At 41.7% G+C, this 57671-nt stretch carries 47 protein-coding genes, 1 other RNA gene and 1 pseudogene (1 of these 49 running past the window's edge); 32 read left to right on the forward strand and 17 right to left on the reverse strand.

The window, feature by feature from the left end; all coding sequences use genetic code 11:
• Positions 1 to 590: 590 nt before the first annotated feature.
• Positions 591 to 1865 carry a CinA family nicotinamide mononucleotide deamidase-related protein gene (locus tag Q4533_RS13355; protein WP_102440351.1) on the forward strand — a complete coding sequence of 425 codons (1275 nt, stop codon included), beginning with the start codon at positions 591 to 593 and terminating at the stop codon, positions 1863 to 1865.
• Between the two features lie 77 nt (positions 1866 to 1942).
• Here Q4533_RS13355 and Q4533_RS13360 read toward each other — a convergent pair whose 3' ends face one another.
• The 3 genes from Q4533_RS13360 to argE form a co-directional block, all read right to left on the reverse strand.
• Positions 1943 to 2479, reverse strand: a complete 537-nt coding sequence (locus Q4533_RS13360; protein WP_102440350.1) for a DUF1439 domain-containing protein — start codon at positions 2477 to 2479, stop codon at positions 1943 to 1945.
• Positions 2479 to 5127, reverse strand: coding sequence for a phosphoenolpyruvate carboxylase (gene ppc, locus Q4533_RS13365; protein ID WP_303502906.1), 2649 nt, complete (start codon positions 5125 to 5127; stop codon positions 2479 to 2481). The genes Q4533_RS13360 and ppc overlap by 1 nt, the downstream gene beginning before the upstream one ends.
• Positions 5128 to 5252: 125 nt before the next feature.
• Positions 5253 to 6404 (reverse strand): acetylornithine deacetylase, encoded by a 1152-nt coding sequence (argE, locus tag Q4533_RS13370; RefSeq protein WP_102440348.1) that lies wholly within the window; start codon positions 6402 to 6404, stop codon positions 5253 to 5255.
• A 261-nt stretch (positions 6405 to 6665) separates the two neighbouring features.
• Between argE and argC the strand changes: the two genes are divergently transcribed.
• From argC to argH, 5 genes are all read left to right on the forward strand, one after another.
• The gene (gene argC / locus Q4533_RS13375) at positions 6666 to 7646 is read left to right on the forward strand and encodes an N-acetyl-gamma-glutamyl-phosphate reductase (RefSeq protein WP_303502907.1); all 981 of its coding nucleotides are present in this window, start codon (positions 6666 to 6668) and stop codon (positions 7644 to 7646) included.
• Positions 7647 to 7660: 14 nt separating this feature from the next.
• A complete protein-coding gene (argB, locus tag Q4533_RS13380; RefSeq protein WP_102440346.1) occupies positions 7661 to 8443 on the forward strand; it encodes an acetylglutamate kinase in 783 nt (260 codons plus the stop codon).
• Between the two features lie 11 nt (positions 8444 to 8454).
• Positions 8455 to 9360: an ornithine carbamoyltransferase gene (locus Q4533_RS13385; protein ID WP_303502908.1), complete on the forward strand. Its 906-nt coding sequence runs from the start codon at positions 8455 to 8457 to the stop codon at positions 9358 to 9360.
• A gap of 66 nt (positions 9361 to 9426) precedes the next feature.
• Positions 9427 to 10647, forward strand: coding sequence for an argininosuccinate synthase (locus Q4533_RS13390; RefSeq protein ID WP_102440345.1), 1221 nt, complete (start codon positions 9427 to 9429; stop codon positions 10645 to 10647).
• A gap of 75 nt (positions 10648 to 10722) precedes the next feature.
• A complete protein-coding gene (argH, locus tag Q4533_RS13395; protein WP_102440344.1) occupies positions 10723 to 12093 on the forward strand; it encodes an argininosuccinate lyase in 1371 nt (456 codons plus the stop codon).
• A gap of 135 nt (positions 12094 to 12228) precedes the next feature.
• On the opposite strand, the gene Q4533_RS13400 is transcribed toward argH, so the two are convergent.
• Entirely contained in the window at positions 12229 to 14850 is a 2622-nt protein-coding gene (locus Q4533_RS13400; protein WP_303502909.1) for a penicillin-binding protein 1A, read from the reverse strand.
• Positions 14851 to 15038: 188 nt separating this feature from the next.
• On the opposite strand from Q4533_RS13400, the gene Q4533_RS13405 reads away from it, so the two are divergent.
• The 9 genes from Q4533_RS13405 to Q4533_RS13445 all read left to right on the forward strand — a co-directional run bounded on the left by Q4533_RS13405 (position 15039) and on the right by Q4533_RS13445 (position 24219).
• Entirely contained in the window at positions 15039 to 16118 is a 1080-nt protein-coding gene (locus Q4533_RS13405; RefSeq protein WP_102440342.1) for a pilus assembly protein PilM, read from the forward strand.
• The gene (locus Q4533_RS13410) at positions 16106 to 16684 is read left to right on the forward strand and encodes a PilN domain-containing protein (RefSeq protein ID WP_102440341.1); all 579 of its coding nucleotides are present in this window, start codon (positions 16106 to 16108) and stop codon (positions 16682 to 16684) included. Before Q4533_RS13405 ends, Q4533_RS13410 begins: the two co-directional genes overlap by 13 nt.
• A complete protein-coding gene (locus tag Q4533_RS13415; RefSeq protein WP_076541990.1) occupies positions 16681 to 17295 on the forward strand; it encodes a type 4a pilus biogenesis protein PilO in 615 nt (204 codons plus the stop codon). The genes Q4533_RS13410 and Q4533_RS13415 overlap by 4 nt, the downstream gene beginning before the upstream one ends.
• Positions 17295 to 17810 (forward strand): pilus assembly protein PilP, encoded by a 516-nt coding sequence (locus Q4533_RS13420; RefSeq protein ID WP_102440340.1) that lies wholly within the window; start codon positions 17295 to 17297, stop codon positions 17808 to 17810. Before Q4533_RS13415 ends, Q4533_RS13420 begins: the two co-directional genes overlap by 1 nt.
• A 19-nt stretch (positions 17811 to 17829) precedes the next feature.
• Positions 17830 to 19878 carry a type IV pilus secretin PilQ gene (locus tag Q4533_RS13425; protein ID WP_102440339.1) on the forward strand — a complete coding sequence of 683 codons (2049 nt, stop codon included), beginning with the start codon at positions 17830 to 17832 and terminating at the stop codon, positions 19876 to 19878.
• Positions 19879 to 20174: 296 nt separating this feature from the next.
• Entirely contained in the window at positions 20175 to 20690 is a 516-nt protein-coding gene (gene aroK / locus Q4533_RS13430) for a shikimate kinase AroK (RefSeq protein WP_076541984.1), read from the forward strand.
• 8 nt (positions 20691 to 20698) lie between these two features.
• Entirely contained in the window at positions 20699 to 21775 is a 1077-nt protein-coding gene (gene aroB, locus Q4533_RS13435) for a 3-dehydroquinate synthase (RefSeq protein ID WP_102440338.1), read from the forward strand.
• 24 nt (positions 21776 to 21799) lie between these two features.
• On the forward strand, positions 21800 to 23293 hold the full coding sequence (locus Q4533_RS13440; RefSeq protein WP_303412352.1) for an ATP-binding protein: 1494 nt from the start codon (positions 21800 to 21802) through the stop codon (positions 23291 to 23293).
• An 86-nt stretch (positions 23294 to 23379) separates the two neighbouring features.
• On the forward strand, positions 23380 to 24219 hold the full coding sequence (locus Q4533_RS13445; RefSeq protein ID WP_102475816.1) for a Dam family site-specific DNA-(adenine-N6)-methyltransferase: 840 nt from the start codon (positions 23380 to 23382) through the stop codon (positions 24217 to 24219).
• A 39-nt stretch (positions 24220 to 24258) separates the two neighbouring features.
• Here the strand turns inward: Q4533_RS13445 and Q4533_RS13450 are convergent, their stop codons facing one another.
• Together Q4533_RS13450 and Q4533_RS13455 are read right to left on the reverse strand one after the other, a co-directional pair.
• Positions 24259 to 24441, reverse strand: a complete 183-nt coding sequence (locus Q4533_RS13450) for a DUF2970 domain-containing protein (RefSeq protein WP_076541979.1) — start codon at positions 24439 to 24441, stop codon at positions 24259 to 24261.
• Positions 24441 to 24809 carry a hypothetical protein gene (locus Q4533_RS13455; RefSeq protein ID WP_102519742.1) on the reverse strand — a complete coding sequence of 123 codons (369 nt, stop codon included), beginning with the start codon at positions 24807 to 24809 and terminating at the stop codon, positions 24441 to 24443. Before Q4533_RS13455 ends, Q4533_RS13450 begins: the two co-directional genes overlap by 1 nt.
• 300 nt (positions 24810 to 25109) lie before the next feature.
• On the opposite strand from Q4533_RS13455, the gene rpe reads away from it, so the two are divergent.
• The 4 genes and pseudogenes from rpe to Q4533_RS13475 form a co-directional block, all read left to right on the forward strand.
• A complete protein-coding gene (gene rpe, locus Q4533_RS13460; protein ID WP_102440335.1) occupies positions 25110 to 25784 on the forward strand; it encodes a ribulose-phosphate 3-epimerase in 675 nt (224 codons plus the stop codon).
• A gap of 2 nt (positions 25785 to 25786) precedes the next feature.
• Positions 25787 to 26509, forward strand: a complete 723-nt coding sequence (locus tag Q4533_RS13465; RefSeq protein WP_102440334.1) for a phosphoglycolate phosphatase — start codon at positions 25787 to 25789, stop codon at positions 26507 to 26509.
• A 4-nt stretch (positions 26510 to 26513) separates the two neighbouring features.
• A complete protein-coding gene (trpS, locus tag Q4533_RS13470; RefSeq protein ID WP_102440333.1) occupies positions 26514 to 27515 on the forward strand; it encodes a tryptophan--tRNA ligase in 1002 nt (333 codons plus the stop codon).
• A 75-nt stretch (positions 27516 to 27590) separates the two neighbouring features.
• Positions 27591 to 27788: pseudogene (locus Q4533_RS13475) on the forward strand (EamA/RhaT family transporter); the annotation flags it as partial.
• Positions 27789 to 27871: 83 nt separating this feature from the next.
• Here Q4533_RS13475 and Q4533_RS13480 read toward each other — a convergent pair.
• From Q4533_RS13480 to Q4533_RS13495, 4 genes are all read right to left on the reverse strand, one after another.
• Positions 27872 to 28447, reverse strand: a complete 576-nt coding sequence (locus tag Q4533_RS13480) for a BON domain-containing protein (protein ID WP_102440332.1) — start codon at positions 28445 to 28447, stop codon at positions 27872 to 27874.
• Positions 28444 to 29037 (reverse strand): phosphoheptose isomerase, encoded by a 594-nt coding sequence (locus tag Q4533_RS13485; RefSeq protein ID WP_076541969.1) that lies wholly within the window; start codon positions 29035 to 29037, stop codon positions 28444 to 28446. Before Q4533_RS13485 ends, Q4533_RS13480 begins: the two co-directional genes overlap by 4 nt.
• 81 nt (positions 29038 to 29118) lie before the next feature.
• Positions 29119 to 29445: a YraN family protein gene (locus tag Q4533_RS13490; protein WP_102440355.1), complete on the reverse strand. Its 327-nt coding sequence runs from the start codon at positions 29443 to 29445 to the stop codon at positions 29119 to 29121.
• Positions 29446 to 29456: 11 nt separating this feature from the next.
• Entirely contained in the window at positions 29457 to 31280 is a 1824-nt protein-coding gene (locus Q4533_RS13495; RefSeq protein ID WP_303502910.1) for a penicillin-binding protein activator, read from the reverse strand.
• Between the two features lie 89 nt (positions 31281 to 31369).
• On the opposite strand from Q4533_RS13495, the gene rsmI reads away from it, so the two are divergent.
• Positions 31370 to 32212 (forward strand): 16S rRNA (cytidine(1402)-2'-O)-methyltransferase, encoded by an 843-nt coding sequence (gene rsmI / locus Q4533_RS13500; protein WP_102440330.1) that lies wholly within the window; start codon positions 31370 to 31372, stop codon positions 32210 to 32212.
• A gap of 113 nt (positions 32213 to 32325) precedes the next feature.
• Positions 32326 to 32669, forward strand: an RNA gene (gene rnpB, locus Q4533_RS13505) — RNase P RNA component class A.
• A gap of 62 nt (positions 32670 to 32731) precedes the next feature.
• Here rnpB and Q4533_RS13510 read toward each other — a convergent pair.
• A complete protein-coding gene (locus Q4533_RS13510) occupies positions 32732 to 34003 on the reverse strand; it encodes a YeeE/YedE family protein (protein ID WP_102440329.1) in 1272 nt (423 codons plus the stop codon).
• A 496-nt stretch (positions 34004 to 34499) separates the two neighbouring features.
• On the reverse strand, positions 34500 to 35432 hold the full coding sequence (locus Q4533_RS13515; protein ID WP_102440328.1) for a LysR family transcriptional regulator: 933 nt from the start codon (positions 35430 to 35432) through the stop codon (positions 34500 to 34502).
• Between the two features lie 88 nt (positions 35433 to 35520).
• Between Q4533_RS13515 and Q4533_RS13520 the strand changes: the two genes are divergently transcribed.
• The 9 genes from Q4533_RS13520 to Q4533_RS13560 all read left to right on the forward strand — a co-directional run bounded on the left by Q4533_RS13520 (position 35521) and on the right by Q4533_RS13560 (position 50191).
• Positions 35521 to 36327, forward strand: a complete 807-nt coding sequence (locus Q4533_RS13520; protein WP_303502911.1) for a class II aldolase/adducin family protein — start codon at positions 35521 to 35523, stop codon at positions 36325 to 36327.
• A 106-nt stretch (positions 36328 to 36433) separates the two neighbouring features.
• Entirely contained in the window at positions 36434 to 37324 is an 891-nt protein-coding gene (locus Q4533_RS13525; RefSeq protein WP_102440326.1) for a bile acid:sodium symporter family protein, read from the forward strand.
• Positions 37325 to 37611: 287 nt separating this feature from the next.
• Positions 37612 to 40692, forward strand: a complete 3081-nt coding sequence (locus Q4533_RS13530) for a chemotaxis protein CheB (protein WP_303502912.1) — start codon at positions 37612 to 37614, stop codon at positions 40690 to 40692.
• A gap of 50 nt (positions 40693 to 40742) precedes the next feature.
• A complete protein-coding gene (locus Q4533_RS13535) occupies positions 40743 to 42998 on the forward strand; it encodes an EAL domain-containing protein (protein ID WP_303502913.1) in 2256 nt (751 codons plus the stop codon).
• Positions 42999 to 43277: 279 nt separating this feature from the next.
• Positions 43278 to 44009, forward strand: coding sequence for a histidine phosphatase family protein (locus Q4533_RS13540; RefSeq protein ID WP_303502914.1), 732 nt, complete (start codon positions 43278 to 43280; stop codon positions 44007 to 44009).
• An 89-nt stretch (positions 44010 to 44098) separates the two neighbouring features.
• Positions 44099 to 44845: an SDR family oxidoreductase gene (locus tag Q4533_RS13545; protein ID WP_303502915.1), complete on the forward strand. Its 747-nt coding sequence runs from the start codon at positions 44099 to 44101 to the stop codon at positions 44843 to 44845.
• Positions 44846 to 45126: 281 nt separating this feature from the next.
• Positions 45127 to 46302: a BamA/TamA family outer membrane protein gene (locus Q4533_RS13550; protein ID WP_303502916.1), complete on the forward strand. Its 1176-nt coding sequence runs from the start codon at positions 45127 to 45129 to the stop codon at positions 46300 to 46302.
• Between the two features lie 1192 nt (positions 46303 to 47494).
• Complete coding sequence (locus Q4533_RS13555) at positions 47495 to 49645, forward strand: bifunctional 2',3'-cyclic-nucleotide 2'-phosphodiesterase/3'-nucleotidase (RefSeq protein ID WP_303502917.1); 2151 nt, start codon at positions 47495 to 47497, stop codon at positions 49643 to 49645.
• A gap of 246 nt (positions 49646 to 49891) precedes the next feature.
• A complete protein-coding gene (locus Q4533_RS13560; RefSeq protein WP_102440319.1) occupies positions 49892 to 50191 on the forward strand; it encodes a DUF3144 domain-containing protein in 300 nt (99 codons plus the stop codon).
• A gap of 315 nt (positions 50192 to 50506) precedes the next feature.
• Here the strand turns inward: Q4533_RS13560 and Q4533_RS13565 are convergent, their stop codons facing one another.
• The 5 genes from Q4533_RS13565 to Q4533_RS13585 all read right to left on the reverse strand — a co-directional run bounded on the left by Q4533_RS13565 (position 50507) and on the right by Q4533_RS13585 (position 56389).
• Positions 50507 to 51685, reverse strand: a complete 1179-nt coding sequence (locus Q4533_RS13565) for a winged helix-turn-helix domain-containing protein (RefSeq protein WP_303502918.1) — start codon at positions 51683 to 51685, stop codon at positions 50507 to 50509.
• A 141-nt stretch (positions 51686 to 51826) separates the two neighbouring features.
• A complete protein-coding gene (locus Q4533_RS13570; protein ID WP_303502919.1) occupies positions 51827 to 54061 on the reverse strand; it encodes a cytochrome C in 2235 nt (744 codons plus the stop codon).
• A 358-nt stretch (positions 54062 to 54419) separates the two neighbouring features.
• The gene (locus tag Q4533_RS13575; RefSeq protein WP_303502920.1) at positions 54420 to 55085 is read right to left on the reverse strand and encodes a hypothetical protein; all 666 of its coding nucleotides are present in this window, start codon (positions 55083 to 55085) and stop codon (positions 54420 to 54422) included.
• A 48-nt stretch (positions 55086 to 55133) separates the two neighbouring features.
• Positions 55134 to 55829: a HupE/UreJ family protein gene (locus tag Q4533_RS13580; protein ID WP_303502921.1), complete on the reverse strand. Its 696-nt coding sequence runs from the start codon at positions 55827 to 55829 to the stop codon at positions 55134 to 55136.
• Positions 55830 to 55990: 161 nt separating this feature from the next.
• Entirely contained in the window at positions 55991 to 56389 is a 399-nt protein-coding gene (locus Q4533_RS13585) for a hypothetical protein (RefSeq protein ID WP_102519723.1), read from the reverse strand.
• A gap of 229 nt (positions 56390 to 56618) precedes the next feature.
• Here Q4533_RS13585 and Q4533_RS13590 point away from each other — a divergent pair, with 229 nt between their 5' ends.
• Positions 56619 to 57215 (forward strand): TetR/AcrR family transcriptional regulator, encoded by a 597-nt coding sequence (locus tag Q4533_RS13590; RefSeq protein WP_102440316.1) that lies wholly within the window; start codon positions 56619 to 56621, stop codon positions 57213 to 57215.
• Positions 57216 to 57312: 97 nt separating this feature from the next.
• Positions 57313 to 57671, forward strand: partial view of a haloacid dehalogenase type II gene (locus Q4533_RS13595; protein WP_102530826.1) — the 5' portion only. The gene runs 331 nt beyond the window's last position; the window shows 359 of its 690 coding nt (coding positions 1–359); it begins with the start codon at positions 57313 to 57315; the stop codon falls past the right edge of the window.

A 57671-nucleotide genomic window follows, 5' to 3' on the forward strand; every position in this document is an offset into this window, starting at 1 on the left:
ACGCTGATAACTTGAGTCATTAGCTGCAACATATCAGCGTGAGCGGTGAGTGTGGACGAATGCCCATGTGAAAGTAGGGTGTAATGTCTGTGATTATAAAGCAAGGTTTTATACAGACATGGAACGCGAAGGATTTATCCGCAGCTGAACATCGCCAAGCGCCTAATATCTCTCATAAGAGAGTCGATAAAGCCCTGACTTAACAGTTAGGGCTTTTTTCGTTTTTAGGATATAAATATCAACAAGTTCTGATAATTGAAGTATTTAACCATATTTTTCTGAATATAAATGTGGGCAATAAGCCAATGTAGAACCAGCTTTAAGTCAATGGCCTAATTTTTCTAAATAGAATAATTAGCCTATTACTTAAGAGTCAGGCTTTATTGTGTTTGTGATTATAGCGCTGCTTACAATTAATAATTCACTTAAGAACCTGTTGAGTGCACAAGTTGAACTTAAAACAACCTATTGCAGTATTAAATAGCAGTAACGTAATGCAGCTATCATGATGGTAAGCTATCTTGTAGGTTATTTTGCGGATTTAATCTTGCTTGTTGTTTCTTTTCAAGACAGGCTTTTTAGGGATAATGATGAAACTAGAGATGATTTGTACTGGCGAAGAAGTACTATCTGGCCAGATTATAGATACTAATGCTGCCTGGGTTGCTAATACCATGATGGAGTTAGGTATTGAAATGCAGCACCGTATTACAGTTGGTGATCGCTTAGATGATCTTGTTCAAGCATTTATTGATAGAAGCCATCATGCCGATGTGATTATTATTAACGGCGGTTTAGGGCCAACCAGTGATGATATGTCAGCAGAAGCGATGGCGTTAGCTAAGGGGGAGCCTTTAGTTGAGAATGTTGAATGGCGAGAGAAATTAATTGAATGGTTTTCGCGTAACAACCGTGTGATGGCCAAGAGTAACCTTAAACAGGCTTGGTTACCTGAGTCTGCAGTAATGATTGATAATCCTGTTGGAACAGCATGTGGTTTTAGAGTTAAGTTAAATAAAGCATGGTTATTTTTTACTCCCGGTGTTCCTTTTGAATTAAAGCACATGATCACCGAGCAGTTTATTCCTTTTATTAAGGCTGAATTTAAAGCTAGTGAAAACACTGCGCTAAAAAAACTGCTTACCATAGGTCATGGGGAGTCTTCTTTAGCTGATAGCCTAGCGGATTTAACTTTGCCTGATGGTGTCACCTTAGGTTACCGCTCTTCTATGCCACATATTGAGATTAAAATATTTGCTCGTGGCGATGAAGCAATTAGACAACTCTCAAGCGTTACCCAAGAAGTCAAAGCGATTCTCGGTACTGCAGTGGTCGCTGATGATAAGCCCACACTTGCTGCAGAAATTCATCAACGTTTATATCAATCTGGTTTTAGTTTAAGTGTTGCAGAGTCTTGTACTGGCGGTTTAGTAACGAGCCAGTTAATTGATTTTGCAGGCAGCTCATCTTATTTACATCATGGCTTAGTGACCTATAGCAATGAATCGAAAGTCAAAGTACTGGGGGTTAATCCACAGGTTTTGGATGATCACGGCGCGGTTTCTATTCAAACTGTTGAGGCTATGGCTAAAGGCGCTAGAGAGATTTTAGATAGTGATTACGCCTTATCTACTAGTGGCATAGCTGGACCTGATGGAGGTTCAGAGGAAAAACCTGTTGGGACAGTGGCCATTGCGCTGGCGACTAAAAATGCGGTATATAGTCAGATGATTAAAGTTTCCAGCCGCTCACGAAGTTTGGTGCGCAGTTTAAGCGCTGCAGTTGCCTATGACATGTTACGCAGAGCATTATTAGATGAAGCGATTATTGTTGATTACCCATCAATAAAACGTTTTGATAAGTAATTGAGCTTATTGTCTTTATATAAAAAAAGTAGCAATATTTATTGCTACTTTTTTTGTTTCAGTTGCATAATTAAGGTTTAAAACTTAATGACAATCTTGCCTTTTTGCACTTCAATCTCTTTGGTGATTGAGGCCATTAGTGCTTGATTAGCATCATTTTCATCCAGCACGTAGACAGGTTGCGATGCTAGAAAAGTACTAAGAAACATCATTAGCTGTGGTGTGATTGATGAAAGCATTTTTTCAATATCTGCGGGGGTTGATTTAACCTCAACCAAATCTAACTTCTTTAAATAGATGCTTTTGGTTTCAACGTCATACCAAGGCTCAGCCTCAAATGTTGTCACAAGATCCGCTTCTATAGATTTAAAAGGGTTTTTAACGGCCATTCTTGTTTGGGCTGTGACCGCAATAGTATTGGGCTTGTGGCCCAATTCTACTTCCATATCATTGAGTTTAAGTTGAAGCCCAAAAACTTGGTTACCTTGGGAGACTTCATAATGCATCTCGTTATTTAGGTAATCTTCAACTTCAGACTCACTAATGCTGTACTGAGTGGCGCAACCAGTCAGTAATAGCATTAGTAAACCTAAACCACATTTAAGTATGCGCATTAGCCAGTGTTTCTCATTCCTGCTGCGACGCCAGCAATGGTTAACATCAGTGCAAGTTCTACTTGTTTAGATGCTTGATCTTCATTACGGGTACGAGCGAGCAATTCAGCTTGTAAAAAGTTGAGTGGGTCAATATACGGGTTACGTAACTTAACAGACTCGCGGTTCCAAGGTGTATGCGCCATTAACTCTTCTGATTGGGTTAATGACAATACCTCATCAATACCTAATTGTAGGCTGGCGCGCAGCTTTATGCCCAAATGTTTTAATTCATCAGGAACAAGGCAGCTATCGTAATAACTAGCAAGGTTTGGCTCCGCTTTCATGTATACCATTTCAAGCATTGAAACACGGGTCTCAAAGAATGGCCATTGTTGCTCCATTTCTATGAGTAAATCAGCTTCACCTCGTTGTGACGCGGCTTGTAGTGCTTCGCCTGCACCTAACCATGCTGGTAGCATTAGGCGGTTTTGAGACCATGCAAATATCCATGGGATGGCACGTAAACTCTCAATGCCGCCATCGACACGACGTTTTGCTGGGCGACTCCCTAATGGCAGTTTACCTAGTTCAACTTCAGGTGTCGCTGCGCGAAAGTAAGCCACAAAATCAGGCTCTTCACGGACGATGCCGCGATAGGCTTTAACTGAATCATCTGCTAAGCGCTGCATACAGTCACGCCATTGCTGTTTAGGCTCAGGTGGCGGCAGTAAGGTTGCCTCCATAACTGCTGAAGTATATAAAGCCAAGCTTTGAACGGCCACTTTAGGTAGGCCAAATTTAAAGCGGATCATCTCCCCTTGTTCGGTGACACGAATTCGACCATCAACAGAACCCGGTGGTTGCGATAAAATTGCTTTATGAGCTGGTCCGCCGCCTCGGCCAATGGAGCCACCACGACCATGGAACAGCATCAGTTTTACATCTGCTTTCTTACATACTGCTACTAATTGCTCTTGGGCATGATATTGCGCCCATGCAGCAGCAATCACGCCGGCATCTTTGGCTGAATCAGAATAGCCGATCATCACCTCTTGCATGCCTTTGGTGTAACCGCGATACCAGTCAATATTAAGCAGTTGAGTCATGCAATCAGCTGCTGTGGTTAAATCACTTAATGTTTCAAACAATGGCACTACGCGCATTGGATGCTGGCAGCCACTTTCTTTAAGTAATAACAGCACCGCTAATACATCTGATGGCTTACTTGCCATTGAAATAACATATGAACCCAGTGCTGTCGCAGGCTGGCTTGCAACCAGTTTACAGGTGTTAAGCACTTCTTGTACGTCAGCCGTTGGTTGCCACGTGCTTGGAATAAGCGGTCTGCGACCTGTTAGTTCACGTAATAAAAACGCCTGCTTTTCGTTTTCATCCCAGTGATCATAGTCACCTAGGCCTAAGTAGCGTGTTAGCTCGGCAATGACGTCGCTGTGACGTTCAGCATCTTGGCGGATATCCAACCTGAGCATATGGATACCGAAACAGGCCATACGGCGAAGAATATCTAACAATAATCCGTTGGCAATAAGCCGCATACCTGATGAGGTTAAACTACGGTATAGCAGCTCTAGTGGTAGCTTTAAGTCTTCAAGTTCCCAAATAGTTTCATCAGGTTTCATATCGACTTGATGACCTTCAAGGCGGATATTTAAGTAGTCGATGGTATTACGTAATTTGTTACGTAGATCACGCAGCACATCACGGTAGGGCTCTTTACTGTTATTGGTTAATGTCATCAGTTCTTCACTGGCATCTTCCATGGATAATTCATTAATCAGCTTAACGATATCTTTGAGGTATAAGCGTGCGGCAGCATGGCGGTTTCGTAGTAATACTTCTTGTGTGACGACTGAGGTAACAAATGGATTACCGTCTCTATCTCCGCCCATCCAGCTAGAAAAACGTACTGGGCATATGTCTGTGGAAATTTGTTTGCCCGTTTTAGCTTGTACATGATCATTGAGCTGGCGTAAGAAGTCGGGTACAGCTTGCCATAGTGATGTTTCAATTGTGCTAAGTCCCCAGCGAGCTTCATCAACAGGGGTTGGCCTGTCATGACGAATTTCATTGGTATGCCATATTTGTGCGATGAGCTGGCGTAAGCGTAAATGAGATTGGCCTATTTCTCGCTCAGTTAGTTGCTGATTTTCTTGCTCTGTCAGACAATCGACCACCGCGGAGTATTTTTGAATGAGGGTGCGACGTGAAATCTCGGTGGGATGTGCTGTGAGTACTAAATCGATATCGAGGTTTTCAAGACACTGGATAACCTCTTGCTCATTGGAGCTGCTGTTAAGCATTCGTCCAAGTAGCTGCTCTACTGGATCCGGTGTACATACAAGCTCATCACAATTACGGCTAATGGTATGGAATTGCTCCGCGATATTCGCCAAATTAAGGAATTGATTGAAGGCTTTGGCAAACGGGACTAATTCTTCATCAGGAAGCGAGTTGAGTAAAGTGAGCATCTGTTGGCGTGATTCTGCATTTCCTTGGCGGGATTCTTTAGCCAAAATGCGGATTTGCTCGACCTTTTCGAGAAAACCTTCACCAAGATGATCGCGCATAGTATCACCTAAAATTTGTCCTAAGTTGCTGACATTAGAACGCAAGGATGCATACATATCGGCGGTTTGATCTGCCATAATTACTCCATAAGTTACTTAATAAGCGGTGACAATTTTTCCATAAGCTTTAGCACAATAGCGAGCGACAACTGCTTGGTCAATGGCTGATGAGATAAATTCAAAAGCCATTAATCTGCTTGTTGTTATTTAATACAAGCTTGATAAATCAGTTTTTTAATGAGCTCAACCGTTGGGGTTAAATATTCAAGGCCAATATATTCATCGGGCTGATGGGCCTGATTGATACTCCCGGGGCCAAGTACTAATGTTTGACAGCCTAATTGATTTATATAAGGCGCTTCAGTGGCGTAATTGACCACTTCAGCTTGGCTATTAGCAAGCTCAGTAACCAGCTTGGTCCAATAACTATCAGCTTTTCCTGCAAATGACTCAGAGCCTGGGTATAAGGTGCGTACTTCAATACTGCCTGGATATTGCTTATTAATTTCAGCAAGGTAGTTAATGACCATTAACTCTAAATCAGCTAATTCAATACCGGGCAGTGGGCGAATATCAAGGTGTAAGTCGCAGCAGCCACAAATACGGTTGGCTGCATCGCCGCCGTGAATATGGCCAAAGTTCATGGTTGGGTAGGGCACGCTAAAGGCATCTTCTCGGTAGTTTTCACTTAAGTGTTGCTTGAGCTTTATTAACTGACCTGTGACTTGATGCATTATCTCGATGGCATTAAGCCCACGTGCAGGATCTGATGAATGACCACTGCGACCAATAACGCGAATACCTTGGGCTAAATGGCCTTTATGCATATACACCGGCTTTAAGCTGGTTGGCTCGCCGATAATGGCATAATCTGGTGCTATAGATGTTGATTCAGCAAAGGCTTTAGCGCCATTCATGGTGGTTTCTTCATCGGCACTGGCAAAAATATGTAATGGACGCTTTAACTCAGTTAATGGGATGTCTTTTAACGCTTCCATGATTAGGGCAAAAAAGCCTTTCATATCGCAGGTACCTAGGCCATACCAGCGATTGTCTTTCTCAGTTAATTCAAATGGACTTTGGCTCCAACGACCTTCATCAAAGGGAACGGTATCGGTGTGGCCAGCTAATAACAAGCCGCCTTTGCCAGAACCAATGGTGGCGACAAGGTTTTGTTTACCTCTGCTATCAGCGACAGTACTAATTGTGCAGTCAAACCCCATGTCGCTAAACCAAGACTGTAGCAGTGCAATAACTGCATGGTTACTCATATCTTGTTCTACTTCTAAGGCACTGATTGAAGGTAGTGCAATCAACTGTTTAAAAGCATCTTTTAATTCTGGTAGTGAGTTCATAAGGGCCTTTTATAAATATTTAATCAAATAATCATTCATAATTATTGCATAAGTAATGTTTTGTGTTAGTCTAGCAAACAGCTAAGGAATTCACCATAACTTGATAAATATTTAAGAACTATAGATATGTATGTAATTGCGATTCAATTCACTGTAACAGATCCCAAAGTAAACTATTCTCGACGATAGTTTTAATCTCGAGCACCCTGCTCATATTTCAAATAAAAATTAATAGTTTACTGACTTAAAGATGACAACATAATGAAAAAAATCGCAATAATTGGTGCTAGTGGTTATACCGGAGCACAAATCACCGCTCTTATTGATGCGCAAGCGTCACTATCGATCCAAGGCTTATATGTTTCTGAAAACAGCCTAGATAAAGGCCGGTTATTAGCAGATCTATACCCGAGTTATCAACACATTCAAATTCCTCTGTCACCGTTATCGGCTGATGCTAAACAAGCCATAGTTGATCAAGCTGACGCTGTTGTATTAGCAACAGAGCATTCAGTTAGTTTGGAATTGGCCGCATTCTTTTATAACCAAGGTTTATCTGTATTTGATTTAAGTGGCGCATATCGGTTTGCTGATACCGCTCAATATCCTAAATGGTATGGTTTTGAACATACTCAAGCAGCAGTGCTTGCTGATGCGGTTTACGGCCTAGCAGAATGGAACGCGCAAGCCATTGCTAATAGCAAAATGATTGCTGTGCCAGGTTGTTATCCAACTGCATCACTCACAGCGCTAAAACCATTAAAACCATTGTTAACTGATGCTTACCCTGTAATTAACGCAGTCAGTGGTGTGACCGGTGCAGGCAGAAAAGCCCAATTGCATACCAGTTTTTGTGAAGTCAGCTTAACGCCCTATGGTGTATTAGGGCATAGACATCAACCAGAAATCGCCACCCAGCTGGGTCAAGAAGTTATCTTTACCCCGCATTTAGGTAATTTTAAGCGTGGAATTTTAGCCACCATTACTGTGCAACTTAAAGCGGGTACTACAGAAGCTGACATTGCTAAAGCTTATGGCGTATATGATGACTCGCCACTGGTGAGCGTAAAGCATAACCAATTTCCTAAAGTCGATGATGTGGTGCTAACACCCAATTGTATCGTGGGCTGGAAGTTTGACCCGCAAAGCAATTACCTAGTGGTCGCTAGCGCCATTGATAATTTAATGAAAGGCGCTGCAAGCCAAGGTCTGCAGTGCATTAATATTCACTTCGGTCTATAACAGGAGCCTTGATTATGTCTAATACCAACCCTGTTATCGTACTTAAAGTGGGTGGCGCGCTGTTGCAATCAGAGCCTGGCATGGCAGAGTTGATGTCAGTAGTTGCTGAAATGATGCAGCAAGGGCAGAAAGTGATTTTTGTTCACGGCGGTGGTTGCTTGGTCGATGAACAGCTCGAAGCTAATGGCAAGCAAACGATTAAGCTTGAGGGCCTGCGTGTTACCCCTGCTGATCAGATCCCGATTGTTGTTGGCGCTTTGGCAGGCACATCGAATAAAATTTTACAGGCCGCGGCAATTAAAGCTGGCATCGTCAGTGTGGGCATGAGCTTGGCTGATGGCAATATCGTCAATGCCAAAATTAAACATGAAAAGTTAGGTTTGGTGGGGGAAGTATCACCGAATGATCCGAGTTATTTAACTTATTTATTGTCGCAAAACTGGTTACCTATTTGCAGTTCAATCGCGATTTCACCAGCGGGCGATATGCTGAATGTCAATGCCGATCAAGCCGCTACCGCATTAGCTAAACTCGTTGCCGGTCAGCTGGTGTTATTGTCAGACGTACCCGGTGTACTTGATGCTAAAGGTGAGTTAATTGCCCAATTAGATCAACAACAAATTAGCTCGCTTGTGGAGCAAGGTGTGATTGAAAAAGGCATGAAAGTAAAAGTTGAAGCGGCATTAGAGGTCGCTCAATGGATGGGCAAAGCCGTACAGGTCGCCTCATGGAAACAACCCCAACAATTAATAGCATTAACTAACGGACAATCCGTTGGCACTCAAATTCAGCCTTAGGAGCAAAGCTAATGGAACACTTATTATCACTTAAAGACTTGTCGCAAACCCAGCTATTAGACTTACTGGCTTTGGCGAAAAAAATTAAAGCAAACCCAGCTGATTATAATCAAGCGCTGGCAGGCAAAAGTGTGGTGATGTTATTTGAAAAGCCATCACTGCGTACTCGAGTAAGTTTTGATATCGGTATTAACAAGCTAGGTGGTCATTCAGTTTATCTTGATCAACAAAATGGTGCATTAGGCAAACGTGAGCCAGTATCTGATTTTGCGACTAACATTTCGTGCTGGGCAGATGCGATTGTAGCAAGAACTTTTTCGCATACAACTATTGCAGGTCTTGCTGAACATGCGTCAGTTCCGGTGATTAATGCGCTATGTAATTTGTACCACCCTTGCCAAGGCTTAGCAGACTTTTTGACCTTATCAGAGAAGTTTGATGATGTAAGTAAAGTGAAATTAGCTTACCTAGGTGATGGTAACAATGTGACACACTCTTTGATGTATGGCGCTGCTATCTTAGGTGCGACCATGACTGTAGTTTGCCCGCCAGGCCACTTCCCTGACGGCAATTTTGTCTGTGAAGTACAAGCTTTGGCTGCCAAGCATGGTGGCAAGCTTATCTTGACCTCGGATGTGAGTGAAATGGGCCCGCAAGATGCCATATACACAGATACGTGGATCTCAATGGGCGACAATACTTCAATGGCAGAAATTGAAGCGAAATTTAAGCCTTATCAAGTTAATAGTGAATTAATGAATAAGGTAGGTGCCAATTACTTTATGCATTGTTTGCCAGCTTACCGTGAAGTGGAAGCAACAGCAGAAGTAGTGGATGGTGAAGGTTCACTTATCCTCCAGCAAGCAGAAAACAGAATGCATGCACAAAACGCCGTATTGGTTACTTTGTTAGGTTAATAAATCATATTTTCATCAGCTGGCGTTAGCGAGCTTTTATAAAACAAATTTACGTTAGGAATTACCATGTCAATTGCAGCACAACCAAATATTAAAAAAGTCGTATTAGCTTACTCGGGTGGATTAGACACCTCAGCGATTATCCCATGGCTAAAAGAAACCTATGATAATTGTGAAATTGTCGCCTTTTGTGCTGATGTTGGTCAAGGTGCAGAAGAACTTGAAGGTTTATATGAAAAAGCCATCGCATCAGGTGCTTCAGAGTGTTATATCGTCGATTTAAAAGAAGAGCTGGTGGCTGATTATATTTATCCGACTATTGCCACAGGTGCTATCTATGAAGGTACGTACTTACTGGGTACCTCAATGGCGCGTCCAATTATTGCTAAGGCGCAAGTAGAAGTCGCCCGTAAAGTTGGCGCTGATGCGGTATGTCATGGTTGTACCGGTAAAGGTAATGACCAAGTACGTTTCGAGGGTTGTTTTGCCGCACTTGCACCAGAGTTAACCGTTATTGCGCCTTGGCGTGAATGGTCAATGGTCAGCCGTGAAGATTTGCTTGATTACCTTGCTGAAAGAAACATCGAAACTACAGCATCAGCGACTAAGATTTATAGCCGTGATGCCAACGCATGGCATATCTCTCACGAAGGCGGTGAGTTAGAAGATCCGTGGAATGAGCCAAGCAAAGAAGTATGGACCATGACAGTGGCACCAGAAGATGCCCCAAATACCCCTGAGTATGTTGGGCTAACCATCGCCAATGGTCGTGTTACTCATGTTGATGATGTTGCGCTATCTCCATATGACGCACTAATGAAGCTAAATGAATTAGCTGCAGCACACGGTGTTGGTCGTATCGACATTACCGAAAACCGTTTAGTGGGCATGAAGTCTCGTGGCTGTTATGAAACCCCTGGTGGAACAGTGATGTTTGCAGGCCTACGCGCAATCGAAGAGCTAGTGCTCGATAAAACAAGCCGTGAGTGGCGTGAGCAAGTCGGCGCACAAATGGCTCATCTTGTATATGATGGACGGTGGTTTACGCCATTGTGTAATTCATTGATTGCCGCGTCAGAATCTTTAGCTGAATTAGTTAACGGCGAAGTGGTCGTCAAACTTTATAAAGGCCAAGCAAGTGTGGTGAAAAAGCGCTCTCCAAACAGCTTATATTCAGAAGAGTTCGCGACCTTTGGTGACGACAATGTTTATGACCAAAAAGATGCAGCAGGCTTTATCCGCCTTTACTCTTTATCAAGCCGTATTAGAGCATTAAATACCAAGTAATTTCCTGTTATTTAAGATTGATACGGGGCTCATATAGCCCCGTTTTTATAGAATAAGTTAAAAGAGGGTATCGACATGGCGTTATGGGGCGGAAGATTCAGTCAAGAAAGCAGTGCATTATTTAAATTATTTAATGACTCATTACCAGTAGATTATCGTTTAATTGAAGAAGATATTATTGGCTCAATTGCATGGGCTTCAGCAATCACTTCAGTGGGCATTTTAACCCAAGCTGAATGTGAGCAATTGCATGGTGCGCTAAATGAGCTACTTAGCGAAGTTGCTGACAAACCAGAATTGATTATTGCTTCTGGCGCAGAAGATATTCACAGTTTTGTGGAGCAGTCTTTAATTGCCAAAGTAGGCGACCTAGGTAAAAAGCTGCATACAGGGCGTTCGCGTAATGACCAAGTAGCCACAGATTTAAAACTATGGTGTAAAAAAGAAGGTCAGCACTCACTTACATTACTGAAAAAGCTCTCTGCTGAACTTGTTAAGCTTGCTGAGCGTGAAATTGATGCTGTGATGCCTGGCTATACCCATCTGCAAAGAGCTCAGCCAGTCTTATTTGGCCATTGGTGTTTAGCTTACGTAGAAATGTTTGAACGTGACATTAGCCGTTTAGAAGATGCACTAAAGCGTGCTGATACTTGTCCATTAGGCACTGGCGCCCTTGCGGGAACAGCTTATCCAATGGACAGGCATCAAATTGCACAATCATTAGGCTTTGCTGCGCCAACCTTAAATAGCTTAGATTCAGTGTCAGATCGTGATCATGTTGTTGAGTTATGTAGCGACGCTTCAATAAGCATGATGCATTTAAGCCGTATGGCTGAAGATTTAATTTTCTTTAACAGTGGTGAAGCAGGTTTTATTGAGCTTGATGACGAAGTGACATCTGGTTCATCTTTAATGCCACAAAAGAAAAACCCTGACGCCTTAGAGTTAATTCGAGGCAAAACGGGCCGTGTCTATGGCAGCTTAATGGGTATTCTTACTACCATGAAAGCATTGCCACTGGCTTATAACAAAGATATGCAAGAAGACAAAGAAGGCTTATTTGATGTCATGGATAGCTGGTCTATTTGTCTTGAAATGGCAGCATTAGTATTAAGTGGCTTGCAAGTTAACCGTGAAAGAACTTTAGTAGCAGCTCAGCAAGGTTATGCTAATTCTACCGAGCTTGCAGATTATCTGGTCGCTAAAGGTATGCCATTTAGAGAAGCGCACCATGTTGTTGGTGAGGTGGTCGTGGCTGCCATTGCCAAACAAACTCCATTAGAAGATTTTGTTATTTCAGAGCTACAGCAATTTAGTCCAATTATCAGTGATGATGTTTATGAGTGCTTAACGATTGAGTCATGCTTAGCAAAACGTGAAGCTTTAGGCGGTACCTCGTTAGCGCAAGTAAAATATGCATTAGCGCAGAAACAAGCTAATAGCTAAACAATATGTAAGCCTTATTAGTTTATATTTGTTTCTTTTAGGCTTAAATGAAAAGTCCGCAGTGATTAATCATTGCGGACTTTTTAATGCATTAACACCAGACTAATTTTTAAAAATAACTGCTGGTGGATTTATTTACTGAAATAAATCATCTGCCGGATTCTCTATAAACAGATCATCTTCGATAACTTCTTCTGTGGCATATTCAGTCGGCTCAGTGCCTTCGATAAAATATTCAAATGAAGTGGTGTAATCTGTTTTACGGGTTAATTTGCCACTAGCTAAGTCAATACGCGCCGAAATAATCCCTTTAGGTGGAATGCTCGCAACTTCTTCGGTACCAGTGAGCGCTTGGTTCATAAAATCATTCCAACCAGGCCCTGCTGTTTTTGCCCCAGCTTCAGCCCCTGATATTTGATTTTCAGGACCATCGGCAACCCAGCTGGTTCTGCCTAGTTTACGGCTGTGATCGTCAAAACCAACCCAGAATGTCGAGGTGAGAGTGGGGTTAAAGCCACTAAACCAAGTATCGCGGGATTCATTGGTGGTACCGGTTTTACCTGCAATGTCACGACGCTTTATCAAGCGTGATGCTCGCCAAGCGGTACCATTCCAGCCTGTGCCTTTACTCCAATTGCCGCCACCCCAGATTACACTTTTGAGGGCTTCAGTAATTAAGAAGGCGGTTTGCTCAGAAATGATCCTAGGAGCGTAGCGCGCGTTTTCATCTCCACAAGCAGCAATACCAGTATCACTAATATTAGAACTAGTCTCAGCACTAGCAAGTGTATTGTCTAAGCTGTTTTCAGTTTCAACTGGCGCTTGCTGTGAGCTAACAAACTCATTAGCCATTGCTGCAAAAGGGTCATCAATGCTGTTGGTTGTCTTATTAGTCGCATCATCAACCTCATTGACATCTGGGGTGCAGGCCAGTGCAGGCGACGCTTTTTCAATGACATTGTCATATGAGTCAGTAACCTTACTAATATAATAAGGTTCAACTAAATAGCCGCCATTAGTAAAGACATTAAAGGCGGTGGCGACTTGCAGTGGTGTTACTGAAGGGGACCCTAAAGCGACAGATTCATTTCGTGGTAAATCAGCAGGGTCAAATCCAAAGTCAACTAAGGTATCTATGGTGTTATCTAAGCCAATATGACGCATGGTACGAACGGACATTACGTTGATAGACTGAGCTAAGCCAATGCGTAAACGTGTTGGACCGCCATAAATGTCAGGTGAATTTTTTGGTCGCCATGCCGTACCTTGACGAGTATCGGGCTTATTAATCGGCGCATTATTGATTAATGTTGCAAGGGTGTAGTCTTTTTCAAGCGCGGCAGCATAAATAAACGGTTTGATATTAGAGCCTAATTGACGCTTGGCCTGGGTAACACGGTTATACTGGCTTTGACTAAAGCTAAAACCGCCCACCAAAGTGCGAATAGCGCCATCGCTTGGTTCTAATGAAACCGTTGCACTTGAAACCTGTGGAATTTGAGATAATTGCCAAAACTCGCCATTATCTCTAATCCATACCTTTTCACCGACAGTTAAAATATCCGCTGCTGTTTTAGGTGGCTTACCTTGACGGCGATCGTTAATAAATTTGCGAGCCCATTTCAGGCCATTCCACTGGATGACAACTTCTTCACCTTTAGTATTCAGTAAAGTTGCTTGTTGCTCACTAACCGACATGACAGCTGCTGGAATAATACCTTGTACTGCAGAGGTCGTTTTAAGGTTTTCTATAATGTCGCTGGTGGCCAGAGGTGTATCTGTCCACAAGGTGCTAATTGCTCCACGGTAGCCATGACGCTGATCATAAGCAAACACATTATCGCGTAGGGCGCTTTGAGCTTTTAATTGCAGATCTGAAGAAATGGTAGTGTAAACGTTATAACCATTAGTATAGGCGTCTTCTTCACCATACTTATTTACCATATAATCACGTGCCGTTTCAGAAACGTAAGGTGCATATAGATCTATTTCTGCGCCATGATATTTCGCGGTTATAGGGGCATTTATGGCTTCTTGGTATTGTGTCTCGGTGATATTGCGTTTTTCCAACATGCGGCCTAAAACCCAGTTACGGCGTGTCATGGCACGATTCGGATTACGAATTGGATTAGCTGCAGAAGGCGCTTGGGGTAAGCCGGCAATCATGGCCATTTCTGGCAGAGAAAGTTGGGCTAAATCTTTGCCATAATACACTTGAGCTGCAGCGCCGACACCATAGGCACGGTTACCTAAAAATGAGCGGTTTAAATATAATGTGAGGATTTCTTCTTTAGATAATGCTTTTTCAATTTTTAGCGCAAGAAAAATTTCTTTCGTTTTACGAATATAGGTTTTTTCACGGGATAAGAAAAAGCCTCGAGCCACTTGCTGAGTAATGGTGCTGGCGCCTTGGCTTTTTTTGCCTGTAGTAACCAAAATAACGGCTGCGCGAATAATACCAATAGGATCGATACCCTGGTGTTCAAAGAAACGTGCATCCTCGGTATCTAATACCGCATTAATTAATTGCTGAGGCACATCTTCATATTCAACCGGTATTCGTCGTTTTTCACCAAATTGAGAAATTAATAAACCATCTTGACTATAAATTCTTAAAGGTGTCTGTAGTTTGACCGTTTTAAGCGAGTTTACATCCGGTAATTCTGGTAAAACGTAGAAATAAGCAGCGACAATGGTGCCGACGCCCAATAAAGTTAAGCTAAAAATAGCAATAAGTATTCGTTTAAACCACTTCACCAAAATAATCCAAAGTTCGACAATATGGCTTCTAGTATATAAGCGGGAGGGTTTTTGGTGAAGTAAAAACATGAAAACAAAAAAAAACTAGTTGTAAAATGTAGAAACATTTTATACAAATACTTATAACGAGTTGATTTTGTGCTAATCTATTTTAAAATATAAAATAATAAATGCGATGATGGAATATGCTTTCTAAATTTTGGAAGCGTCAAGCTCCGCAAATGGTGGGGATCGATATTGGATCCCATGAAATAAAGGCCATATTGCTGGGTAAGACTGCTGATGGATATAAAATTCAAAATTATATATCAGCTCCTTTACGAAAAGGAGCTGTAGTTGATCATGAAATTCGTGATTCTGAAGCTGTTATTGAATCATTAAGGCACATAAAGCGTGGACTACCGAAAGGTATTAAATCTGCCGCAGTGTCTGTTTCTGGTTCTGCTGTGATGACAAAAGTGATTTACATGGACGCTTCATTAAATGAAGAAGAAATGGAAGCGCAAATTGAAATTGAAGCAGATAATCTTATCCCTTATTCACTTGATGAAGTGAGTATCGACTTTGAAACTCTTAATCCCAACACTACCGACCCAACAAAGGTAGATGTGTTATTAAGTGCTTGCCGTACTGACAACATTGATTCAAGAATGGATTCACTTGATGCAATTGAGCTTGATACCAAAGTGGTTGACGTTGAAGCTTATGCTTTAGGGCGTTCAGCAGAACTTATTCTGGCTCAACTTCCTGAAGGGGCCAATGAAAAATCCGTTGTGCTAGTGGATGTTGGCGCCAATATGACGACATTTGCGGTTGTAGAAAATGGCGAAACGACATTTATTCGTGAGCAAGCATTTGGCGGTGAGTTATTTACCCAATCAATTCTATCGTTTTACGGTATGTCTTACGATGAAGCTGAAAATGCTAAAGTCACAGGTGATTTACCACGCAATTATATGTTTGAGGTGTTATCTCCATTTCAAACCCAATTATTACAACAAATAAAACGTACCTTACAAATTTACTGCACTGCCAACGGCAAAGATAAAGTTGACTATATTGTCTTAAGTGGTGGCACTGCAAAACTTGAAGGTATGACAACGTTATTGGCTAATGACTTAGGGGTGCATTCAATTGTTGCTAACCCTTTTCAAGGTTGTTTACATGCTGATGATGATATTAAAAACCAAATAGAACCTAGTATCAGTAAATATATGGTTGCATGTGGTTTAGCGCTTAGGAGTTACGCTCAATGGCGAACATAAACTTACTACCTTGGCGTGAAGAGGCCAGAGAAAAACACAAACGAGACTTTATTGGCATATTAGCGTTAGTGTTTTTAATGACCTGTTTAATTGTATTTCTGGCATTGAGTTTTATTGAAGTCGTTATCGACGATCAACGTGCTAGAAATTCATACTTACAGTCTGAAATATCATTATTAGACTCGCAAATTGCCGAAATTAGAAAAATTAAAGCGCGTAAAGATGATATTGAACGTCGCACTAAAATTATTCTAGACCTGCAGCAATCTCGTAATTTGCCAACACATGTATTAGATGAACTAGTTAGAATTGTGCCGCCAGGAATTTATCTTTCCAGTATTGAAAAGAAAGGTAGCTTGTTGTGGATTGAAGGTCGCAGTGAATCTAATAATAACGTCGCGAATATGATGAGAAAAGTTAAAACATCTCAATACCTCAATGATCCAAGCATGCAGTCAATTGTTAGTCATAATGAAAACTTACGACAATTGCAAAAGTTTAGATTAAGAGTGACTATTTTTGATGACCAAATCAGTACTGGCTCAAGCCAAGGAGGTCAGCAATGAATCTTGACTTAGAGCAGTTTAATGATATTGATTTTGAAAATATTGGCGCTTGGCCTGCATTAGTTAAAATTGTATTTGCTGCTTTTTTATCTATCTGTGTACTTGGCGCCAGTTATTATTTATTTATTTCCGATGCGATAGATGTCCTTAATGCTGAAGAAAGAAAAGAAATAACCCTAAAAGAAGACTTTCAAACTAAATATCGTTTGGCGGCAAACTTAAAACTGTATCGTGAGCAACTTGTGGTAATGGAAGCTCAGTTTGCAGAACTTTTAAAAATGTTACCATCTGAAAATGAAATGCCAGGTTTACTGGATGACACCACATTCGTAGCAACAGATGCTGGACTGCGAATTAATAGCTTAGATTGGGATACTGAAATTGAGCGTGATTTCTACTTAGAATTCCCGATAAAAATGTCAGTTGTAGGTGATTATCATAAATTAGGCAGCATGGTAAGCGGTGTCGCAAAATTGCCGCGGATTGTCAGCTTGCATGACTTTGTCATTAAGCGTGATGATTCAGGTAGTCTATCGATGGATATTTTAGCTAAAACCTATCGATTTAAAGAAGGTGCGAAAGTACCTGCGAATAAGAAGGGGAAGAAATAATGAAACTCTTACCCTTATTACTCATCATGCTATTGCTAACAGGTTGTATTGGTGACAGAAGTGATTTGGAGTTGTTTGTAACAACGACTAAATCCCAGCATGTTGCTCGCATTCCTCCGTTAAAAGAAACACCTAAGTTTGAGCATTTTGCCTATCAAGCAGAGCTTATGCGAAGTCCTTTTGTTCCACCTTCTCGAGAGCTCACAGAGGAAGTGATTGACACAAGTAGAGATTGTTTACAGCCAGATTTGAAACGTCGTAAAGGGCGCTTAGAAACGTATGCTATAGATAATTTAAAAATGCGCGGTACGTTAAGTGAAGATGGCACAGTTTGGGCCTTAGTTGAATCATCAGATACCAATGTTTATCGCTTAGGTGTCGGTGAGTATCTTGGACTTTACCATGGCAAAATAGCTGAAGTCACACCGCAATATATTGAAATTATAGAATTAATTCCTGATGGTTCAGGTTGCTGGGCTGAAAGAGCAAGCAACTTAGAACTTTCTGGCAAATAATGCGAAGGATGAGGGAATAATGAAATCTTCTGCCTCGATGCAAAAATCGACCACAAAAATATCACTGTTCAGAACCGTACTCGGTGCTGTGTTGTTGCTTGGTGCATTACCAAGCGCGTTAGCTGCGAATAAATTAGTGGATGTAAAGTATCATTCTATTGTTGATCACCAATTAGAATTAGAATTGGTGTTCGAATCTGACATTGTTCAGCCTGAAGTTGATTTGAAGGCGTCACCTGCTCAAATTCTATTAAGTTTTGACGATAGTATTTCAAGCCTCGATAAAGACGATATTACTATCGATAGAGTTGGGGTTGAGAGTTTAAAAACCTCTCAACAAAATGGCGCACTGAACATCGTTGTAGATTTAGCTGAGGTAAAACCTTATCAAGGCAAAGTGGTAGGTAATACTTACCGTTTAACGGTTAACGATACTGTATCTGGGCCTGATAGCGCTGATAACCCATTTGTAAATGGCATTGATACTATTGATTTTCGCCGCAATAAAAATGGTGGTGGCGATTTATTAATTCATTTAGATAATCGCTCTGTTGCTGCCAACGTAGCTCAGGTTGGCTCTAAATTAGAAGTGAAATTGTATAACACAGATATTAAAAGCGAGCTTTTATATGTGATGGATGTACAAGACTTTAATACACCAGTCACGAGCTTTGAGACCTTTAAAGAAGACTTAACTGCCCGTTTGATGGTCGATGTTGATGGCAACTATGATTACACATACAAGCAAGACGGTAATGTGTTCAAAGTGAGTATTAATAAAGTAGAACGTGCCATCGTTGCTAAGGATGACAAAAAATATAATGGCCGTTCTTTGTCGCTTAACTTCCAGAATATTTCTGTAAGAACAGTACTGCAAATTATTGCTGATTATAATGATTTCAATTTGGTCACCAGTGATACCGTAGAAGGCAATATCACTCTACGTTTAGATGATGTGCCTTGGGATCAAGCGCTAGATTTAATTCTCCAAACCAAAGGGTTGGATAAGCGTATTGAAGGCAATATCTTAATGGTTGCCCCAAGTGAAGAGCTGGCTATTCGAGAAAGGCAAGATTTGGCTAACAAGCAAGAAGTCAAAGAGTTAGCGCCGCTTTATTCTGAATATATTCAGGTAAACTATGCAAAAGCGGTCGATATTGCCGAGTTGATGAAAAGTGCTGATTCAAGCTTATTGTCAAATCGCGGTAGCGTTGCGGTTGATGAACGTACCAATACTTTATTAGTCAAAGATACCGCAGATACTTTAGAAACTATTCATCGTTTAGTTGAAGTACTGGATATCCCGATTAAGCAGGTATTAATTGAAGCCAGAATGGTGACGGTTAAGGATAACGTCTCTGAAGATTTAGGCATTCGTTGGGGAATTACTGATCAACAAGGTGAAAGAGGTACCTCTGGGTCACTAGAAGGCGCTAATGATATTGTTGCTGGGGTTATTCCTGCACTAAGTGACCGCTTAAATGTGAACTTGCCCTCTTCGGCCTCTAATGCTGCCAGTATTGCATTTAGTGTGGCGAAAATGGCTGATGGAACCGTACTTGATTTAGAGCTAAGCGCGTTAGAGCAAGAAAATAAAGGCGAAATTATTGCGAGTCCACGTATTACCACTTCAAACCAAAAAGCGGCCTATATCGAACAAGGTGTAGAGATCCCTTATGTGGAGTCTGCCTCAAGTGGTGCCACAACTGTGTCATTTAAAAAAGCAGTGTTGTCATTACGAGTAACCCCGCAAATTACCCCAGATGACCGTGTCATTCTTGATTTAGAAATTACTCAAGATACCCGTGGTGAAGTTGTTTCAACTGGTACGGGTGAAGCGGTTTCTATTGATACTCAGCGAATTGGTACTCAGGTGCTTGTTGATAATGGTGAAACCATTGTATTAGGCGGTATTTACCAGCAGAACTTAATCAGTCGAGTTAGTAAGGTGCCAGTATTAGGTGACATTCCTCTGGTTGGTTTCTTATTCAGAAACACATCAGATACAAATGAACGTCAAGAGTTATTGATATTCGTGACACCGAAAATCGTGACTGAAAAACTGTAAAGATAAAAAATATTAATGCCAGCTTAATTGCTGGCATTTTTTTGCCTTAAAATAATTAATTGCTTGATTATATTAAGGTCATTAAACATACCATCATTTTTTAAACTCGCTGAATCTAGGGTTAAATTATTTATTTTTAATAAACTCACTATAAATCGCTCACATCACTTGCAACAACTGGTGCATAACTGAGATAATCCTTCGTCAAGTCTCATTAGAGCAAGGTTAAATAATAGGTCGGCTTGAGTTTAAGTCGATAAGGCATACTTTTCATATAAGATTCAGACGTATATACAATGGCTGAAAAACGCAATATTTTTCTGGTAGGCCCTATGGGCGCAGGTAAAAGCACAATTGGTCGTCACTTAGCCCAACTGCTGCATTTAGATTTCCACGACTCAGATCACGAGATTGAGCAACGCACAGGTGCAGATATTGCATGGGTGTTTGACGTTGAAGGCGAAGAAGGTTTTCGTCGACGTGAAGCTCAAGTCATCGCCGACCTTTCGGAAAAGCAGGGCATTGTCCTAGCTACTGGCGGCGGATCTGTACAAAGCAAAGACATTCGTAATCATCTGTCGGCTCGCGGTATCGTTGTATACCTTGAGACAACAATTGATAAGCAAGTGGCTCGTACTCAACGTGATAAACGTCGACCTTTACTTCAGGTAGATGATCCACGTGAAGTGCTTGAAGATCTTGCTGACGTTCGTAATCCTTTGTATGAAGAGATTGCAGACGTAATAGTTAAGACTGATGAACAAAGCGCGAAGATTGTCGCAAATCAAATTATTGAGCAACTCGGTTTTTAGGTAGGTTTATGCAACAAGTTCAGGTTGAATTAGGTGTAAGAAGTTATCCCATTTATATTGGCCAGAATTTATTGCAACAAAACGCTTATCTCACCGATTACCTTTCCGGTAAAAAAGCACTTATTGTCACTAACGACACCATTGCTCCGCTGTACTTGAAACAAGCGCAGCAAGCTATGGCATCTTGTAGTGATATAGGTGTGGTTGTATTGCCGGATGGTGAACAATATAAAGATTTAACTCACTTAAATTTAATTTTTTCTGCACTGTTAGAAAATAATTATGCCCGTGATTGTGTAATCGTAGCACTAGGTGGCGGTGTCGTTGGTGACATGGCCGGCTTTGCTGCATCTTGCTATCAGCGGGGAGTTGAGTTTATTCAAATTCCAACCACCTTATTATCTCAAGTGGACTCTTCTGTTGGTGGTAAAACCGCAGTAAATCATCCGCTTGGTAAAAATATGATTGGGGCTTTTTATCAGCCACAACTGGTATTAATTGACACCGATTGTTTATCGACATTACCTGCAAAAGAGTTTGCTGCAGGAATGGCAGAAGTCATTAAATATGGCGTTATCTGGGATAGCGATTTTTTTAGCTGGTTAGAGCAAAATGTTGCTCCATTAAAAGCATTAAATACCGAAGCATTAAGCTACGCGATTGCTAAATGCTGCCAGATAAAAGCTGATGTCGTTACCCAAGATGAAACAGAGCGTGGTGTACGGGCACTGCTAAATTTAGGCCATACATTTGGTCATGCTATCGAAGCTGAAATGGGCTACGGTGTATGGTTACATGGTGAAGCTGTTGCTACCGGAACCATTATGGCGGCGGTAACATCGCAAAAGTTAGGTCTAATCGAGCAAAAAGATGTCGATAGAATTATTCGTTTGATGTTGGCGTTTGATTTACCGATAAGCTCTCCTGATTCAATGAACTTTGCTGACTTTATTAAGCATATGCAGCGAGATAAAAAAGTTCTCGCGGGTCAAATTCGATTGGTTTTACCCACCTCAATAGGCTCTGCTGATGTATTCTCTGATGTTGAAGAGTCTTTATTAGCTGACGTCATTAGCCAAGTTTAAGCTTTTTTGTCTAATGGTGGAGCTGTGGACATTCAACAAACGCTTTTATTACCTTCCCAAGAAGCTTTAGTTCAGCGGCTACAACATATTGCCAGCTATAGTGAGCAGCTAGTATTAGTCTGCGGCGCTAAAGGTTCAGGTAAAACCACCTTAGTTACAGCATTGGCGAGCGAGCTTGATAACTATAACTCTGCGTTGGTTATCTGCCCAATGCACGCTGATAGCGCTGAAATTCGGCGTAAAATACTGATCCAACTGATTTCATCACCAATTTTTGATGATACCTTACCGCTATCAGATACCTTAATTCGCATCCAATCTAGCTTAACAAAACCGCTGCATATCATTATTGATGATGCACATTTGCTGCCTAAAGAATTATGGGCAGAATGTATAGTGCTGACTCAAATCCGTTGTGCGGATAAACCGGTATCACTGACTTTTACGGTCACCACTGAATCATTTGCAGAGTTTAATGAATTAACTAAAACCATGAAGGATTTATTGCTTCATGTCGAGGTAGAGCCATTATCCTTAGCTGAACGTGAAGGCCTATATCGCACTTTATTAGTTAGAAGCAATAAAACGCCATTTATACCTCGCGAAATCATTCAATCACAAATTGAAAAACAAATGGGTACTCCTACCGAAGTGATTGAGTTACTTAAGCTTGCGCTTGAGGATAAGGTTGAAGAGCCAAAACGCTGGCCAAAATATTTTCCCTTAGGGGTGATCAGCTTGCTGCTGTGCTTAACCTTAGCGATTGTCGTTTTTTTTTATAATGAACCCGCAGCAGAATCTATTGAAGCAAACCAAGTTAACTTTAGGGCTTACCAAGCGCCAGAATCTCCAGCGCAATGGGCAAACCATCATTATGGCCAAAGCTTATTATTGCCTTGGCTTCAATTACATTTGCCATCTCAGCAATCTTTAATAGCGGCTAATGAGCCAAGCGATCTTGTTTTACAGCTGCTTACTGAGCAGCAAATATTAACCAGCACTACAAAAAGTGGCGCAGTTGAAATCGAAGCAGCAAACACTCAACAGGATTACCAGAGCGTTCATACTGTGGCTGTTGAATTAGTGGCTGGTGAATTAATAGCAGCTGAGTTAGTGGTAAATGAAGATATTGATACCGCTGAAGTTGATGAGACATTGGTCATTATTGAAACAGATAAGCTACAGCTTACTGACAACAGTGCAGCGCTGAGCAATACTGACGATATTGCCACAGCCAATGAAGCGTTAGCCGAGCTGCAATATCGAGCGGGTTACACATTACAACTGGCGAGCGTTATCGAACCCAAATCACTTAACAGTATCTTGTTAAAATTAGATAATGAAACCGCTGTAATTCGTGCTAATTATAATAAACGTCATGTTGTCTTATTTGGGCAGTTTAATAACGCCAGCCAAGCACAAGATAAAGCGCTTAAATTACAAACCGAACTCGGTTTAAGTGCCCCTTGGGTTCGAAAATTCAGCGATCTTCAAGGTTATCAACTTAGTTCAAATTAATTAGTTAAAGCCCTTAAATCAGCAATGATTATTCTCAATAAAAAGAGTACAATCATCTGCTTTAATTTTGCTAGTAAATGGTATTCATGACTAAAAAGCATAGAGCCTTTCTTAAATGGGCGGGTGGAAAATTTAAACTCGTTGATGAGCTAGCAAAACATTTACCTCAAGGTGAAAGGCTAGTTGAGCCTTTTGTCGGTGCAGGATCAGTGTTTCTCAATACTGACTACGACTCATATCTGCTATGCGATATTAATCATGATCTAATTAACCTCTATAATATTGTTAAAAGTCAGCCTGAGAAATACATTGCAGCAGCAAAGGCCATGTTTGTTCCAGAGATGAACGTAAAAGAGCAGTATTACCGAGTGCGTGAAGAGTTTAACCAAACTCAAGATCCGTTTTTACGCTCCGTTTATTTCTTATATATGAATCGTCATGGTTTTAATGGTTTATGCCGTTATAACCGTAAAGGCGGCTTTAATGTCCCGTTTGGTTCTTACAAAAAACCTTATTTTCCTGAAAAAGAACTGCGTTATTTTTCTGAAAAAGCTCAAAAAGCGATTTTTGAGTGTGTGGGTTACGAGCAAGCATTTGATATGTCAAAAGCAGGTGATGTCATTTATTGTGATCCTCCTTATGCTCCGCTATCAACTACAGCAAGTTTTACGACCTATGCCGGCCCAGGTTTTAGTCTTGACGACCAAGCGCTATTAGCGAGAAAGTCTCGCCACACTGCACTTGAGCGTGATATCCCGGTACTGATCAGTAATCATGATATTCCACTGACTCGAGAGCTATATCGCGGCGCAAAAATGGCCTCGATAGACGTACAGCGCAATATTAGTCAAAAGGGTAATTCACGTAAGAAAGTAGCTGAAGTGATGGCGTTATATGATCATCATTATCAAGAAGTTATTGATTAAATCTTGAGTTAAGCAAAGGCTTAGCTGATAAATACTGGCTTAGCTCAGTACCTGCTTAACAATCAATATTAGCGATAAAACCATCAGCACTGCCAGTGCAATGCCCATAAAGATGAAGGGTAAGGGTGATCGACTTTGCTTAAAATCACGTTGGCGATTATCTTCCGTTTGCACCCCAAAAAATGCGGCGATAGTACTGGTAAATACCTGCCAAATAGACATTAAAGTGCGTTAGGGTTATTCGTTGGCATATCACTTATTGGTCTATTGTGGTCATTACTATGCAGTAACTCCAATAAATCTAAAAAGTGAAACTGACTTGAGCGGCTATTGCCTGTTACCCAACTTCCCCAACTGACATTATCTGAATCAACTGCACAGCGGTTAGTCGGATGGCTACTGGGTAAACTCGCGTTATAGGCAACATTGTCAGAGCAATCACATTGCTGAGCTTGCAAGGCGGGCTCGCTTTCTGACATGAAAAAGTAGGCAACAAGCATTAATGCGCTAGTCGAAAATAAGCTAACAGCAGGTTTTAATGTTACTTTACCTGTTTGCGTAGTACTCATTTTTAGCTGACGGCACATCATAAGGGCTATCCTTGTCTTATACTTTCAGAAATTATTCAAAAGGGATTAATCATCTATCTACATTGGCATATACGCTGCCTAGCAGAAGATTGTTCACAATACACAGTGACATGTGTCGCATTATAGCAAGTTTGTTTAGATATTGAACAGTCATCATGTGTGATCTAGATCAACTTAATATCGACATAGCACTAAAATTTACATTTCTTGCTGTTGAAAAAGTTTTATTAGCGATTGAGACTAGAGCGATTTCTCTGCAAAGGGTAAAATACTGTCACTTATAACCGCCTCGAGAAGACTATGCGTCCATTTTTGATTGCCCCATCTATTTTATCTGCCGATTTCGCCCGTTTAGGTGATGACGTTAAAGCCGTTTTAGATGCCGGTGCTGACGTTGTTCATTTCGATGTTATGGATAATCATTATGTGCCTAATTTAACCATTGGCCCTATGGTATGCAAAGCGTTGCGGGACTACGGCATTACTGCTGATATTGATGTACATTTAATGGTTAAGCCAGTTGATAGTCTAATTCCTGATTTTGCTAAAGCAGGCGCATCAATTATAACTTTCCACCCAGAAGCCACAGAACATCTTGATCGCAGCCTACAGCTGATTAAAGAATCAGGCTGTAAGGCAGGCTTAGTGTTTAATCCTGGTACACCATTACATTACCTTGACCATGTGATGGACAAATTGGATGTGATTTTATTAATGTCAGTAAACCCAGGTTTTGGTGGCCAGTCATTTATCCCATCGACACTGGCTAAGCTTAAGCAAGTGCGTGACATTATTGATGCCAGCGGTTATGACATCCGTTTAGAAGTCGACGGTGGGGTAAAAGTAGATAATATTGCTGAAATCGCCGCTGCAGGCGCCGATATGTTTGTCGCAGGCTCTGCTATTTTCAATCAACCTGATTACAAAGTAGTTGTTGATCAAATGCGTGATGAACTAGCAAAAGTTGAAGGCTAATTATGACAGTATTTTCTAATATTAAAGCCATCGCTTTTGATTTAGATGGAACACTTATTGATAGCGTTCCTGATTTAGCTGCGGCAACTAATGCAACACTAACAGAGTTATCATTACCTAACGCACAAGAAGCGCAAGTTAGAAGCTGGGTTGGCAATGGTGCCAATATGTTAATGCGCCGCGCTTTAATGTTTGCTCAACCACAAGTGACTGATACGCAGGCTATTGACGCTCAATTAGAGCAAGTTATGCCAAGGTTTATGCACCACTATGGGCTTCATTTAGAAAAACACAGTAGCTTGTACCCTAACGTGTTAAGCACCTTGAAGCAGATAAAAGCTGCTGGCTATAACATGGCAATTGTGACTAACAAACCGTACAAATTTACCACACCGTTACTTGAGTCTTTTGGTATAAGTGCGTTTTTTGATCTTGTACTTGGTGGCGACTCGTTAGAAAAAATGAAACCCGACCCATTGCCATTAACGCATATTTTGCAGCAATGGCAACTTGAGCCAGCACAACTGCTTATGGTAGGTGACTCAAAGAATGACATACTCGCTGCGAAATCTGCCGGTCTAAGCTCAATTGGCTTGACCTATGGCTACAACTACGGTGAAGATATCGCCCTGAGCAGCCCAACGGCAGTATGTGAACAATTTAATGAAATTTTAGCGCTACTGAATTTATCCGCTGAAATGAATGCAACATCAATGGAGCAATAAACGAATGACTGCAAAACCTATCGTGTTTAGTGGTGCTCAACCATCAGGTGAGCTGAGTATTGGTAACTACATGGGCGCACTTCGTCAATGGGTTAACATGCAAGATAGCCACGACTGTATTTATTGCGTAGTTGATTTACATGCAATTACTGTAAGACAAGACCCTGCGAAACTACGTGAAGCCTGTTTAGATACCTTAGCTATTTACCTTGCATGCGGTATCGACCCTGAAAAAAGCACGGTATTTTTACAATCTCAAGTTCCGCAGCATACACAGCTGAGCTGGGCGTTAAACTGTTACACCCAAATGGGTGAGCTAAGCCGTATGACCCAGTTTAAAGATAAGTCGCAAAAGCATGCAAACAACATCAATGTTGGCTTGTTTGATTACCCTGTATTAATGGCTGCAGATATCTTGCTATATCAAGCTAACGAAGTACCTGTTGGTCAAGATCAAAAGCAGCACTTAGAGCTAACCCGTGATATCGCGACGCGCTTTAATAATGCCTATGGTGATACGTTTGTCGTGCCAGAGCCGTTCATTCCGCCAACGGGCGCAAAAGTCATGTCACTGCAAGAGCCGACTAAGAAAATGTCTAAGTCGGATGAAAACCGTAACAACGTTATTGGTTTACTTGATGATCCTAAAGCGATTATGAAGAAAGTGAAAAAAGCCATGACCGATAGCCAAGAGCCACCAGTGGTGCGTTTTGACGTTGAAGAAAAACCAGGCGTTTCAAACTTATTAAGCCTGATGTCAGGTTGTAATGGTCAGTCAATCGAGTCAATTGAAAAAGACTTTGAAGGCAAAATGTACGGTCACTTAAAAGTCGCTACCGGTGAAGCAGTTGTCGCTATGCTTGAGCCGCTGCAAGAGCGCTACCGTGAGATTAGAGCCGATGAAGATTATCTTAATGCAGTATTTAAAGCCGGTGCTGAAAAGGCACAAGCTCGTGCAGAAGAGACGATCAAAAAGGTCTACGAGAAAATCGGTATGATTGTGTAGTATCTGTTTTTTTAAGACAAAAAAAGCCAGCATCAAGCTGGCTTTTTGTGAGCTGCCAATAAAGGCTAATGGTTTGAAATCGCCGTGGCTGAATACTCAGGATTACTATTTTGTGTCATGTTTGGATGGGTATGGTTTGGGGAATGGTTAGATGGGCTCGGTTGGCTGGGAGCTGGGTTGATTGTGCTGCCGACAACACTCGTTTCAATATGTGGAAAAGTCTTGATAGCCAAGCGTAAAGTATTGGCTAATAGGTTGGTCGAAACGCAATAATAGAAGGTTACTCATTAGCAACAGCCAATAAAAATAGTCTATACAAACTCTTTTTATTGGCAGTCTAATGATGAGTTATTGAGCTAGTCATCTTTATCGACGTACTCAAATACTTTGATTACCTTACGTACACCTGAAGTATTGCGGGCGATATCAACCGCAATATCCGCTTGTTCGCGATCGATTAACCCCAGTAAAAATACCTCGCCGTTTTCCGTGATCACTTTAACTCGGGTCACATCCAAAGACTTCTCATTTAGCATCCGCGTTTTAACCTTGGTTGTTACCCAAGTGTCGTTGCTGCGAGTGGTAAATGAGGTAGGGTTACCAATGCGAATTTGATTATGTAATTTGCCGCCAATTTCCAGCTCTTGTACCGTTTTAATGGCTTTATCCCGCAACATTGAGTTAGGAGATTGACCAATCATCAATACATTACTGTTTAACACCACACCGGTAATATTGGTCTGGTTATGAATATCTTCATGCTTAGACAGTGCGCTGGTAATTTCAAAGTCGGCATTGGTATCACTGATTTGTGTCGACATACTACGCTCATCATTGACCATTTTGGCCCCGCCAACAGCACCAACCATCACCACGCCAGCGCAGCCTTGAAGAAGGAAAAGTATTGCTATGACAAGAGCCGTTTTTATCATGCTTGCTCGTCCTGTGGGAACAGAGTGCGGTCAATATTGTCACATAAGCAGTGAATTGCTAATAAGTGAACTTCTTGAATACGCGCAGTGACATTGGATGGAACTCGTACTTCAACATCGCCAGCGCTCATCAAGCCCGCCATAGCGCCGCCGTCTTTACCGGTTAATGCCACAATAGTCATGTCACGGCTTAATGCAGCTTCCATGGCTTTAATGATGTTACCTGAGTTACCGCTGGTCGAAATTGCTAATAAAATATCACCTGGTTGACCCAGTGCCATGATTTGCTTTGAGTAAATTTCGTCATAGCTGTAATCGTTAGCAATAGCTGTAATGGTTGAAGTGTCACAACTTAACGCGATAGCAGGTAGCGGTGGACGCTCAATTTCATAGCGGTTTAATAACTCAGCTGAGAAATGCTGCGCGTCACCTGCACTGCCACCATTACCACAGGCTAGGATCTTGTTACCACTTAAAAGACATTGCACCATCATTTCAGCCGCTTTCTCAATCGACTCTGGTAATGCTTCAGCAGCATCAATCTTGGTTTGAATTGACTCTGTAAAGCTATCTTTAATACGTTCTAACATGGGTTAAATCCTTACAAGGTAAAGTGTTGCTAGCATGCTTTATATCTTCAATTGAGCAGCATTATAGCTAAAAATGGCTGTTTAAAAACACCCCTGAAGCCATTGAATGTCGGTTGTGTTAATGGCAACCATATCAAAACGGCATGGGGCATTGATTTTATGGGTTTGTATATACTGTTGGGCTGCTTTTCTGATGCGAGAAATCTGTGCTGCAGACAGGGCGGTGAGTGCGCCGCCAAATTGGGTTGATGAGCGAAATTTTACTTCAACAAAGACCCAAGTTTGTTGGTCGCGCATGATTAAATCAATTTCACCAAAGCGGTAACGCTGATTTTGAGCCACAAACTTAAGGCCTTGCTGCTCAAGGTAAGTACGCGCGGTTAATTCAGCCTGTTGGCCTTGACCCACAGTTGAGGACATCATAATGGGCGCAGCTGGCCTCGTTGGTATTTGCCCCAACTGAGTTTACGCTCAATGACGCCATTTTCATCCACCGATAATGCGCCACTACGGCCATTGAACTGGTAGCCAGGAAAGGCGCGCATTTGCGCTAAACGATTGACTAAATCAAGGGCGTCATAACCCATGATGTATAAACGCTTTTGGCTGTTATTCCAACTGCTCCAGAGTTTTTTGACCATGGTGGTTTCAGTATTCGTGCCCATTAACCAAGGGATATCACTGATCATCAGGTTGTTAAGCTCTTGAGCTGATTGAGTTGAGCTGCCACTTAAACGGCTGCGGCTGGTGGTATACAGGGCCACCGGATCGGCAAACACACTAAAATTGACGTCTAAAAAGGGCTTTAATAGCACTAAATCTTTTGCGGCTGAGATCATGTAAATAGCATCAATATCACGACGTGAGCGAAAATCAGCTTCAATATTGTTGCCAATCAGCTCTTTTATTCTAGCAATTCGCGCTTGGCTGTCTTTAACACCTAAGGCTTCTTGTACTGTTAGCTTCATCTGATCGCCGCGATCATAAAAGTGGACTTCAGCATTGTCTTCAGTGAGCTCAAGCCACTTTTTATTAAAGCTTTCTGCCATACGTTTACCCGTTGAGTCATTACTGACTAACAATAACGGTAGCGTGATGCCATCTTCATACAGTTTTTGCGCGGCATCACTGGCTTCTTGTGCTGGCGATAACGAAAAGTAAAACTGATCATTTTTTGGGGTAAAGCTGTCGGTTTGATTTAAATACAGCTGCGGCACAGTGAGTAAGCCTTGCTCATTGAGGGCTTGCAGCTCTTCAACTGCTGAAGGCAATAGCGGCCCAATCACAAATTCAGCACCTGCAGCAATAGCAGCTTGATAGGCCTGCTCAACCCCAAGGTTGGTGTCAAAAAAATTAAGCTCCACATTGTCTTCAATTGCGGCCATATAGCTGGCTAACAGACCTTGTCTAATAGGCTCAGCAACATCAGCGCGGCTGCCCGTAAGCGGTAATAGCACCGCAATATTTTGCGGTTTAAACGGCTTGGCATTTAAGGCTTGCTCTAAATCAGAAGGTAGCTTGCTCGCACCTGGGTGATTAGGATTGGTTTGTTGCCATTCGCCTAAGTAGCGAACTAGCTGTGATGGGTCAACCGCATAATGTTTGGCAATATAGGCTAACTGTAACCAGCCTGAAAAAGTGGGATTGCTGTTGTCACTCATAAAGCTTTTAATGGTTTCTTCATGCAGTGGCTGTAGCGTACGCCAAATAGTGTCATTCACTTCAAAGGCTTGCTGCTGCGGAAGATATAAACTGAGTAAACTTAATTGTCTAAGCTCATCAATAGGCTGCTTAGTTTGATTAAATAAGCGGGCTTTATATTGATGATAAGTGACTCTTTGCCACTGGGGTAATTTCCATTGGCTAGGATAGCGTAAAATTGCTAATGCATCGGCATCTGAGCTGGTGTTTTCAGCCACCCGCGCAGAAAGGTAAATATACTCAGCCTGAATGCTTAAATCACTTTGCAAATCAGCTTTCATCGAGGTCAAAAGCTTGCTTGCGGCAACAAAATTGCCATCATTGATATAAGCATGGGCGGCAAGTAGCAAATAGCGGTCGCGAATTTGCGGCTGTTTAGCATTGCTTGCTGCAGATAAATAAACATTAGCCGTTTGTTCAACGGATGCCATTGAGCTATCAATAGCCTGTTTATTTTCAGTAGGTTGAGTCGCACAACCAAATAACACGGCTGATAAAATGGCGGCGAAAACAAATTTAGTTGTATTCAGTCTTTTTAACACAGGGCTTCACTCTGGTAAGATGCTGACTCTAGTTTAACCTGCTCTTTCACTTGGCGAAAGTCTTGATGATAGTCAATACAGAGGTAGTTATGGACCTATCGGTCGCACTTTATATCGTTCCCACTCCTATAGGCAATTTAGGAGACATCAGCAGCCGTGCAATCGAGGTGCTTAATAACGTTAAACTTATTGCCTGTGAAGACACGCGTCATAGTGGTAAATTGCTCAGTCATTTTGGCATTGAAACCCGTAAGACGGCGTTGCATGATCATAATGAACGTGACAGAGCCCAGTGGATTATTCAAAAGCTGAGTAATGGTGAAGCTGTGGCACTTATTTCTGATGCGGGCACGCCGCTCATTTCAGATCCTGGCTACCACTTGGTCAAACAGGTGCGTGAAGCAGGTTACAATGTTATTCCGTTGCCGGGCCCTTGCGCAGCAATTACCGCCTTAAGTGCATCAGGATTACCTTCAGATCGTTTTTCATTTGAAGGCTTTTTACCTTCAAAAGAAAAAGGCCGTTTAGACAAATTATCAGCACTTAAAGAAGACTCAAGAACCTTAATCTTCTATGAATCACCACATCGCATAGTGCACAGTTTAGAGTCAATTGTGGCGGCATTAGGCGAAGACCGTGAAATTGTCATGGCCCGTGAAGTGACTAAAACCTTTGAGACCTTTTTATCTGGCGCAGCAGGCGCTGTACTGCAACAAGTTAAAGATGACTTAAATCAGCAAAAAGGCGAAATCGTATTAATGATCCATGGTCACCGCAGTGACAGTGATTCAGAAATACCCACAGTGGTGATCAATACTTTAAAATTGCTATGTAAAGAACTGCCACTTAAAAAAGCCTCGGCATTGGCTGGCGAAATCTACGGCCTTAAAAAGAATGCGCTTTACAAATACGGTTTAGAAATCGGTCTATAGAGAATAGGTTGAGTTGAGTAGTTAGCTCAACCTGTTTACCTCAGCTTCATATGGTTTGCCATAAAGCCATATTTTAGTTGGTGTGTTGCAGTGGCTTAGGCTATAATCCGCGCCGAGTTGGCCAGACAGTTGCTGCGTTCGCAAGAACGGGGAGGAAAGTCCGGGCTTCAAAGAGCAGGATACCAGGTAACGCCTGGGCGGTGTAAACCGACGACAAGTGCAGCAGAGAGGAGACCGCCAACTTCGGTTGGTAAGGGTGAAAGGGTGCGGTAAGAGCGCACCGTGCGGCTAGTAATAGTTCGTAGCAAGGTAAACTCTATCCGAAGCAAGACCAAATAGGGTCCCGTATGGCGCTGCTCGCGTTGGGACCGGGTAGGTCGCTTGAGCCTGTGAGCGATTGCAGGCCTAGATGAATAACTGTCCAAGACAGGACCCGGCTTATCGGCCAGCTCACCTAATAGTACGAAGCCCGCTTATCGAAAGATAAGCGGGCTTTTTGCTGTCTAGTCTATCAGTAACTTATTTCATTACCGCTTGTTGGAAACGGTTACCAGCAATGGCGCCGATGACAAGTACCAGTAAATATACCCAACCAGATAATGAGAAATTAGCAATTGGGGTGAACAAGGCGCCGACATTACAGCCGTTAGCAAAGCGTGTACCAAAGCCCATTAACAGTCCACCTAAAGCAAACAATGCCAGCTGTTTTGTGGAGTGGTTTATGGCAAATGAGAATTTAAATTTACCCATAAATAACACCGCGATGAGCGTGCCTAAGAAAATCGCCAAGTTTTGTACTGATACCCCGTGTTCAAAAAAAGGCGTACTGAACATAGCTTCAGGGCGCTGGCTTATTTCGGTAATGGTGTTCATTTCAACCCCAAACAACATCAAACCTTTAGCAAACCAAATACCAAAGGGGGTCGATGCGCCCCAGCCTGAGCCAGTACTTGCCATCATGATGCCAAAAATAACGGCAATAACTAATGCTGTGGTGCGCATTTGCCACAGGCTGGCAAGCCAGTTTTGATATGTTTTACGGCTAAATAACGTGAACTGTGTGTCTGCATCACGGTTAACGCTTTGGGATTGAAGCTGTTGACGCTCAATTTCACCGGCGACACCTAAGTATGAGCCTTTACGGCGGCGATAGTTTTCATATTTTTTGGCAATAATCACCACGGTTAACGCTAAAACTATGGTCACTAAAATTGACATGAAGTAACCATTTAGCGGCGTGCCAGCAAACAAGTCGGGTAAAAATACCCCTTTACCTTGATAGCTTGCTGATGAAAACCAGCTATCCGTTATCCAGCTTTGGCTGCTTTGTAATGGAAAGCCAAAAAAGACTCCCGCGCCAAAAAACACTAAGGTAATTGCCGCTCTTGGCACATCACTGACAAACTCCACCATCATCCCCGTTGCGCAGCAGCTGGATAAGCTCATGCCTGCACCAAACATGATGCCGCCAATCAATAGCCCTGCATTAATGGGGTTAATCCATAAATCATAGTGCTGGCTATCAGCGTTAAGCAATAAACCGGCATTGATGATGGCAGTGATCACAAACATGAACATCAGGGTTTGCAATAATTGAGTAGAGCCGCGGCGGTAAGCGCGGTTAATACTGCCTGCAAAACCGATGGCGCCTTTGGCTAACGCAAAGCCTAAACTAAGGCCTAATAACAAGCGTAAAAACAGCCCGTCATTGGCTAATTGAGTCGCACCAACCACTAAGGTTAATAGCAAAATGGCAACGGCCATCACTGCTTGATTTTTATTTATTTCCACTAGACCAACCCACTACATTTGATAACAAATTCAAAACAGAAATTAAACAAATGACATTATTTTCAAGTATTTAAGTGCATCTGCTATTTTTAGGGCGATTATGGTGAACCCGCTTGTTGCTGTCTATCGTCAACCGTTGTTTTAAATAGACTGCTTTGTCATAACTCATGCAATAAAGTGAATTATGATGATAATTATTTAATGTCTAAACCATGAAAGAGCTCAATTATCGATTCATTTATTAGCATATGGATCAAAATAACATGGCCGTTATGTTGGTTGGCTTTTCATTGGCTTTTCATTGGCTTTTCATTGGCTTTTCATTGGCTTGTTATTGGTTATGACTCAATATTTGAGGCGTTAGTCATTGGCTGTAATAGAGTATTGAGTGTCTAGACGATAATAAAATAGGCGCTATAGTGATTGTAAGTCAGCGTGTTATTACATCACAAAGCCCCCTTTTGGAGAATAAGGAGTGCGTGAGTTACGGGTTCTTTTATGGCTGCTTGTGCTCAACTCTTAAGTCTAACTCTTCCTTTGCGATTTTTAACAGTTTATCTCGCATCCAACCATTTAATGGGTCTTGCTCCGCTTGTTTATGCCAATACATATAGACAGGTAAATCGGGTACTTCAAAGGGCAGCTCTACCACACTCACGGGCATTTTATCTTTGAGTAGACTGGCGTAAGCATTTGGCATAGTCAGTAACATATCGCTGCGACTGATCACGCTGGTGGCTGCAAAATAATGCTCACATCGCAAGGCTATTTTTCTCGCAAGCCCGTGCATCGCTAACGCCATATCCACGAGGTCAACTTTGGAATCTTTTAAGGTGACCAAGGCGTGGGGGAAATTAACATAGTTGGCTAAGGTTAAGTCTTGCAATATCGGATGACCTTGGCGGCATATTAACGAAAACCGCTCATTACACACTAGTGTGTGGCGAATATCGTCATGGGTTGGCATTAATACATCAATGACAATATCTAAGTCTTGATGCATTAACGCGGGCTCCATTTCAACCTGTGTAACTTGACGGCTATTTACTGTGATATTAGGGGTATTTGTCAGTAAGTCAGTGACCAATACTGGGAAAAATATCGATTCTAAAATATCGCGAAAACCAAACTTAATCTCCCGCTGATGTTGACTGACATCAAAGGCTGTATTGTCTGACAGTGTTTGCTCTAACACTGCTAATCCGTCAATCACTTGGGGAATAATGTTCTGGCAAACGGATGAAGGCACCATTTTTCTGCCGTGGCGGATAAACAGTGGGTCGTTAAATTTGTCTCGTAATCGTGCTAGTGCGTGGCTAACCGCTGGCTGGGTAAGATGCAGTTTAGTCGCAGCGGCGGTAATACTGCCTTCTTGATAGACAGCTTTGAGCACTAAGAACAAATTTAAATCAATCTTACTATGCATCATATTAATGTTTCGCCATAAATTTATATCACTTTTATTTATCTTACGACTATTTACATTAGATTAACATGAGTTAAAAAAGGAACAGTTAATGAATAGTCATATGATGGAACAAGCGAAGCGCATGACCATAGGTAGTGAGAAATATAAGCTACCAATGCCAGCGACATTTAGCGATCCGCTAGAGCAACGTGAATATGAAAAGCAGCGCTTAGCGGCAGGTTTTAGGGCGTTTGCCCTTAAAGGATTTGATGAAGGATTAGCAGGGCATATTACCTTGCGTGACTGCATTGAACCAGAGACTTTTTGGGTCAATCCTGTTGGGATGTACTTCGGCCACATTACAGTCTCTGACTTAGTTAGGGTTGATCACCAGGGTAATATTATTGAGGGGAACTCTGCCATTAATAATGCCGCTTTTGCCATTCATTCTAGGATCCATCATGCCAGACCGGATGTGAATGCCATTGCTCATGCGCATACCACTTATGGTCGCGCTTTTTCTGCCTCGGGTGAGTTATTAGCGCCAATTTCCCAAGATGCTTGTATGTTTTATCAAAATCACAGTGTGTTTAATGCGTTCACAGGAGTTGTCGCTGAATTAAGTGAAGGCGATATGATTGCTGAATCATTAGCTGATAATACCGCAGTTATTTTACAAAACCATGGGCTGTTAACCGTGGCTAAATCAGTAGATGCTGCGGTGGCTAACTTTGTGATGATGGACAGTTGTTGCCATAGTCAATTATTGGCACAAGCAGCGGGCAATATGCAGCTTATTAGCGATGAAATTGCCACTAAAACCCGTCATTTTAATGGTTCTGACTTGGTGACATGGGGTAACTTTCAGCCCTTGTTCCAACAAGTGCTTGCTCAAGATAGTCGTTTTCTTGATTAAAGCGAGAGCAAACAGTGATTATAGGCGTCAGCAAAAAGTGCCAGTAGAAAGTACCTGCAGGGATAAATAACATCAATGGACATCAATGGACATCAGGGGGGGATGTATGGAAGCGTCAATTTTTACTGAGGTGTTATTACCGCTGGCATTGGCCTTTATTATGCTTGGTATGGGGTTGAGTTTAACTCAGCAAGATTTTACGCGCTTATGGCGCACACCTAAACCCATTATAGTGGGTTTGCTTGGGCAAGTGATTCTGCTGCCTTTGTTGGCGCTAGGTATTTGTATCGCGTTAGACCTTAATGCTGCATTGGCGGTAGGTTTGATGATCCTTGCAGCTTGTCCCGGCGGCACTATGTCTAATGTCTTTAGTCATTTAGCTAAAGCAAATCTAGCACTATCAGTCAGTTTAACGGCGTTATCCACATTAATTTGTGTGTTTACCACGCCGTTTATTATTGGTTACTCGGTGCTGTTATTTGTAGGTGATCAAGCGACAGAGTTTTCAATTTTGGCAGCGGCCTTAGGGCTGGTGCTGATTACTTTACTGCCTGTATTGATAGGCATAGTGATTCGGCACCATTACGCATCTTGGGCACAAAAAGTGGCAGTGTATTTTAGGCGGTTTTCACTGTTTTTTATGCTCACTATGATTATTGCCCTGATAATCAAAGAGCGTGAGTTGTTACTCGAATCATTTGAACAAGTCTTTCTGGCGAGTATTTCACTGAATATATTATCGGTAATGATGGGGCTATTACTGGCTAGGTTGTGCTCATTATCCATTATTGATGGACTAACGTTAGGCATTGAAGTTGGTATGCAAAATGCGGCTTTGGCAATATTAATTGCGATCAGTTTTTTGCATGAACCTGAGTATGCTATTGCCGCAGGGGTATATGGTTTAACTATGTACATTGGCCCTAGTTTATTAGTGTATTGGGTTAAGCACTTTCGCGGCCGAAAAACACAGGTGCAGCAACCTGCTAATCGTTAATGATGAAGGCTATTGTTATCATGACTTTCAAACATTAACAATGGGTGGCACTTTATTTAATAATAACTAATGCGATAAGGTGAATATTAATGGCCACTATACAATAGCTAAATCATCCGTTATAGAGGTGCTTAGTGCTAACCTCTATGATTGAATCGTCTGTAATTACGACCAATATATGTATTAAAGTCCTTATTAATCAGTAATGAGGCTAAGTTTATTGAGTTTCTTGCTCATGGGGCGCATTATCTAAACTCGACTTCTTTAACATAAAATCACTTCAAATAATGAAAAAGCCCAATGCTGCTACCGCGCCGACTCCGCTGACAACTGATGTAAAAACGTCGGCGACAAAGGCTGACTTTCCTATTATTGGTATTGGTGCTTCTGCTGGCGGCCTTGAGGCCATTGAGCAGTTTTTAAGCCAGGCTAAAGCTGATTGCGGTATGGCTTTTGTGGTGGTGCAGCATCTAGACCCTCACCATAAAGGCATTATGTGTGAGCTGTTGCAGCGTGTAACCCCGCTTAAGGTGCTACAAATTAGCGATCGCATGATGGTTAAGCCCAATCATGTATATGTTATCCCGCCCGCTTATGACCTAACTCTTTTAAATGGGACATTACTGCTATTTCCTCGTGTTGAGCCCCATGGGTTACATTTACCGATAGATTATTTTCTTAAGTCTTTAGCGGCTGATAAACAGGCTCAAAGCATTGCGGTGATTCTGTCGGGAATGGGCTCAGACGGCACGCTTGGGTTACGGGCTATCAAAGAAAAATTTGGTGCAGTGTTTGTACAGCGCCCTGATACGGCCAAATTTGCCAGTATGCCTAAAAGTGCCATTGATACCGGACTAGTTGATGCTGTAGCACCCGCAGATGTGTTAATGGATAATGTGGTTAATTACCTCAACCACATGCCTATTCAGGTTGAAAATACTGAACAAGATCACCACGACATTGAAAAAGTCATCGCCTTGCTGCGATCCCATACAGGGCATGATTTTTCCCGTTACAAAAAAAGCACCATTTATAGACGTATTGAGCGGCGCATGGCTTTGCATAAGCTCACCAGCATTGCTGACTATGCTCAGTATTTACGCAGTAATGCCCAAGAAAATGAACTGCTGTTTAACGAGTTACTCATTGGTGTGACACACTTTTTCCGTGACAGTCAGGTTTGGCTGCAGCTTCAGGATGAGGTTATTCCAGCATTGCTGGCTAAACACCCAGAAGGCGGCACCTTGCGAGCTTGGGTACCTGCTTGCTCTAGCGGTGAAGAGGCTTATACATTGGCAATCGTGTTTCAAGAAGCCTTAAAGCAAGGGAGTTATCCCCAGCATTTTGAGTTGCAGATATTTGCCACCGATCTTGATAATGACGCGGTTAAAAAAGCCCGAGCTGGGATCTACCCGGCGAGTATTGCAGATGATATTGCTCAAACGCGATTAGATCATTATTTTGTGGCCAATAAGGCAGGTTACCGCATCGGTAAAGAAATACGGGAAATGGTTATTTTTGCCCAGCAAAATCTGGTCACCGATCCACCATTTACTAAGCTTGATTTAATCAGTTGTCGAAACTTGTTTATCTATTTAGAAGCGGATTTACAGCAAAAGCTGATCCCCTTATTTCATTACAGCTTAAATCCTGGTGGGGTGCTGGTGTTAGGCTCCTCTGAAACCATAGGTAAAGACGACGTCCTGTTTAGTGCTGTGCATGAAAAACTGCGTATTTATCAGCGATGCGAGACAATTGAACCGATTAATTTAATGAGCTTTCCAAGCAGAACCTCAGGTGGCTATTCACCTGAGCAAATGTTTGAAAAACTGGTGCCCGCTAAAACCCAAGGAGTTGATGATTTGAACTTAGAAGACTTGACCCAATCGCTGTTGCAAGAGCACTTTGTGCCAGCGGCGTTGCTGACCACAGAGCAAGCGGATATCGTCTATATCAATGGTAAAACTGGCAATTATTTAGAGCCCGCAGCCGGTAAAGTGAATCACAATCTATTTGCAATGGCTCGTGAAGGTTTAACTGCGCCCATAAGTGAAGTGTTTAATCGGGCTGTGCGCCAAAAGAAGAAGGCTGAACTAAGAAATATTAGTGTGGGGACTAATGGCAATACAGTGCAAGTGGATGTGAGTGTGCAACCATTGCTGCAACCTGCAAGTCTGTGTGGCATGGTATTGGTGCTGTTTAGTGAATCATCAATGCAGACTTCGGCTTTAAGCACGCACAGTAGCGCTGATGGCGTTGATAGCACTACTGATACTGATGAAATAGTTGCCTTAAACCAAGTCCTGCAACAGGCTCGGGATGATTTAAGGATCACCACCAATGAGATGCAGTTTGCACAAGAAAACCTCAAGTCGACTAATGAAGAATTACAAAGCACCAATGAAGAGCTGCAAAGTACTAACGAGGAGCTGACCACCTCTAAAGAAGAAATGCAGTCGATGAATGAGGAATTACAAACCGTCAATCATGAGCTAAACACTAAAGTTAATGAGTTGTCAGAAGCCAGTGATGACATGAAAAACCTGCTTAATAGCACCAATATTGCCACCTTGTTTTTAGATAGCGATCTTAAGGTGCGCCGTTATACCACTGAAACACGCAGTATTTTCAAACTCATTGCCAGTGATGTTGGTCGTCCGATCACTGATTTAGTTAGCTCGTTAATTTATCCCGCCTTGGCTGATGATGCCTGCGAAGTGCTGCGGAGCCTGATATTTCAGCAAACAGAGGTGCAAACCCATGATGGTCGCTGGTATATCGTGCGCATCATGCCTTATCGCACCCAAGAAAACCTCATCGATGGCGTAGTGATCACCTTTAGTGACAATACTGAAAACAGAATGGCGAGTATTGCCATGACGCAATCGGAATCGCGCTTCAGATTATTATTTGAAAATTCCTCCCATGCAGTTGCCTATAAAAGAATCATTTTGAACAATGACAAAGCGGTAGACTTCAACTATCTTGAAGTAAACAACGCTTATGTTGGCATAACCGAACTACATGACGTAATTGGAAAAAATGGCAGTGAAGTCATTCCAAATATCCTCCAATCGAATAGTGACTTTATGTCTGCTTGTGGTCGCGTCGCTATGTCTGGCAAGCCAGAAAAAATTGAGTATTACGTAAAAGAAACTAAGCAATGGTTTGAATGTTCAATGTACTCACAACAACAAGGTCTGTTTGTTTGTGTGACTAAAAACATTACCGATAAAAAGCACAACTTAAAAACCTTAAATAATGTAAGGGAAATACTTAAGCGGGGGAATAACTCCTCTGAAGCAGAGCTTAGGAATTTATTGGTGGATGTACAAAATAATCTGGAGAAACTTTGCAAGATGGAATAGCAAAGTGATATCCAAAGGCAAAGGAAGATAGCCATGACCAAGTGCACGCAATGAACAAGGGTATAAAGCCAACTATTCAAAGCCTGAATTCATTGCGTAAGGATTCTATGCAGTGTCAGCATAAACATGATTGCAATGAGTGCAATGAGCGCTGCTCACTAGCGGATGAGGTTGCAGCTGATCGATTACTACATGAGTTACAGGTGCATCAAATCGAATTAGAGATGCAGCAAAACGAGCTAATAGTGGCCAGAGATATCGCCGAATCAGCCGCTGCAAACTATCAAGCATTATATGATTTAGCCCCAGTAGGTTATGTTTCGCTAAATCGCACTGGGTATATCACTCAGGCTAATTTTACCGCTGCAAGTATGTTAGGTATGCCCCGTAAAAATATACTGGGTAAACGCCTTGGAGCATACTTAACTGAAGACTCCCTACTGCAATATAACGCCCACCTTGCCAATACTTTTCAAGGCGTTGACTCTCCAGACAGTGAGATAAAACTTAACATCGATAATAAGCTAAGCACGGTACAGTTAAAGCTTACTATTAACGAAGATGGCCTTGAATGCCTTAGCGCACTGACAGATATTACCGCCACTAAAAAATCTGAAATAAAATTAAAACTTGCCGCCAGTGTTTTTAGTCATGCTCATGAAGGCATCATGATCACCGATTTAAAGGGCAATATCCTTGAAGTTAATGACACTTTCACTCAGATAACAGGCTTTAGCCGTCAAGAGGCCATTGGTAAAAACCCACGAATTTTCAGATCGGGTCGACAGTCTGCAGACTTTTACGACGGTATGTGGAGCACGCTGAAACAGCATAACTATTGGTGTGATGAAATATGGAATAAACGCAAAAACGGCGAAATTTATCCGCAAATGCAATCAATCAGTGCGGTGCGTGATGTGTATGGCAAGGTCATGCACTATGTCTCAATGTTTACTGACATAACCGATAAAAAAGCGCACCAGCAGCAACTAGAGCATACCGCCCATCACGATATGTTAACTGGTTTACCCAATAGAGCATTACTGGCCAATAAGTTAGCGCAGGCACTAAAACAGAGCCAGCGACGCGGTAAAAAGCTGGCACTGGCTTATCTTGATTTAGACGGCTTTAAAGCCATTAACGATATCCACGGCCATAGCACTGGCGATCAATTCTTAGTTTTAATTTCACAGGCGCTAAAAAGTGCGCTGCGTGCAGGAGACTTTTTAGCGCGTATTGGCGGTGATGAGTTTGTTGCAGTACTCAGTGACCTAGAACAGGCCAGTGATTGTGAACCAGTATTACAGCGGATGCTGGTGGCTGCATCGCAAAGTATTATTTGCAATGAAGAAATACTGCAAGCTTCAACCAGTATTGGGGTAACACTGTACCCGCAAAATGGTACAGATCCAGACTTGCTACTAAGGCAAGCTGATCATGCGCTGTATCAAGCGAAAGACGCAGGCAAAAGCTGTTATTTATTTTTTGATAAGGACTCTGCTGAAGCCTCAAAAACGAAACGAAAGAGCCTTGAGTGTATTATTCAGGCTTACGAAAACCAAGAGTTTGTTCTTTATTTTCAGCCTAAAGTAAATATGAACACAGGGAAAGTAGTGGGGGTTGAAGCATTGCTGCGCTGGCAGCATCCGCAACAAGGATTATTGCTGCCAGAAGTCTTTTTACCCATGATTGAAGACCACTTAATTAGCATTAAAATAGGCGAGTGGGTAATTGATACTGTACTTAAACAACTAGATGAGTGGCAAGAAAAAGGCTTAACGATTCCCGTTAGTGTCAACATTGGCGCCAGCCAATTGCAAAGTAGTGACTTTGTCGCCAACTTAGCTGCAGCTTTAACCGCTTACCCTAATATTTCTCCCGAGCTATTGGAAATGGAAATATTAGAAACCAGTGCCTTAGAAGATATGGTTAAAATTAGTCAGCGAATGAACGCCTGTTTACAAATGGGCGTTAAGTTTGCCTTAGATGATTTTGGTACCGGTTACTCATCACTTACCTACCTTAAAAGCTTGCCTGCTACGAAATTAAAAATAGATCAGAGCTTTATTCGGGATATGTTAATCGATACGTCTGATCTTGCTATTGTGAAGGCTATCATAGGCCTAGCAGATATCTTTGATCTTGGGGTCGTTGCCGAAGGGGTAGAGACTAAGGCGCAAGCTGATAAGTTATTATCGCTTCACTGCACTGTAGCTCAAGGGTATGGTATTTCTAAACCTATGCCAGCAGCACAGGTGCCTAAGTGGGTGCAAGCTTGGCACTGCAATCCAACTTGGACTGCGTAATTCTTAATGCGAATAAAAGCGCTCTAATTCACTATCACTTACCCTCATAACTCAATTCTTTGCTTCCTAATCAAGTAACTAAAAAGGCTTCTTTTGTATCATGATTAAAGACTGTCGAATCCCCTTTAAAAATAGGCTATGTTAATGAAATAAACAGGTCGCTCTTACGGGCTTTAAATGCTGTTGAGCATGATTTAGCATTTGGATGTAAAAACGGTTTATGGGCATTATATAAGGCGCTTAACGCAGCAAATTCAGCATTTAGTGATGGGACTTACCATGAGTAAAATTTTTCTAATTCGTCACGGCCAAGCCAGTTTTCATGCCGATGATTATGATAAGTTATCTGATTTAGGCATTGAGCAGGCTAAGCTGGTGGGGCGATATTTAGCCAATAAAACCATTACGCCAGATCTCGTGATAACAGGCTCAATGTTACGCCATCAGCAAACCGCGCAGCATAGCCTAGATAGCTTTGGTTTGGCCGATGATGCACTGATAAGTTTAAGTGAGCAAGATGCTGGCTGGAATGAATATGACCATCAAAATATTCTCGGTGCGTATCATCCTGAGTTTACCTGCCCCAGTAAAATGCGCGCATTTTTAGCTCAAGAGCCCGATCCTCTCGCGGCTTTTCAGCAGCACTTTTTCGGCGCTATGGAGCAGTGGACACAGGCATCTGCAACGGCTAAGTTAAATGAAAACAACCTATATACAGAATCTTGGAGTGATTTTCAGCAACGGGTCATAGGTGTTTTTGAGCGCTTAACCAGCGAGCATCACGGTAAAACCATTTTGGTCTATTCATCGGGCGGACCAATTAGCGTGATTGCCAGTTTATTATTGGGATTGCCGCTAACACAGTTTGTCGATATTAATTGGTCATTAGTCAATGGCGGCGTGACCAAAGTGGTGGCCAGAGGTCAGGACAAGCAGTGGTCATTGTCGTCATTAAATGAGCACGATATATTCGAGCAACAAGGGGATAAAAGGATAATTACTTACACCTAAGTGCTTATTTTTGCTGTAACAGCGCCTAAAATGGGCTTAAATAGCCCATGTAAATAATAAAAATAACTCATCATAAAATGGATAATAAGATGCGAAAAAATATTTTGATCACCGGGGCAAGTTCGGGTTTAGGTCGAGGAATGGCCATTGAATTTGCAAAACAGGGATCTAACTTAGCACTGTGTGCGCGCCGAATGGATAGGTTAGTTGAGCTCAAGGCTGAGCTAGAACAAATTAACCCGCAAATTAACGTGCTGATAAAAGCCTTAGACGTGAATGATCATGAGGCTGTTTTTAGCGTTTTTGATCAATTTAACGCTGAAATGGGGCCGTTAGACCGCATTATTATTAATGCGGGCATGGGCAAAGGTGCTTCCATTGGTACTGGGTATTTTAATGCCAATAAACAAACAGCAGAAACCAATTTTATTGCCGCGCTTGCACAGGCTGAGGCGGCAATGGCTATCTTTAGGGCTCAAAATTCAGGGCATTTAGTCACCATATCATCTGTCAGTGCAGTACGTGGTTTTAGACGGGCGATGACAGTTTACGCAGCCACTAAAGCAGCGCTAACATCTCTTAGTGAAGGCATACGTATTGATGTAATGAATACCCCGATAAAAGTAAGCTGTATTCACCCTGGTTTTATTCAAAGTGAGATCAATGAAGGGGTTGAAAAAATCCCCTTTATTGTCGATACCGAAACCGGTTGTAAGGCGCTAGTAAAGGCCATCAATAAAGAAAAGCCCAACGCTTTTGTGCCAAGCTGGCCATGGGCTATTTTGCATTGGGTATTGCGAGTCGCACCTGTTAGCGTTATCCGTAAATTTAGCTAACATTTTCTTAAATCAAGCGCCATAACAATGGTTGAAAACTGACACGTATCTAGCCTGTTTATTCTTTGAATAAGCAGGCATTTTTATATGCATAGGCCAGAGATATCTTACCGTAATTGTATTGAATGGTTAGATCCTTCAACAGTGAGTCGAAAAACTGCTTTAATTAAGTCATAATTTTTATCGTTAATGCTGCTGAGTTTTATTGTGCTAACCCATATTGGTATTTTTGGGGACGGCCGATTCAGTACTGGTACTCTTTTTACTTGGTTAGGTGTTTCATGTTTAAAAAAATCTCATTATGCATTTTAGCTATGGCTTCTTGGCAAGCATCTGCTGAGCAGTCTTATTTTTTTGATCAGCAAGATGGCCAATTTGATCTTGGCTATCACCTCGCTGAAAATGCCTATGGTTTTTTACCGGTTCCTATTTTAATTACTGAGCCTGCAGTTGGTGCTGGTGGTGGTTTGATGGGCTTGTTTTTGCACGAAACCGATGAAGAAAAAGAACTACGTAAACAAAAAGCCCTTGAGTCTATTGATGGCGGCGCCCAGTTAATTCCTGCAGCAATGACCTTGGTGGGCGGCGGCGCGACAGCCAATGGTACTTGGTTTGCTTTTGCGGGGCACCGTCATTCTTGGTTAAACGATAGTATTCGTTATACCGGCGGCGCAGGTGCTGCTAAGGCGAATTTAGATATTTATACTAATTTAGGTGGCTTACTACCTGAAGGGCAAAACCTCAAATTTGATACCACTACCGAAGCTTACTTTGCGATGCAAAAACTGCAGTTTAGAGTGGCTGATACGCCATTATTGTTGGGCTTAAAACAGCTATGGTCAGTGTCCAGTGTCTCATCATCAAACGCTGTAGTTGATTGGTTTTTGCAAACCGCACTGGGTGATAAACATACCACCTCAGGTCTTGGTTTGGTGGCCGAGTATGACACTCGAGATAATATGTTTTTCCCGAAAAAGGGTTACATTTTATCGGCTGAATACATGTTATATGATGAGGCGTTAGGTTCTGACAGTCATTACGGTACCTTAGATACCAGTGGCGAGTTTTATTTCCCTATTGCTAAAAAGTGGACCTTTGCGGTCGCTGCTAGTTATCAGGAATTGTATGAGAAAGACACCAGCCTTTCACCTACCACTAAGCCTTATGTTGATCTTCGTGGTGTATCAGCATTTCGATATCAAGGTGATCAAGTCGGCACCTTACAAGCGCAGTTGATGTATCACATAGATCACCGCTGGACGGTATCGACCTTTTACGGTTACGGCCAAACAGAGACAGAGACGGAATCAATACAAGACAGCAGCGACTCCGTTAATGCTTATGGTGTTGGCTTTCGCTATCAAATTGCCAGACGTTACGGCATTCATATGGGAGTGGATGTCGCCGCCAGTGAAGAGGAGCGGGCATTGTATTTTAACCTAGGCTCGGGCTTTTAATCGTCAATCAGACACTTAAGCACATATTAATTGGCAATCAGTTTATATGTGCTCTTACCTTTATAAGTACTATTGAATTCAGTAGTAGTCAATATCATCTACCAGGGACTTAGTTATAATTCTTACACTTTTAATTAAGCACTTTTCGATAATAAAATTATATTTAACTGATAATTGATTACACTGTTTAAATTGGGTTGTCTCTATGTCTGTATTTTACAAATAGTGTTGCTATTTTATCTTTGCTTATGTCTTTATTAACAATCTAATCATTTTGTAACTGCTGTAGGTTATTAATAATTAGGGTTTGAATAATTTAAGAAACTATTTTTATTAATTGCTATTTAATTTGTTGGTAATTTAAAGTGTCGCGGCGAGGCTTAAGATGTTTATTTGTTGTTGCTCAGGTGTTTGTTTGCGGCTTGATTGGTGTTTATTTTGTGAGAAACACTTGTTGCAGCCAGGTTTTTAATTTAAATTTTCAAAACTAATTTTATATTTATAATGTTATCAGTAGCAGTAGGCGAGTAGTACTGAATTGTTTTCTATTTTGGTCAGATTTGAAATTTATTGATCATTTCAAGAACAAGTGTCATTTCAATTGACTGGGACATAAGCTCTACCAATCATCACAATCATAAAAGCTAAGGTTTTGTAATTAAACATGGTGCCAAAGGCTAGAGTAAAATAGAGGTCTGAAATTTTGGTTTTATCTTATCTGTCTGTACTTTAATTATTTTATGTTTTTGATTGTGGCAGTGTCTTGCTGTCGAAACAATTCAGAGTGTTGTTTTTTATTCATATCTTGAGGGATATTTTTTATCCTAAGAGATACTTGTTGAATATATGTGCTGTTTTTATATTAACTGAAATATTTATGAGGGGTAAGTTAAGACTTAAGGTTTTTAGCCGTGAGTCTTAAGCTTGTTTTTCAAACTATATCTGTAATTTTTATTTTTACGTTTGTTGCTTGTTTTCTGCGTTGTTATTTTTTTGACTTTAAATTCAAAGCTGTTTTTTTGTTTTTATTGTTGTTTGAAATAAAATCTTCACTTTACTTATTTGTATGTTTTATTTAATTTACTCCCGCCTTTACTGATGCTGAAATATTGCTTGAGATTAATTGACCAATCTTAATCTGTGGCAATAATTCGGCATACAGACATAAATAAAATAATTATCTGGAATAAATATGAAATTGAATGCTAAGAAACTTCTGCTTGCTACCAGTGTTGCAGCAGTACTTACAGGTTGTAATAGCTCATCAGACGATAAACCAAAAAACGATACCATTAGCATGGAAGTCCGTTTGATGGAAACCACAGATATTCATACCAATGTAATGCCATACAATTACTTTGAGAGCGCAGAACACAACGAAAACAACCTGCCTGAATGGGGCTTAGCACGTACTTCTTTAGTGATTGCTGAAACGCGTGAAGAAGTCGCCAATAGCATGTTATTTGATAATGGCGATTTAATCCAAGGTAGCCCAATGGGCGACTACATGGCAGCGCTAGGTGCTGAGCATCTTAAAGGTGAAAAGCATCCGGTTTACAAAGCGATGAACTATTTAGAATATGATGCAGCTAACTTAGGTAACCATGAGTTCAACTATGGCCTTGAATACCTAGATGAAGCGCTTAAAGGTTCAGATTTCCCTTATGTTAGCTCAAACGTATGGAAAGCTGATAGCTCGCTTGAAAAAGTCAGCAATGCAGCAGATGAATGTGAAGTACGCATTACTGAAGATTTTTATGACACCGCAGAAAATATGTATAACCCATATGTCATTTTAGACCGTGAGTTTATTGCCGAAAATGGTGAATCATACAATGTTAAAGTGGGTGTCATTGGCTTTACACCACCAGATATTATGGGCTGGGATGCTTCGCATCTAGTGTGTAATGTGATGGTTTCAGATATCAAGAAAACCGCTGAACATTTTGTGCCTATGATGAAGGCTGAAGGCGCAGACGTTATTGTTGCTATCCCGCATTCAGGCCTCAATGACAATAATGATGAGTTTGCTGAAAACGCAACCTTACACCTTGCTTATGTAGACGGTGTTGATGCCATTATGTTTGGTCACGACCACCGTGAATTCCCGAATGCAAATAATGAATACGGTGAAATTCCAGGGGTTGATCCTGAGCTTGGTTTAATTAATGGTATTCCAGCCATCATGCCAGGTTTCTGGGGTGCTAAGTTAGGGGTGATTGATCTTAAACTTAAATCTAGCGATGACGGCGAGACATGGACTGTTGACCATTCTCACTCTACAACCGAGCTGCGCTCACTAATTCCAAATGAGTCTGATGTTCTTATTGAAGATCTAGTAGTTGAAGAGCATGAAGGTACAGTTGATTACATGTCAGCAATGATTGCTGAAATCGATGTGAACATGAACAGCTTCTTCCCACAAGTGGTACCAGATTTATCCATGCAAGTGGTTAACCAAGCACAGCTTCATCAACTGAATAAATGGAAAGCAGAAGGCGAGTTTGCTGATGCATCTGCAGACGCTATTTTCATGTCTGTATCTGCGCCATTTAAATCTGGTCGTAATGGCGGCGCCGATTACACCAACATTCAAACTGGTGAGCTAACTAACGCTTCAGTTGCTGATATCTATGTATTTGATAACAATACCCCTGCCGTTTTAAAAATGACCGGTGCGGATATGAAAAACTGGATTGAGTGGGTTAACTCAAATGCTTATAACAGCTTACCATTAGCTGAAGGTGAGACTTTCCTTGTTGAAGACTTCCCTGGTTATAACTTTGATGCCTTCTACGCTGGTTTTAACCAGTCAGGTGAAGGGCTACTTAAGTACACAATCAACGTTGAAAACCAATCAAAGTACACCAACATTAATGGTTGGGAATTTGATACAACAGACAGCAAGCAGTTAGTTGAGCTTACCTATAACGGTGTTGAAATTGCTGATGACGCAGAAATCTATGTGATCACTAACAACTACCGTGCATCTAACTCGCGTATGCCAGGTGTTGATAATGCTGAGCTAGTTAAAGAAGAAGCGGCATTTAATAACCGTGAATTGGTGCAGTTCTACTTAGCTGATCGTTTAGCTGAGCAAGAAGGTGATAACACCTTAGCCTTCCCGAACGCTAAAGTGTTTGAGCTTATCGCGCCAACGACAGAAAGTGTTTCATTTAGCTCAGCTAAACTTGAAGAAGGTATTCGCTGTGCAACTAATGAAATCACTGGTTTGTCTACAGACGGTGAAGACGGTACTAAAGAAGGTACTGAAGGTTTCACTATTTACAACTTTAACTTTGATTACAGCGGTGAATTTAACTGTAAAGCTAAAGGTCAGTAATGCTGATTTAGCATTAAAGTTTAGCGTTAAAGTTTAGAAAGTATAAAACCCTACTTAATGATCAGTAGGGTTTTTTATGTGTTAAATTCAGTGATTTCTCGACATATTGATGCTGCTCACAGTTACGGAGCATCATTATTGCAGAGTGTGAACCACCTTAAGGTTTACCAGCGTAAAAGCACGTAGGTTATTACCATTGCTATTTTACTTTGCCGCTACAGGCAACTTTCAGTACAAGGATCTATCATGTTTGATTCAAAACCAGATAAAGCTTTTTTCGATCGCGCTAGTCAGTTTATTAATGTTGCTAATGAGTTTAATCAAAATCCCAAGGTAAAAACGGGTGAAGTAAGCGCTTCATTCATGTATTCCTTAACCCGCTACAATGCTTGGTTTGCTTCTACTGGTTTTGATAATGCCGAAGAGATGCAGCAGAAAAAAGCTGACATGGTGGCCTATTACACTGAAGAGTACCGTAAGTTGTTAGAAGGTAATATGGACGATTACATTAAAAACTTTGATCATTACCGTAAAACACAAAAGTAAACCTGTTGCTGCACAGCGCAAGATTATGATTTAAAAAATCCACTATCAGAGTATCGTTAAGATAATCGACAGTGGATTTTTTATCGTTAATTATCTTGGTGTTGACGATTAAGCCCTATCAAGTGTCTCATTTTATACTCCGAGTAATGTTAATTACCCCGGCAACAACGGCATCGCAGTTTTGTTTCCAATAGAAACGGGCAAGACAAGATGACCAAGTTCCTATGTCGCGTTGTGCTTAGCAGTACTGAGTACTCTGCAATCTGCAATCTGCAATCTGCAATCAACAATGTGAAATGGGCTCATCAATAGGTGCTATAGCGCTAATTGTTGCCGATGCAGCCATGCTACCGGATTGCCTAACAGTGGTAACTGCCATACACCATAATGCTCATCATCTTGTAGGCGGTAGTAGCGAATATCATTATCGAACAATAGGCTGCGGCGCAACGAGCTGTAGAAAGTGAACAGTTCGCCTTGTTTTCCTAAATGTTGATCTGGAGTGAGGTGTTGATGGTCAACGGTCATGAAAAATACACTTATGTTGTGACCTTCTTGCTCTATTTGTTGCTCATTAAATTGATAACGAGCTTGAAACTGTATCGATGCCCCATCGCAATTTAACAGGCTAATACAGGCATCAACCGTCATAATACCTGCTTTGTCTTCGTTGTAGAGCAAGGCCATCCTAAAATCGACTCTTACGATGTCACCAGATTCAGTCGGATAATAAATATAATTATTATAATGTTGCTCGGTTAATTCAGTTGTTTGTACAGCCGCTTTGGGTAAGGTTAATTGATTTCTGGACGGCGTGGTGGTGAGCTGTATCTTTTGCGTCAGCTGCTGTAATTGTACTGAAGATATTAAGGCGTTATGGCTAACGGTATTGAGCAAGCCCGTTTGAGCGCAATCACCTTCTGGGCACATTGCTAAACTGTAGTAATGATTGTGTTGTCCTAGCCATTGGGGCTGGGATGGATTAATTATGGGCAGCGGCAATGAATCACAGTGATCTTCTGAGGTCGCCTCAATTACTGCTGTTAATGGATGTTGTTGGCATAACGTAAAAGGCAGGTTTACTGAGGACGGTTGCCATAATCTATACCCTATAACGGCGATAATGATACTCAAAAATATCAATATAACCATAGCCTTCATGGTTAGGGTTGCACGGGTATGTTTATTTTGCTTTGTGGCCTGTGGCGCGTTTAATGCGTAACCATGACGCGGAATGGTTTTAAGCTCTATTGACTCATCGCTGGCAAGCTTTCGTCTTAAGGTACTGATGCATTGATTGAGAGATGCATCAGTCGCATTGCGGTTAGGCCAACCAGCTGATTGTAAATCGGTTTTAGTGGCGACACCTTCAGCCAGTATTAGATGTTTTAATACTGCATTTTCTGAAAACGATAATGAGTGCTGCTCATCTGTTCTAGCATCCGTCAGGGTTTGTTTGTCAGAATCGAATAGCAAGTTGGCCAGCAACAACATGAAAATTCCTGAGTGCGTTAGAAGAGATATAATATAGCGAAATGTGGTTGATATTGATGTGAAAGTGGTCAAAGAATTTGACCTTCCTCAAATAAAAGGGGCATAAATGCCCCTTTGGTGGAGTGATGATGAATTTGGGGATTAATTCAATTTATGCTGTTGTTTGAGTTTGTCTAATTTATGGCAAGTCACACAGGATTCTGTTTCCAGTTCATCCTTAGGGACACCAAAACGACCGCCATTTTGCTCCATATGCGCACGTACATGGGGCTTAATTACCATGGTATTGCTGTCTTCGTCATACCGCTTGGCATGGCATGAATAACAAGTTGCCGACACTGGGCTCACATAAGCATCGACGTTAACATCAGTGGCCGGATATGCTCTGCTATCAGGATCATAAGTCAGATCCAATGCTAAGGGTTTGCCTTCTTCAGTTAAACGCTCTGCACCAAAAGTGTCACCTTCATGACAACGGTAACAGTTGGCTTGGTTAGCGGGGTAATTTACTGAGCGGATCCAATCCGGTTGTTTCTGAGTTGCCCGCTGGTTGTTATGTAATGAATGCATCCAGATTTTATGATCTGGGTGACTCACAACGAGTTGCTCAACAAAGTCTTTGTCACCTTGCACAGTATGACGTTCGCGAATGGCTTGGGTCGGCGGAGTATTGGGGTTATGACATGCGACACACGCATCAACGATATCAGCAGTTGAGGTGCCGTAGCCTTTACCGCGAGGCATCATAGGCTTAAATGCAATAGCTTCTTCACCATCATTACCGGAGAAACAGGTCGTATTCGCCAGCTCAAGGTTTGACTCAGTATTGCGAGAGTGACAACTGCGGCAATTTAGCTCGGTAGTATCCGTTTCTTCGTTGTAACCATGACAAGAACCGCAATTTTTGTTTGACACAATCGGGCGACGTTTAATTTCATCACGCAGGCCATAGGCATCAAAGAACCAACGTTTGTTATAAGTAGCATTGCTCTTAACGCCTTCGGCACCACAGGTCGCTGCTTGACCTAAATCATCCGTACAGAAAAAGACTCGATTCGAGATAAAGCCATAATTGTCTGAGGTGTCACCTGCAAAGGTATCATTCATCTCAATTGGCCCGACCCGGTAAACAAGGTTGCCATCAACTAATGCATGCACAGGCGTTAAGGGACGTAATCCGCTTTGCTCTGACGTCATTCGTTTGGTGGTTTTACCGTAAACAGTATAGCCGCGGCCTTGTCCCATGTGACCAGCAAGCCCTATACCGTCTTGTTGCCCTTGGGTGAAATTAACATCAATGCCCCAGTTTACGTACAACTCAAGCCCGGATAAATAATCCCAATCTTTCGCTTCTGTGCTAGTAAAAGGCAGCGGTTGGCCTTGTTGATCTTCAAGTCCAACCACGATTTCTGCAAATGATTCACCTTCAACATCAACAATCTTCGCATCGCTAATGTTGACATTCATTAGGCTGCGGCCAGCGATACCGGCATCGGCTTTGCCTCGGTGTTTATCATAGACATGCTCGGCACTATGGCAGCTTGAGCATTGGCTGTTATCACTCATACCGCTATGATCTATGTTGGCTTCTTCTAAGTTATGACAACTAGAGCAATTTTCACGAGTTGGCATTGTTTGCCAGTTTAACGCTTCAGTGTGTTCGGTTGTTTCTTCATTGTTGTGACAAGCTAAACAGTTACCAACGGTCTCAGAGCTAACACCAATATGAGCTTGATGAGCAATGATAGGCCATGTTTTATCATCATCGACTCTGCCTGCTGAGTGGCAAGTGGCACAGTTTTCTAGGCTATCACCGCCATGTTTAATGCTGGCAATGTCTTCATGACAGCTTAAACATGTTTGACTATCGACAATATTACGGGTGAACGATAGCTCAGAACCATCGACCATGTAATCAGTGTTTTGATATGTGGTCGGCACTAACTCAGTGCCATTTACGCGGAGGATAACGCGTTGAGGTAAGCTTGCATCATAGCCATTTGGAAAGTAACTGCTATCGGCTAAGTTGGTACCCATTGTGTATTGGTATTGGCCGTTAGCAAAGTCGGTTAGCTCTCCTGGGCACTCTTCATTGCAGGTTTCGTTGAGCAGGTATTGCCAAGCAGAGCTATCACCATTAATTGGTGCGAGTAACTGAGCGGCTTCAACTCTAATGCTGTTAATTTTTGTGACTGGCGTCCCTTGTTCATTTTCAGCAGAGAATTTAAGGGTAATATTACCTTCAGAGACAGAAATATCTTCAATATCGAGGGATAAAACCTTCGCTGAAGGGCTGCTAGGTGGTGGTGAAATACCGTCTTCACCATCACGGCCATCGTTACCACACCCTGCCATAACAAGAGCGGCTAGTGACATGCTATATGCCCATATGTGCTTTTTATTGTTCATCATGATCATCTTAATTTTAGGATTATTAGTATTGCTTCCGCCGAGGACATTAGCTAAAGATGCGCAGATTTGATGAGTGAACTGTTTTAAAAATAGAGTTTTTTAGAGGGTTTGGCCTGATTTTAGATATTTTTAGCTTTTTTAACTGAAGCTGCTGGTAGTTTGGCTTTGAAAGTGGGGCATTCTAATAAATAAAATCCACTATCAGAGTATCGTTAAGATAATCGACAGTGGATTTTTTCTGATTTAGTTTTTTGATTTAGTTTGATGACTCATCACCACTAACCATTAACCACTAACCACTAACCACTAACCATTAAGCCAATCAGCCTTTAATGTTATAGGCCCCAGTCGTGTTGAGTACCACGGTAATGGCAGCATCGCTGGTGTTTTTCCAATACCAACCATGGGCACCTGCAAAAGGGGTGGTTAATGAGCCTGTCACTTTATTTGCAGTACTGATGTTGTAGCTTTCATAGTAGCCAGTGGTATCGCCTTGGGGCTCACCGTGAAAGTCAAAAAACAACGGCGCTTCATCAAGGGTGTGCCATTGATAGGTTAAATGCGTAAATTGATTGAGCAGTAATTTATATTCCAAGCCTTTACCTGCAGGAATAACCACATTGACGCTATCCGATCTTACCGCTGCCGTTTTTCGGGCTTGTTTAATGTCTGCAACTAATGGCGCGGTGACAATGACTAACGCTGCACTCTCAATACCATCTACACTTTCTTCATTAATCACACTTCCTGCATTTTCAACAGCCCCTATTTCAGCTGCTTGAGCTATTTTGGTTAACCCTAAGGCTTTGCCAATACCCGTCGGGTCGATATTGTATTCAGCAGGTAATATGGCTGTGACCAGTACAATCGCGGCAATAACACCTGCAGCGATACTGGCTTTAATAAGCGTTGCTGTGGAATGTACAGGAATAGCTATGGAGTGCACCGGAATAGCTATTGGCTGCAACTGTTGTTCATTCTTGTTCATGTTTGTTCCTTAAAAAATGCGGTAAATGATGATGCATATTCCGGCTGATTAATTGATAAAATAGCCAGTTAATTGAAAGCCCACTAACATTAAGCCGCTGCTCATTAGCAAGGTATTGGCGGCGGTAGAAAACTGCAGGTAGCTTTTATGACGTCGCCATAAGCTCATCACGATCAGTACCAATCCCAATGCTAAAAATTGGCCTATTTCAACACCGACATTAAAGGCGATGATGTTGGCAACCAGTCCATCGCTGGGGAGCTGAAACTCTTGAATCTTGGTGGCTAAGCCAAAGCCGTGAAACAGTCCAAAAATCATCACTGCAACTTTAGTATTGGGTTGAAACCCGAATAGGCGTTTAAAGCCGCCGAGATTATCAAAGCCTTTGTACACAATTGAAAATCCAATAATGGCATCAATCAGATAAGCATTAATTTGCACATCATTTAACACGCCAAATAATAGCGTTATGCTGTGGCCAATGGTGAATAAACTGACGTAAATCAGCACATCTTTAGTGCGAAATAAAAAGAATATTACCCCAACTAAAAACAGTAAATGGTCATATCCAGTGACCATGTGTTTAGCGCCAATGTAAATGAAAGGGAAGATGGAAACGCCCTGATTTAAGGTAAGAAATTGCCGAGTGTCTTCATCCACTCCATGGGCGAATAAAGAAAATGAAGCGAAAAGCCCCATGAATATCACGGCCATTTTTATGGCTGTGGCCAGTGGTTGGCTCATTGTTGTAACTCCAATAAGTCACGCACAAACGCGCGTTATAAATATCACTTTACGACTGAGCTTAATCATTGAAGCTCTGCTGAAATAACTCAGTTTGGCCTTGATGAATGCGCAGTCAGTTAAATCACTCTTATTACGAATATGATTATAAAGTCGCTGACTTATTGATGTGGTGGAGGTATAGGGGGAGCAAATTGGTAACTTTGATAATCTATTGGATTATCTGAAAGGGTATTGGTATGGGCAAATTCAGCGACAAATATGGATTCGAATGGTGGATGAGCCGCAGAGAGTGACTGATTAGCATGTTCATGATCAGCAGCGGACTTATCAGGGTTATTCGCTGCTAATATTTCTGCCTGTGATTCAGTGGCATTAAAGGTTTTTTTAAGTGTATTTTCAGCCTCTTGGTAAGGATGAGAGTGCTGTGATAAATCTGCATGGTGATGGGCAAGCACGATACCTGATGGATGTTCTCCGTGAGGGTATTGCACTGAGAATGCCGTACTAATAGTAAATAACTGACACAGCAATACCACTAACACTATTGATAGTGTCATAGGGGATAATGGCCTAGATGAAGATTGCAGTTTGGCCTGATCGTTATTGAAGTTCAGTTGTTTAAGCCTTGGCACCAAGTAGCGTCATTTATTAAGGTGATTAAATCAGATAAACCTTAAAACTACTAGAGCTGCAATTATTGGTCATCGCCAGTAAGGCAAACTAGACTTGAACAGTCGTTCATTGTAAAATTGAGCAATCGTTCAATATAGATCTGAGACTAAGATTATGACTAAAGCAGCCAAATTTAATCGTGAGGAAACGATTCAAAAAGCGGCCAACCTATATTGGCAAAAAGGTTTTCACGCGACTTCAATGCGTAACCTGCAAGAAGTAATCGATTTACGCCCTGGTAGTATTTATGCCAGCTTTGGCAGCAAAGAAGGCTTGTTTAAAGAGGCCTTACAATACTATGCGCAAACGGGTGTTGAGATGTTAGCCCAGTGCCGTATTGATGCTGGCTCGCCCCTTAGGGCGTTAAAACTGTTTATTGAGCGCTCAGTGTTAGCCAACAAATCAACCGTGCCAAGTGGTATGTGTATGCTGGTTAAAACTGTGGCAGAATTAACCACAGACAATGCCGATTTATTAGCTGAAGCTAAAAGTGCCTTAGGGATGGTTGAGGCTGAATTTGCCGCACTACTCACTGAAGCGCAGCAGTTAGGTGAGTTAGATACGACTCAAGATCCACAGGCGTTAGCACGTTTTATTCAAGTGCAGATAATTGGTATTCGTACTTATGCCCATGCCAATCAAGATGACGATACCATTCAAACTCTCATTGATGGTGTATTTGAAAGTTCGCAATTAATGCCTGGCCATTAAAAAGCGTTTGATTGTTGCAATGGCAATGCAGCGGCTAGGGACAAAGAGCACTAAAGTAAAACCTCTAAATAAATGATTTTATTTTTAAGGGATGAATATGGCTATTACACTGGCTTTTGATGTTTATGGCACGCTAATTAACACCCATGGGCTGTTGGCACAATTGCAAACGCTGGTGGGTGATAAAGCCTTTGGGTTCTCAACTACTTGGCGCGAGAAACAATTAGAGTATTCGTTTCGCAGAGGCTTGATGAACAATTATGTTCCTTTTAGTGAGTGTACCCGCCAAGCGCTAGATTATACCTGCCTGTATTATCAAATATCTTTATCTTCAAGCCAAAAACAAGCCTTACTAGAACGCTATAAAACCTTGCCAGCATTTGCAGAAGTAAAGCAAGGCTTGCTGGCATTTAAAGCCCAAGGTTATCGGTTATTTGCCTTTTCAAATGGTACTGC

It is taken from the genome of Shewanella sp. 6_MG-2023, from assembly GCF_030547195.1.
Taxonomy (GTDB): domain Bacteria; phylum Pseudomonadota; class Gammaproteobacteria; order Enterobacterales; family Shewanellaceae; genus Shewanella.

Bases quoted from the DNA above. Each gene is read 5' to 3' on its own strand.
- Q4533_RS13585 (WP_102519723.1), bottom strand. From the start codon at position 56,389: ATGACACTATCAATAGTGTTAGTGGTATTGCTGTGTCAGTTATTTACT.
- Q4533_RS13415 (WP_076541990.1), top strand. From the start codon at position 16,681: ATGAATCTTGACTTAGAGCAGTTTAATGATATTGATTTTGAAAATATT.
- Q4533_RS13530 (WP_303502912.1), top strand. From the start codon at position 37,612: ATGAAAAAGCCCAATGCTGCTACCGCGCCGACTCCGCTGACAACTGAT.
- Q4533_RS13485 (WP_076541969.1), bottom strand. From the start codon at position 29,037: ATGTTAGAACGTATTAAAGATAGCTTTACAGAGTCAATTCAAACCAAG.
- Q4533_RS13560 (WP_102440319.1), top strand. From the start codon at position 49,892: ATGTTTGATTCAAAACCAGATAAAGCTTTTTTCGATCGCGCTAGTCAG.
- Q4533_RS13555 (WP_303502917.1), top strand. From the start codon at position 47,495: ATGAAATTGAATGCTAAGAAACTTCTGCTTGCTACCAGTGTTGCAGCA.
- rpe (WP_102440335.1), top strand. From the start codon at position 25,110: ATGCGTCCATTTTTGATTGCCCCATCTATTTTATCTGCCGATTTCGCC.
- Q4533_RS13445 (WP_102475816.1), top strand. From the start codon at position 23,380: ATGACTAAAAAGCATAGAGCCTTTCTTAAATGGGCGGGTGGAAAATTT.
- Q4533_RS13515 (WP_102440328.1), bottom strand. From the start codon at position 35,432: ATGATGCATAGTAAGATTGATTTAAATTTGTTCTTAGTGCTCAAAGCT.
- Q4533_RS13420 (WP_102440340.1), top strand. From the start codon at position 17,295: ATGAAACTCTTACCCTTATTACTCATCATGCTATTGCTAACAGGTTGT.
- Q4533_RS13535 (WP_303502913.1), top strand. From the start codon at position 40,743: ATGAACAAGGGTATAAAGCCAACTATTCAAAGCCTGAATTCATTGCGT.
- argE (WP_102440348.1), bottom strand. From the start codon at position 6,404: ATGAACTCACTACCAGAATTAAAAGATGCTTTTAAACAGTTGATTGCA.
- Q4533_RS13455 (WP_102519742.1), bottom strand. From the start codon at position 24,809: ATGATGTGCCGTCAGCTAAAAATGAGTACTACGCAAACAGGTAAAGTA.
- argC (WP_303502907.1), top strand. From the start codon at position 6,666: ATGAAAAAAATCGCAATAATTGGTGCTAGTGGTTATACCGGAGCACAA.
- Q4533_RS13590 (WP_102440316.1), top strand. From the start codon at position 56,619: ATGACTAAAGCAGCCAAATTTAATCGTGAGGAAACGATTCAAAAAGCG.
- argH (WP_102440344.1), top strand. From the start codon at position 10,723: ATGGCGTTATGGGGCGGAAGATTCAGTCAAGAAAGCAGTGCATTATTT.
- Q4533_RS13565 (WP_303502918.1), bottom strand. From the start codon at position 51,685: ATGTTGTTGCTGGCCAACTTGCTATTCGATTCTGACAAACAAACCCTG.
- Q4533_RS13520 (WP_303502911.1), top strand. From the start codon at position 35,521: ATGAATAGTCATATGATGGAACAAGCGAAGCGCATGACCATAGGTAGT.
- trpS (WP_102440333.1), top strand. From the start codon at position 26,514: ATGACTGCAAAACCTATCGTGTTTAGTGGTGCTCAACCATCAGGTGAG.
- argB (WP_102440346.1), top strand. From the start codon at position 7,661: ATGTCTAATACCAACCCTGTTATCGTACTTAAAGTGGGTGGCGCGCTG.
- Q4533_RS13390 (WP_102440345.1), top strand. From the start codon at position 9,427: ATGTCAATTGCAGCACAACCAAATATTAAAAAAGTCGTATTAGCTTAC.
- Q4533_RS13360 (WP_102440350.1), bottom strand. From the start codon at position 2,479: ATGCGCATACTTAAATGTGGTTTAGGTTTACTAATGCTATTACTGACT.
- Q4533_RS13525 (WP_102440326.1), top strand. From the start codon at position 36,434: ATGGAAGCGTCAATTTTTACTGAGGTGTTATTACCGCTGGCATTGGCC.
- Q4533_RS13355 (WP_102440351.1), top strand. From the start codon at position 591: ATGAAACTAGAGATGATTTGTACTGGCGAAGAAGTACTATCTGGCCAG.
- ppc (WP_303502906.1), bottom strand. From the start codon at position 5,127: ATGGCAGATCAAACCGCCGATATGTATGCATCCTTGCGTTCTAATGTC.
- aroB (WP_102440338.1), top strand. From the start codon at position 20,699: ATGCAACAAGTTCAGGTTGAATTAGGTGTAAGAAGTTATCCCATTTAT.
- Q4533_RS13545 (WP_303502915.1), top strand. From the start codon at position 44,099: ATGCGAAAAAATATTTTGATCACCGGGGCAAGTTCGGGTTTAGGTCGA.
- Q4533_RS13575 (WP_303502920.1), bottom strand. From the start codon at position 55,085: ATGAACAAGAATGAACAACAGTTGCAGCCAATAGCTATTCCGGTGCAC.
- Q4533_RS13480 (WP_102440332.1), bottom strand. From the start codon at position 28,447: ATGATAAAAACGGCTCTTGTCATAGCAATACTTTTCCTTCTTCAAGGC.
- rsmI (WP_102440330.1), top strand. From the start codon at position 31,370: ATGGACCTATCGGTCGCACTTTATATCGTTCCCACTCCTATAGGCAAT.
- Q4533_RS13450 (WP_076541979.1), bottom strand. From the start codon at position 24,441: ATGTCTATTTGGCAGGTATTTACCAGTACTATCGCCGCATTTTTTGGG.
- Q4533_RS13570 (WP_303502919.1), bottom strand. From the start codon at position 54,061: ATGTCACTAGCCGCTCTTGTTATGGCAGGGTGTGGTAACGATGGCCGT.
- aroK (WP_076541984.1), top strand. From the start codon at position 20,175: ATGGCTGAAAAACGCAATATTTTTCTGGTAGGCCCTATGGGCGCAGGT.
- Q4533_RS13425 (WP_102440339.1), top strand. From the start codon at position 17,830: ATGAAATCTTCTGCCTCGATGCAAAAATCGACCACAAAAATATCACTG.
- Q4533_RS13410 (WP_102440341.1), top strand. From the start codon at position 16,106: ATGGCGAACATAAACTTACTACCTTGGCGTGAAGAGGCCAGAGAAAAA.
- Q4533_RS13405 (WP_102440342.1), top strand. From the start codon at position 15,039: ATGCTTTCTAAATTTTGGAAGCGTCAAGCTCCGCAAATGGTGGGGATC.
- Q4533_RS13580 (WP_303502921.1), bottom strand. From the start codon at position 55,829: ATGAGCCAACCACTGGCCACAGCCATAAAAATGGCCGTGATATTCATG.
- Q4533_RS13540 (WP_303502914.1), top strand. From the start codon at position 43,278: ATGAGTAAAATTTTTCTAATTCGTCACGGCCAAGCCAGTTTTCATGCC.
- Q4533_RS13465 (WP_102440334.1), top strand. From the start codon at position 25,787: ATGACAGTATTTTCTAATATTAAAGCCATCGCTTTTGATTTAGATGGA.
- Q4533_RS13550 (WP_303502916.1), top strand. From the start codon at position 45,127: ATGTTTAAAAAAATCTCATTATGCATTTTAGCTATGGCTTCTTGGCAA.
- Q4533_RS13385 (WP_303502908.1), top strand. From the start codon at position 8,455: ATGGAACACTTATTATCACTTAAAGACTTGTCGCAAACCCAGCTATTA.